The sequence below is a fragment of the Geobacillus sp. LYN3 genome, assembly GCF_003064505.1.
GTDB lineage: Bacteria > Bacillota > Bacilli > Bacillales > Anoxybacillaceae > Parageobacillus_B > Parageobacillus_B toebii.
The window spans coordinates 330,950-386,792 of the sequence record NZ_QCWL01000001.1; the positions used below are offsets into that span (position 1 = coordinate 330,950).

The 55,843-nt window shown below is 42.0% G+C and carries 71 protein-coding genes, 1 rRNA gene, 1 pseudogene and 2 other annotated features; of the genes and pseudogenes, 1 reads left to right on the forward strand and 72 read right to left on the reverse strand.

Going from position 1 to position 55,843, the window contains the following annotated elements:
- A pseudogene (locus tag DCC82_RS01675) lies at window positions 1–465 on the reverse strand (IS200/IS605 family accessory protein TnpB-related protein); the annotation flags it as partial.
- Window positions 466–800: 335 nt separating this feature from the next.
- On the opposite strand from DCC82_RS01675, the gene gerD reads away from it, so the two are divergent.
- The gene (gene gerD / locus DCC82_RS01680) at window positions 801–1,430 is read left to right on the forward strand and encodes a spore germination lipoprotein GerD (RefSeq protein WP_062678625.1); all 630 of its coding nucleotides are present in this window, start codon (window positions 801–803) and stop codon (window positions 1,428–1,430) included.
- Window positions 1,431–1,469: 39 nt separating this feature from the next.
- On the opposite strand, the gene DCC82_RS01685 is transcribed toward gerD, so the two are convergent.
- From DCC82_RS01685 to DCC82_RS17410, 71 genes are all read right to left on the reverse strand, one after another.
- On the reverse strand, window positions 1,470–2,486 hold the full coding sequence (locus DCC82_RS01685; protein WP_012748913.1) for an Mrp/NBP35 family ATP-binding protein: 1,017 nt from the start codon (window positions 2,484–2,486) through the stop codon (window positions 1,470–1,472).
- Window positions 2,487–2,584: 98 nt separating this feature from the next.
- Window positions 2,585–3,292 carry an N-acetylmuramoyl-L-alanine amidase CwlD gene (cwlD, locus tag DCC82_RS01690; protein ID WP_012748912.1) on the reverse strand — a complete coding sequence of 236 codons (708 nt, stop codon included), beginning with the start codon at window positions 3,290–3,292 and terminating at the stop codon, window positions 2,585–2,587.
- A gap of 64 nt (window positions 3,293–3,356) precedes the next feature.
- A complete protein-coding gene (locus tag DCC82_RS01695) occupies window positions 3,357–3,797 on the reverse strand; it encodes a YbaK family protein (protein ID WP_012748911.1) in 441 nt (146 codons plus the stop codon).
- A 124-nt stretch (window positions 3,798–3,921) separates the two neighbouring features.
- Window positions 3,922–4,314 carry a 30S ribosomal protein S9 gene (gene rpsI / locus DCC82_RS01700; RefSeq protein ID WP_012748910.1) on the reverse strand — a complete coding sequence of 131 codons (393 nt, stop codon included), beginning with the start codon at window positions 4,312–4,314 and terminating at the stop codon, window positions 3,922–3,924.
- 22 nt (window positions 4,315–4,336) lie between these two features.
- The gene (gene rplM, locus DCC82_RS01705; RefSeq protein WP_012748909.1) at window positions 4,337–4,774 is read right to left on the reverse strand and encodes a 50S ribosomal protein L13; all 438 of its coding nucleotides are present in this window, start codon (window positions 4,772–4,774) and stop codon (window positions 4,337–4,339) included.
- A 145-nt stretch (window positions 4,775–4,919) separates the two neighbouring features.
- Window positions 4,920–5,666 (reverse strand): tRNA pseudouridine(38-40) synthase TruA, encoded by a 747-nt coding sequence (gene truA, locus DCC82_RS01710; protein WP_012748908.1) that lies wholly within the window; start codon window positions 5,664–5,666, stop codon window positions 4,920–4,922.
- Window positions 5,667–5,679: 13 nt separating this feature from the next.
- Window positions 5,680–6,477 carry an energy-coupling factor transporter transmembrane component T family protein gene (locus DCC82_RS01715; protein WP_012748907.1) on the reverse strand — a complete coding sequence of 266 codons (798 nt, stop codon included), beginning with the start codon at window positions 6,475–6,477 and terminating at the stop codon, window positions 5,680–5,682.
- Window positions 6,467–7,342: an energy-coupling factor ABC transporter ATP-binding protein gene (locus DCC82_RS01720; protein ID WP_012748906.1), complete on the reverse strand. Its 876-nt coding sequence runs from the start codon at window positions 7,340–7,342 to the stop codon at window positions 6,467–6,469. Before DCC82_RS01720 ends, DCC82_RS01715 begins: the two co-directional genes overlap by 11 nt.
- Window positions 7,318–8,157 (reverse strand): energy-coupling factor ABC transporter ATP-binding protein, encoded by an 840-nt coding sequence (locus tag DCC82_RS01725; protein ID WP_041269550.1) that lies wholly within the window; start codon window positions 8,155–8,157, stop codon window positions 7,318–7,320. Before DCC82_RS01725 ends, DCC82_RS01720 begins: the two co-directional genes overlap by 25 nt.
- A 121-nt stretch (window positions 8,158–8,278) precedes the next feature.
- Entirely contained in the window at window positions 8,279–8,641 is a 363-nt protein-coding gene (gene rplQ / locus DCC82_RS01730; protein ID WP_012748904.1) for a 50S ribosomal protein L17, read from the reverse strand.
- Window positions 8,642–8,778: 137 nt separating this feature from the next.
- On the reverse strand, window positions 8,779–9,723 hold the full coding sequence (locus DCC82_RS01735) for a DNA-directed RNA polymerase subunit alpha (protein ID WP_012748903.1): 945 nt from the start codon (window positions 9,721–9,723) through the stop codon (window positions 8,779–8,781).
- 174 nt (window positions 9,724–9,897) lie between these two features.
- Window positions 9,898–10,287 (reverse strand): 30S ribosomal protein S11, encoded by a 390-nt coding sequence (gene rpsK, locus DCC82_RS01740; RefSeq protein ID WP_003247621.1) that lies wholly within the window; start codon window positions 10,285–10,287, stop codon window positions 9,898–9,900.
- Window positions 10,288–10,312: 25 nt separating this feature from the next.
- Window positions 10,313–10,678 (reverse strand): 30S ribosomal protein S13, encoded by a 366-nt coding sequence (gene rpsM, locus DCC82_RS01745; protein WP_012748902.1) that lies wholly within the window; start codon window positions 10,676–10,678, stop codon window positions 10,313–10,315.
- A gap of 20 nt (window positions 10,679–10,698) precedes the next feature.
- Window positions 10,699–10,812, reverse strand: coding sequence for a 50S ribosomal protein L36 (gene rpmJ / locus DCC82_RS01750; RefSeq protein ID WP_003247619.1), 114 nt, complete (start codon window positions 10,810–10,812; stop codon window positions 10,699–10,701).
- Window positions 10,813–10,844: 32 nt separating this feature from the next.
- Window positions 10,845–11,063, reverse strand: a complete 219-nt coding sequence (gene infA, locus DCC82_RS01755) for a translation initiation factor IF-1 (protein ID WP_003247618.1) — start codon at window positions 11,061–11,063, stop codon at window positions 10,845–10,847.
- A 104-nt stretch (window positions 11,064–11,167) separates the two neighbouring features.
- Entirely contained in the window at window positions 11,168–11,914 is a 747-nt protein-coding gene (map, locus tag DCC82_RS01760) for a type I methionyl aminopeptidase (RefSeq protein ID WP_012748901.1), read from the reverse strand.
- A complete protein-coding gene (locus tag DCC82_RS01765) occupies window positions 11,914–12,564 on the reverse strand; it encodes an adenylate kinase (RefSeq protein ID WP_097353935.1) in 651 nt (216 codons plus the stop codon). The genes map and DCC82_RS01765 overlap by 1 nt, the downstream gene beginning before the upstream one ends.
- Window positions 12,565–12,611: 47 nt before the next feature.
- Window positions 12,612–13,904, reverse strand: coding sequence for a preprotein translocase subunit SecY (gene secY / locus DCC82_RS01770; RefSeq protein ID WP_012748899.1), 1,293 nt, complete (start codon window positions 13,902–13,904; stop codon window positions 12,612–12,614).
- Window positions 13,904–14,344, reverse strand: a complete 441-nt coding sequence (gene rplO / locus DCC82_RS01775) for a 50S ribosomal protein L15 (protein ID WP_012748898.1) — start codon at window positions 14,342–14,344, stop codon at window positions 13,904–13,906. The genes secY and rplO overlap by 1 nt, the downstream gene beginning before the upstream one ends.
- 23 nt (window positions 14,345–14,367) lie before the next feature.
- The gene (rpmD, locus tag DCC82_RS01780; protein WP_012748897.1) at window positions 14,368–14,556 is read right to left on the reverse strand and encodes a 50S ribosomal protein L30; all 189 of its coding nucleotides are present in this window, start codon (window positions 14,554–14,556) and stop codon (window positions 14,368–14,370) included.
- A 13-nt stretch (window positions 14,557–14,569) separates the two neighbouring features.
- Entirely contained in the window at window positions 14,570–15,070 is a 501-nt protein-coding gene (rpsE, locus tag DCC82_RS01785; RefSeq protein ID WP_012748896.1) for a 30S ribosomal protein S5, read from the reverse strand.
- A 19-nt stretch (window positions 15,071–15,089) separates the two neighbouring features.
- A complete protein-coding gene (gene rplR / locus DCC82_RS01790; protein WP_012748895.1) occupies window positions 15,090–15,452 on the reverse strand; it encodes a 50S ribosomal protein L18 in 363 nt (120 codons plus the stop codon).
- 32 nt (window positions 15,453–15,484) lie between these two features.
- A complete protein-coding gene (rplF, locus tag DCC82_RS01795) occupies window positions 15,485–16,021 on the reverse strand; it encodes a 50S ribosomal protein L6 (RefSeq protein WP_012748894.1) in 537 nt (178 codons plus the stop codon).
- Window positions 16,022–16,052: 31 nt separating this feature from the next.
- Window positions 16,053–16,451 (reverse strand): 30S ribosomal protein S8, encoded by a 399-nt coding sequence (gene rpsH, locus DCC82_RS01800; RefSeq protein WP_012748893.1) that lies wholly within the window; start codon window positions 16,449–16,451, stop codon window positions 16,053–16,055.
- 32 nt (window positions 16,452–16,483) lie between these two features.
- Window positions 16,484–16,669, reverse strand: a complete 186-nt coding sequence (locus DCC82_RS01805; RefSeq protein WP_003247599.1) for a type Z 30S ribosomal protein S14 — start codon at window positions 16,667–16,669, stop codon at window positions 16,484–16,486.
- Window positions 16,670–16,703: 34 nt separating this feature from the next.
- Entirely contained in the window at window positions 16,704–17,243 is a 540-nt protein-coding gene (rplE, locus tag DCC82_RS01810; RefSeq protein ID WP_012748892.1) for a 50S ribosomal protein L5, read from the reverse strand.
- A 27-nt stretch (window positions 17,244–17,270) separates the two neighbouring features.
- Window positions 17,271–17,582, reverse strand: coding sequence for a 50S ribosomal protein L24 (gene rplX, locus DCC82_RS01815; RefSeq protein WP_012748891.1), 312 nt, complete (start codon window positions 17,580–17,582; stop codon window positions 17,271–17,273).
- Window positions 17,583–17,619: 37 nt separating this feature from the next.
- Window positions 17,620–17,988 carry a 50S ribosomal protein L14 gene (gene rplN, locus DCC82_RS01820; protein ID WP_003247583.1) on the reverse strand — a complete coding sequence of 123 codons (369 nt, stop codon included), beginning with the start codon at window positions 17,986–17,988 and terminating at the stop codon, window positions 17,620–17,622.
- Between the two features lie 50 nt (window positions 17,989–18,038).
- Window positions 18,039–18,302: a 30S ribosomal protein S17 gene (gene rpsQ, locus DCC82_RS01825; RefSeq protein WP_003247581.1), complete on the reverse strand. Its 264-nt coding sequence runs from the start codon at window positions 18,300–18,302 to the stop codon at window positions 18,039–18,041.
- Between the two features lie 23 nt (window positions 18,303–18,325).
- Complete coding sequence (gene rpmC, locus DCC82_RS01830) at window positions 18,326–18,532, reverse strand: 50S ribosomal protein L29 (protein ID WP_003247579.1); 207 nt, start codon at window positions 18,530–18,532, stop codon at window positions 18,326–18,328.
- On the reverse strand, window positions 18,522–18,956 hold the full coding sequence (rplP, locus tag DCC82_RS01835; protein ID WP_012748890.1) for a 50S ribosomal protein L16: 435 nt from the start codon (window positions 18,954–18,956) through the stop codon (window positions 18,522–18,524). Before rplP ends, rpmC begins: the two co-directional genes overlap by 11 nt.
- A 2-nt stretch (window positions 18,957–18,958) precedes the next feature.
- Window positions 18,959–19,615, reverse strand: coding sequence for a 30S ribosomal protein S3 (gene rpsC / locus DCC82_RS01840; RefSeq protein ID WP_012748889.1), 657 nt, complete (start codon window positions 19,613–19,615; stop codon window positions 18,959–18,961).
- Window positions 19,616–19,618: 3 nt separating this feature from the next.
- Window positions 19,619–19,960 (reverse strand): 50S ribosomal protein L22, encoded by a 342-nt coding sequence (gene rplV / locus DCC82_RS01845; protein ID WP_012748888.1) that lies wholly within the window; start codon window positions 19,958–19,960, stop codon window positions 19,619–19,621.
- A gap of 18 nt (window positions 19,961–19,978) precedes the next feature.
- A complete protein-coding gene (gene rpsS / locus DCC82_RS01850; protein WP_003247570.1) occupies window positions 19,979–20,257 on the reverse strand; it encodes a 30S ribosomal protein S19 in 279 nt (92 codons plus the stop codon).
- Between the two features lie 57 nt (window positions 20,258–20,314).
- Window positions 20,315–21,145 (reverse strand): 50S ribosomal protein L2, encoded by an 831-nt coding sequence (gene rplB / locus DCC82_RS01855; RefSeq protein ID WP_062677092.1) that lies wholly within the window; start codon window positions 21,143–21,145, stop codon window positions 20,315–20,317.
- Between the two features lie 26 nt (window positions 21,146–21,171).
- Complete coding sequence (gene rplW / locus DCC82_RS01860) at window positions 21,172–21,459, reverse strand: 50S ribosomal protein L23 (RefSeq protein WP_012748886.1); 288 nt, start codon at window positions 21,457–21,459, stop codon at window positions 21,172–21,174.
- A complete protein-coding gene (gene rplD / locus DCC82_RS01865; protein WP_097353936.1) occupies window positions 21,459–22,082 on the reverse strand; it encodes a 50S ribosomal protein L4 in 624 nt (207 codons plus the stop codon). The genes rplW and rplD overlap by 1 nt, the downstream gene beginning before the upstream one ends.
- A 29-nt stretch (window positions 22,083–22,111) precedes the next feature.
- Window positions 22,112–22,747, reverse strand: a complete 636-nt coding sequence (gene rplC / locus DCC82_RS01870) for a 50S ribosomal protein L3 (RefSeq protein WP_012748884.1) — start codon at window positions 22,745–22,747, stop codon at window positions 22,112–22,114.
- Window positions 22,748–22,767: 20 nt separating this feature from the next.
- Window positions 22,768–23,076 (reverse strand): 30S ribosomal protein S10, encoded by a 309-nt coding sequence (rpsJ, locus tag DCC82_RS01875; RefSeq protein WP_003247558.1) that lies wholly within the window; start codon window positions 23,074–23,076, stop codon window positions 22,768–22,770.
- Between the two features lie 295 nt (window positions 23,077–23,371).
- A complete protein-coding gene (gene tuf, locus DCC82_RS01880; RefSeq protein ID WP_097353937.1) occupies window positions 23,372–24,559 on the reverse strand; it encodes an elongation factor Tu in 1,188 nt (395 codons plus the stop codon).
- A 146-nt stretch (window positions 24,560–24,705) separates the two neighbouring features.
- Window positions 24,706–26,784 carry an elongation factor G gene (gene fusA / locus DCC82_RS01885; protein ID WP_097353938.1) on the reverse strand — a complete coding sequence of 693 codons (2,079 nt, stop codon included), beginning with the start codon at window positions 26,782–26,784 and terminating at the stop codon, window positions 24,706–24,708.
- 157 nt (window positions 26,785–26,941) lie between these two features.
- Window positions 26,942–27,412: a 30S ribosomal protein S7 gene (rpsG, locus tag DCC82_RS01890; protein WP_012748881.1), complete on the reverse strand. Its 471-nt coding sequence runs from the start codon at window positions 27,410–27,412 to the stop codon at window positions 26,942–26,944.
- Between the two features lie 37 nt (window positions 27,413–27,449).
- Window positions 27,450–27,872, reverse strand: coding sequence for a 30S ribosomal protein S12 (rpsL, locus tag DCC82_RS01895; RefSeq protein ID WP_012748880.1), 423 nt, complete (start codon window positions 27,870–27,872; stop codon window positions 27,450–27,452).
- A gap of 104 nt (window positions 27,873–27,976) precedes the next feature.
- A complete protein-coding gene (locus tag DCC82_RS01900; protein ID WP_097353939.1) occupies window positions 27,977–28,225 on the reverse strand; it encodes a 50S ribosomal protein L7ae-like protein in 249 nt (82 codons plus the stop codon).
- A gap of 132 nt (window positions 28,226–28,357) precedes the next feature.
- Window positions 28,358–31,957: a DNA-directed RNA polymerase subunit beta' gene (gene rpoC, locus DCC82_RS01905; RefSeq protein ID WP_012748878.1), complete on the reverse strand. Its 3,600-nt coding sequence runs from the start codon at window positions 31,955–31,957 to the stop codon at window positions 28,358–28,360.
- Window positions 31,958–32,096: 139 nt separating this feature from the next.
- Window positions 32,097–35,654, reverse strand: a complete 3,558-nt coding sequence (rpoB, locus tag DCC82_RS01910; protein WP_062756067.1) for a DNA-directed RNA polymerase subunit beta — start codon at window positions 35,652–35,654, stop codon at window positions 32,097–32,099.
- Window positions 35,655–35,875: 221 nt separating this feature from the next.
- On the reverse strand, window positions 35,876–36,478 hold the full coding sequence (locus DCC82_RS01915; RefSeq protein ID WP_012748876.1) for a class I SAM-dependent methyltransferase: 603 nt from the start codon (window positions 36,476–36,478) through the stop codon (window positions 35,876–35,878).
- 102 nt (window positions 36,479–36,580) lie between these two features.
- Window positions 36,581–36,946, reverse strand: a complete 366-nt coding sequence (rplL, locus tag DCC82_RS01920; RefSeq protein WP_041269549.1) for a 50S ribosomal protein L7/L12 — start codon at window positions 36,944–36,946, stop codon at window positions 36,581–36,583.
- Between the two features lie 53 nt (window positions 36,947–36,999).
- Window positions 37,000–37,500: a 50S ribosomal protein L10 gene (gene rplJ / locus DCC82_RS01925; protein ID WP_012748874.1), complete on the reverse strand. Its 501-nt coding sequence runs from the start codon at window positions 37,498–37,500 to the stop codon at window positions 37,000–37,002.
- 44 nt (window positions 37,501–37,544) lie between these two features.
- Window positions 37,545–37,698: a sequence feature (ribosomal protein L10 leader region), on the reverse strand.
- Between the two features lie 47 nt (window positions 37,699–37,745).
- A complete protein-coding gene (gene rplA / locus DCC82_RS01930) occupies window positions 37,746–38,447 on the reverse strand; it encodes a 50S ribosomal protein L1 (RefSeq protein WP_012748873.1) in 702 nt (233 codons plus the stop codon).
- A gap of 108 nt (window positions 38,448–38,555) precedes the next feature.
- Window positions 38,556–38,981 carry a 50S ribosomal protein L11 gene (gene rplK / locus DCC82_RS01935; RefSeq protein WP_012748872.1) on the reverse strand — a complete coding sequence of 142 codons (426 nt, stop codon included), beginning with the start codon at window positions 38,979–38,981 and terminating at the stop codon, window positions 38,556–38,558.
- Window positions 38,982–39,228: 247 nt separating this feature from the next.
- The gene (nusG, locus tag DCC82_RS01940) at window positions 39,229–39,762 is read right to left on the reverse strand and encodes a transcription termination/antitermination protein NusG (protein WP_012748871.1); all 534 of its coding nucleotides are present in this window, start codon (window positions 39,760–39,762) and stop codon (window positions 39,229–39,231) included.
- A gap of 128 nt (window positions 39,763–39,890) precedes the next feature.
- Complete coding sequence (secE, locus tag DCC82_RS01945; RefSeq protein WP_012748870.1) at window positions 39,891–40,073, reverse strand: preprotein translocase subunit SecE; 183 nt, start codon at window positions 40,071–40,073, stop codon at window positions 39,891–39,893.
- A gap of 42 nt (window positions 40,074–40,115) precedes the next feature.
- Window positions 40,116–40,265 (reverse strand): 50S ribosomal protein L33, encoded by a 150-nt coding sequence (gene rpmG / locus DCC82_RS01950; protein WP_012748869.1) that lies wholly within the window; start codon window positions 40,263–40,265, stop codon window positions 40,116–40,118.
- 89 nt (window positions 40,266–40,354) lie between these two features.
- Entirely contained in the window at window positions 40,355–41,005 is a 651-nt protein-coding gene (gene sigH / locus DCC82_RS01955; RefSeq protein ID WP_062677080.1) for an RNA polymerase sporulation sigma factor SigH, read from the reverse strand.
- Between the two features lie 69 nt (window positions 41,006–41,074).
- Window positions 41,075–41,587 carry an NYN domain-containing protein gene (locus DCC82_RS01960; RefSeq protein ID WP_012748867.1) on the reverse strand — a complete coding sequence of 171 codons (513 nt, stop codon included), beginning with the start codon at window positions 41,585–41,587 and terminating at the stop codon, window positions 41,075–41,077.
- Window positions 41,588–41,591: 4 nt separating this feature from the next.
- On the reverse strand, window positions 41,592–42,329 hold the full coding sequence (rlmB, locus tag DCC82_RS01965) for a 23S rRNA (guanosine(2251)-2'-O)-methyltransferase RlmB (protein ID WP_097353940.1): 738 nt from the start codon (window positions 42,327–42,329) through the stop codon (window positions 41,592–41,594).
- 2 nt (window positions 42,330–42,331) lie between these two features.
- On the reverse strand, window positions 42,332–42,751 hold the full coding sequence (locus DCC82_RS01970; protein WP_097353941.1) for a Mini-ribonuclease 3: 420 nt from the start codon (window positions 42,749–42,751) through the stop codon (window positions 42,332–42,334).
- Between the two features lie 6 nt (window positions 42,752–42,757).
- Window positions 42,758–44,158, reverse strand: coding sequence for a cysteine--tRNA ligase (gene cysS, locus DCC82_RS01975; protein WP_012748864.1), 1,401 nt, complete (start codon window positions 44,156–44,158; stop codon window positions 42,758–42,760).
- A complete protein-coding gene (gene cysE, locus DCC82_RS01980) occupies window positions 44,136–44,807 on the reverse strand; it encodes a serine O-acetyltransferase (protein ID WP_012748863.1) in 672 nt (223 codons plus the stop codon). Before cysE ends, cysS begins: the two co-directional genes overlap by 23 nt.
- Before the next feature lie 71 nt (window positions 44,808–44,878).
- Window positions 44,879–45,111, reverse strand: a binding site (T-box leader).
- Between the two features lie 39 nt (window positions 45,112–45,150).
- The gene (gltX, locus tag DCC82_RS01985; protein WP_097353942.1) at window positions 45,151–46,611 is read right to left on the reverse strand and encodes a glutamate--tRNA ligase; all 1,461 of its coding nucleotides are present in this window, start codon (window positions 46,609–46,611) and stop codon (window positions 45,151–45,153) included.
- A gap of 114 nt (window positions 46,612–46,725) precedes the next feature.
- A complete protein-coding gene (ispF, locus tag DCC82_RS01990) occupies window positions 46,726–47,202 on the reverse strand; it encodes a 2-C-methyl-D-erythritol 2,4-cyclodiphosphate synthase (RefSeq protein ID WP_097353943.1) in 477 nt (158 codons plus the stop codon).
- A gap of 16 nt (window positions 47,203–47,218) precedes the next feature.
- Window positions 47,219–47,905, reverse strand: coding sequence for a 2-C-methyl-D-erythritol 4-phosphate cytidylyltransferase (gene ispD / locus DCC82_RS01995; protein WP_012748860.1), 687 nt, complete (start codon window positions 47,903–47,905; stop codon window positions 47,219–47,221).
- Window positions 47,906–47,928: 23 nt separating this feature from the next.
- Window positions 47,929–49,023 carry a PIN/TRAM domain-containing protein gene (locus DCC82_RS02000; protein ID WP_012748859.1) on the reverse strand — a complete coding sequence of 365 codons (1,095 nt, stop codon included), beginning with the start codon at window positions 49,021–49,023 and terminating at the stop codon, window positions 47,929–47,931.
- 111 nt (window positions 49,024–49,134) lie between these two features.
- Window positions 49,135–50,508, reverse strand: a complete 1,374-nt coding sequence (gene radA, locus DCC82_RS02005; protein ID WP_012748858.1) for a DNA repair protein RadA — start codon at window positions 50,506–50,508, stop codon at window positions 49,135–49,137.
- An 86-nt stretch (window positions 50,509–50,594) separates the two neighbouring features.
- The gene (gene clpC, locus DCC82_RS02010) at window positions 50,595–53,030 is read right to left on the reverse strand and encodes an ATP-dependent protease ATP-binding subunit ClpC (protein WP_012748857.1); all 2,436 of its coding nucleotides are present in this window, start codon (window positions 53,028–53,030) and stop codon (window positions 50,595–50,597) included.
- Complete coding sequence (mcsB, locus tag DCC82_RS02015) at window positions 53,030–54,118, reverse strand: protein-arginine kinase McsB (RefSeq protein WP_012748856.1); 1,089 nt, start codon at window positions 54,116–54,118, stop codon at window positions 53,030–53,032. The genes clpC and mcsB overlap by 1 nt, the downstream gene beginning before the upstream one ends.
- A 4-nt stretch (window positions 54,119–54,122) precedes the next feature.
- Complete coding sequence (gene mcsA, locus DCC82_RS02020) at window positions 54,123–54,671, reverse strand: protein-arginine kinase activator protein McsA (RefSeq protein WP_012748855.1); 549 nt, start codon at window positions 54,669–54,671, stop codon at window positions 54,123–54,125.
- 13 nt (window positions 54,672–54,684) lie between these two features.
- Window positions 54,685–55,146, reverse strand: a complete 462-nt coding sequence (locus tag DCC82_RS02025; protein WP_097353944.1) for a CtsR family transcriptional regulator — start codon at window positions 55,144–55,146, stop codon at window positions 54,685–54,687.
- 225 nt (window positions 55,147–55,371) lie between these two features.
- A 5S ribosomal RNA gene (gene rrf / locus DCC82_RS02030) occupies window positions 55,372–55,488 on the reverse strand.
- 75 nt (window positions 55,489–55,563) lie between these two features.
- Entirely contained in the window at window positions 55,564–55,716 is a 153-nt protein-coding gene (locus DCC82_RS17410; protein ID WP_158268579.1) for a hypothetical protein, read from the reverse strand.
- Window positions 55,717–55,843 lie beyond the last annotated feature (127 nt).

A 55,843-nucleotide genomic window follows, 5' to 3' on the forward strand; every position in this document is an offset into this window, starting at 1 on the left:
GTAAAAGTTTTGTTTTCCGCCAAAAATCACACGTGGAATCGTCCCTTGGTCGAGATGGTGCTTTAGCTCATCTTCTTTCGATTTCCATTTTTCTAATCGTCGGTGTAATCCGTCTAAACACGTTTGAAGATCGACTTTTTTCGGTGTTTTTCTTCCATGTTGGTAGTCATCGATTTTCTTTTCGGTTTTTTCGATTTTCGCCTGCACATCCTCTAAGCGCATTGGAAGCAACTCACGTTGGGAAGAAATCAACGATTGTGCAAGCAAGACCGCATCTTCGGCATACCGTTTGTTGAGCTGAAATTGGCGCAGAAGGTGCTGGATGAGGTCTTTGGCGTTCCCTCCCTCCAGCAAACGGTTGAACGCGTATCGCTTCGCGGAACCAAAGACGCGCATCAACTCATCTAATGAGCGAAGGTGTGTTTCATCATTGGAAACAATTTTCATCACCCGAACCGTTTTCATCCCCTTGCCTTCCCCCTTGTTTGGATCCTTAAGAACATATATTCGCTAAATCTTCTTCCTTTCCTTTTTACATGAGGAAGGGGAGATGATTTTTTATCATCAGACAGGAGACGATAGAAAAGATGGAGAACATCTGCCTCTTTACGTCCAATAGCAGGAGATATTTACATGATTTTATAGATGTTTAACAGACTGCTTATACCTCCATTATTCTCAACATGATTCGATTCGCTTTAAATTTTATCAACGACTTAGGAATAAAGCAAATGCATATTTTTTTGACAGAAATTCATATTAAGGGTAAGGGATTTTTGCAGAAAGGAGCTTATTTACACATGAAAAAAAGCGCATTGCTCCTATTATTTAGTTATTTCCTTATCCTTAGCTCTTGTGCTCCTCAAGAAATTAGCCCACCCCCCCCGGATTACGATCAAACGAAAAAAATGGTCGTTGATATTTTAAAAACAGATGAGGGGAAAAAGGCTATTCAGGAAATTATGACGGATGAAAAAGTGAAACAACAATTAGTAATGGAGCAAACCGTTGTCAAAGAAACACTCGAACAAGTGTTAACGTCGGAAAAAGGAATAAAATTTTGGGAAAAAGCACTGCAAGATCCAAAGTTTGCAGAAAGCTTTGCAAAAAGTTTAAAAACAGGGCAAGAAAAAACGATCAAAGCGTTAATGAAAGACCCTGAATATCAAGGGATGATGATAGATATTTTAAAAAATCCAGAAATGGAAAAAGCGATGATGGACGTGCTAAAAAGTAAAGAATTTCGCAAGCACCTTCAACAAGTCATAACAGAAACGCTGAATAGTCCATTATTCCAGGCAAAAATTCAAGACATATTAATAAAATCCGCTGAAAACATTCAGCAGGAAACAAAAAAACAAAATGAAAATCAAGAGGGAGGAGAAGGAGAGGAAAGCGGCGGCGATCAGCAAGGGCAAGGAGGAAGTTAAAAAGGAGCTATCTCCGAGCGAGATATGCTCCTTTTTTCTTTAACACTTTTCAATAATTTTTCGCGCAATGTCCATATATATTTTCCCAATAGGATGATCTTCCGCATAAACAGATGGAGCGAAATCCTCATCGTTCCAATCTGGTTGTTGGAGTGGCAGCTGCCCTAAAAGCTCCGTTTGCAACTCTTTCGCAAGCTTTTCGCCGCCGCCTTTGCCGAATACATATTCTCTTTCGCCTGTTTTGCGGCTTTCAAAATAGGACATATTTTCAATCACACCGATGATTTCGTGTTCCGTGCGAAGCGCCATTGCACCTGCGCGCGCCGCGACAAACGCCGCTGTCGGATGCGGGGTAGTAACAATGATTTCTTTACACGAAGGCAACATGGTATGTACATCTAACGCAACGTCCCCCGTTCCCGGAGGCAAATCTAATAATAAATAATCTAAGTCGCCCCATTCGACTTCTTTGAAAAAGTTGTTTAACATTTTTCCTAACATTGGACCGCGCCAAATAACAGGAGCGTTATCTTCGACGAAAAAGGCCATGGAAATAACTTTTACGCCGAATCGTTCAACCGGAATAATTTTATCGCCGCGCACGGTTGGTCGTTCGACAATGCCCATCATATCCGGAACACTAAACCCATAAATATCGGCATCAATCAGCCCTACTTTTTTCCCAAGACGAGCGAGAGAAACAGCAAGGTTCACGGAAACGGTCGATTTTCCAACGCCGCCTTTTCCGCTAGCAATCGCAATGTATGTCGTTTTCGATGTTTCCCCTTGATATTTTGCTACTACTTCTTCAGGGAGCTGCGCAAATCGCAAACCGACCGAAGCAGCGCCAGCATCTTTTAGTAGCTGAACAATCGTTGTTTGGATGCGAAGCTGCTCGGCTGTCCCTGTTTTTGCTAATGCGATTTTGACGCTGACGTGCTTTTTATCTTCCTTGATTTTAATTTCTTGAATCGCATTTGTTTCTTTAAACGTCTTGTTTAAAAATGGGTCTTTTATATTTTCTAACAATCCTCTTACATCATTTTCTGTGAGCATCGGCCATCACCAATCCTTATGTATGTATTCCCTTTCATACTTTTACTATAACATATATAACCATTGCGTATCTATCGTGTAAAAAAAAGGAATCCTCCCTATTCAGGAGGATTTTTTTCATTCGAAAAATATCGCAGTACCCCTTTATATATCGATGCCGCTAGCTTCGTTTGATAACGATCAGAAGCTAAAAGTTCCCGTTCCTCTGGATTAGATAAAAACCCCACTTCGACAAGCGCACCTGGTTTTTTCGCATATTTCAACAAATAAACGGTATCGATTATTTTGGCAGTACGATTTGTATTTTCAAGATTGCGCCGCAATTCCGCTTGGATAAACTTAGCGATCCGTTCATTTTCGATCAGCGAGCCGTAATAAAACGTTTGCGCCCCACGCCAACGCGGAGAGGGAATGGCATTAAGATGGATACTAATAAATAAATCTGCCTCCGATTTATTAATCAACGCAACACGTTTTCGTAAATCTTCCGCCTTTCGACGGCTATAGCCACGTGTGTCTTTATCGGCAAGGTCGCTGTCCGTTTCCCTTGTCATCAACACGAGCGCACCTTGCTGCTGCAAGTAGTCTCGCAATTTCTCCGCCACTTTCAGCGTCACTTCTTCTTCTACCACATCACCGCCGACAGCTCCTCCGTCCGGCCCGCCATGACCAGGATCTAAAATGATAATCCTTCCAGAGAGAGGGAGGTTCCACGATTTAGTTGAAGTCGTATTCGCAAAGATATATTGGAAAAGAACAATAACAATAATGGAAATAATGAGAGCACCCAACCATTTTACTTTCATTGTTTCTCCTCCTGCGTTTCCCCTTCTCTATCTTATATGGGACAAGAGGCAAAAATAGAACTTTTTAGTGAAGTTTCAGTCGTCGACGTTTTTTTCCTCTTTCAAATCCTTCCGTCCACCAATAAACAACGTAATGTTCACAGGCATAATAAAGCGACTCATTGGCTAAACCATCATCAATGTTTCCCCAAAAGCAAAGAAAATCAAATAATGTATCAATGAAATATTTTTCTTCTTGCGCGCACCGTCGTCTTACACTTTCTGCTGGTTCTCCATAGTAACCGAATCGACTGTAGTTCGCACCAAGTAAATACGCTTCAATAGCGATATCGATACATCCTTCTTCAATGACGGATGGGAATGCACGGTACATTGGATAAAAAGGACTAAAATGCTTGATCGCCTTTGTTTTCAGCTTTTCGAAAGACAACTCACGCAACATTTTTCGTTCATATAACATTTGTTTTTCCTGCTTCTTTTCTTTAAATGAAGTGATCACACTCATGTTCTTTCACACCCCTTTAGGATGTAGTTTTTAACGATTCATCCTAAACATGCGTGAATAAAAAAAGAGGGAGAAAAGAAAAAAATCCCAGCCGATATCGGCTGGGATTTTTGGAAAAATACCATTAACGTTTTGAGAACTGTGGAGCGCGACGAGCACCTTTAAGACCGTATTTTTTGCGTTCTTTCACACGAGCATCGCGTGTTAATAAACCTGCGCGTTTTAATACTGGACGGTAATCTGGATCTACTTGCAATAACGCACGAGCGATTCCATGGCGAATCGCGCCTGCTTGGCCAGAGAATCCGCCGCCTTTTACGTTTACTAACACATCGTAATTTCCTAACGTTTCTGTTAATACTAACGGTTGTTTCACAACTTCGATCAACGCTTCCGATGGAATATAGTCACGAATGTCACGATCGTTAATCACAATGCGTCCGTCGCCTGGAACGAGGCGCACACGTGCGACAGAGCTTTTACGACGGCCTGTGCCATAATATTGTACTTGTGCCAAAATAAAGCCCTCCTTCTATTGATTATCCGCGAAGTTCATAAACTTCTGGTTTTTGTGCTTGATGTGGGTGTTCGCTTCCACGATATACGTGCAATTTTTTAAACATTTGACGACCTAAGCGGCCTTTTGGAAGCATTCCGCGTATAGCTCTTTCAAGCATTTGCTCTGGATAATTTGTACGCATTTCTAACGCCGTTCTTACTTTTAATCCACCTGGATGCAAGCTATGACGATAGTATAGTTTCTTTGTTAATTTCTTTCCAGTTAGTTCAATTTTCTCAGCATTGATAATGATGACATGATCACCACAATCCACATGTGGTGTGAATGTTGGTTTATGTTTGCCACGCAAAATGGCTGCTACTTCACTTGCAAGGCGTCCTAACGTTTTACCAGCAGCGTCGACAACGTACCATTTACGTTCTACTTCATTCGGCTTCGCCATATAAGTTGTACGCATACTTTTCCCTCCTAAATAAAAAATCAACGAACATCATCTATTTATCTCAACACGATTACTTTCCGGGGCTAATCGTGGAAAAATACATACCATATGATATAATATCTCTTTAGCATATCAATGTCAAGAAAATGTTACACCAGGACTAGTTGTCATAATATACTTTCCATAAATATAATCCTTGCGGTGGAGCCGTTTTGCCAGCAAACTGGCGATCTTTTGCCTCAAAAGCGTGTGAGATGCTATCTATACTCCGTTTTCCTTGCCCAACTTCCAAAATCGTTCCAACGATAATCCGCACCATATTATATAAAAACCCGTTGCCAATAAAGCAAAACTCCAATAAATCATCATGCATCGCCATATCTGCTTTATAAATCGTGCGTACACGATCATCAACATCCGTCTTTGCTGAACAAAAGCTAGTAAAGTCATGCGTGCCCTCTATAAGTCGCAATGCATGTCTCATCGCTTCCATATCAAGTGGATAAGGGTAATGATAGCAATAATTACGTAAAAATACGTCACGTTCTTGGGCAATTCGTACTTTATATCGATATTCTTTTGCTTTGGCACTAAAACGCGCATGAAAAGAAGGATCTGCTTCTTGTACATCTTTAATCACTATATCATCCGGTAACTGGGCATTTAATGCTTTTTTCCATTGATCTGGAGAAAGCGATAAGAACGTATCGAAATGAATTACTTGCCCGTATGCATGAACACCCGCATCTGTCCTTCCTGAAGCAGTAACACGAATCGCTTTCCCTTTATGCATTTGTTCGAGCACTCGTTCTAACTCGCCTTGCACCGTTCGTTTGCCAGGCTGAATTTGGTAACCGAAAAAATGTGTACCGTCATAGGAAAGCGTGCATTTGATCCGTTTACTCATTTTTCTCACCCTGTTATGAGCGTAGTATAAACAAAACAACTGCTAATAATAACACTGCCGCTAAAAAAGCTGTATCTGTCCATTTCCATACAAGCAGGCGAAATTTCGTCCTTCCCTCGCCGCCGCGGTAACCGCGTGCCTCCATCGCGGTCGCCAATTCTTCGGCACGTTTAAACGAACTGATAAACAATGGAACAAGCAAGGAGACGATTGCCTTGATTCTTTCAGAAAACGGCCCCCCTGTAAAGTCGACACCGCGTGCGGTTTGTGCTTTTATAATTTTCTCCGTCTCTTCCATTAACGTCGGGATAAAGCGAAGCGAAATAGACATCATTAGCGCCAGTTCATGGACAGGGACGCGCATTTTCTTCAACGGCGCCAGTAGGCTTTCCACTCCGTCAGTCACTTCGATCGGGGTGGTTGTTAAGGTTAATAAAGTAGTAATAATAATGAGCAGCAGAAAACGCAGCGAAATAAAAATTCCTTGCTTGACGCCGCCTTCGTAAATCGAAAAGGAACCAATTTGGTACAGCACATCTCCTTCTTTTGTCATAAAGACATGCAGCAAAAAAGTAAAGACGATAACCCATATAATCGGTTTTAAACCTTTAATCACAAACGATAACGGAATGCGCGATAATGCTAAAAGACTAAACGTAAATATCGTTAAAACAGCATAAGTAGCACTATTATTCGCTAGAAAAACAATGAATACGTATATAAAGATGATTAGCAGTTTCGCGCGCGGATCCATGCGGTGAATCACGGAATCGCCTGGTACATATTTGCCGATAATCATGCTATTCATCATGGGCGTTCACCTTGGAAAATAATTTTTGAATGGCGTCTACGGTCTGCTCGATCGTCAAACACGGAGACGGCACGGTGATCCCTAACTTTTTCTCCAATTCTTTTTTTAGCCGCACTGTCTCCGGTACATTGAGCCCAATTTCCGCCAAAGAATCGCTATCTTGAAAAATTTGCTGTGGTGTCCCCGTTTTCCACACTGTTCCTTTATGCATGACAATCATATAATCTGCGTATGCGGCAGCATCTTCCATACTATGAGTAACTAACACAGTCGTCAGCTGTTTTTCACGATGAAGGCGATAAAACATTTCCATAATTTCTTTGCGGCCGCGTGGATCTAAGCCAGCAGTTGGTTCGTCTAACACAATCACATCAGGTTCCATCGCAAGCACTCCGGCAATCGCAACACGGCGCATTTGCCCGCCGCTTAAATCGAATGGTGATTTGGTTAGTACGTCTTCTGAAAGCCCGACTAACTTAATAAGCTCCTTTGCTTTCTTTTTTGCTTCCTCCTCAGAAACGCCGAAATTCATTGGTCCGAAACATATATCTTTCTCCACCGTTTCCTCAAACAGTTGATGTTCCGGAAATTGAAAGACAATGCCAACTTTTTTGCGGAGCGGTTTTAAGTCCGTTTGTCGTTTTTTATTCGTAATCGTTTGATTTCCTATCATCACTGTTCCGCTTGTCGGCTGAAGCAAACCGTTTAGATGCTGAAGCAGCGTTGATTTTCCTGAACCAGTATGGCCGATAACCGCCACATAAGAGCCGCTTTCAATCATGATGTCTACATCGTACAACGCTCGGCGGGCAAACGGTGAGTTGGCATTATATACATGCTCTACCTTTTGGAATATAATGTCCATAATTCTTCTACCAACTCCTCTATCGTAAAGTAGCTTGAAGATAGCGGGATTCCGCACTGCTTCAGCCGGTCTCTTACTTTTACCGCAAACGGCAAATCTAAACCAATTCGTTCTAGTTTTGTCCCAAGCGCAAAAATTTGTTTCGGCGTTCCTTCTGCCATGATTTCTCCCCTATTCATAACAATAACGCGATCGGCCTTAGCGACTTCCTCTAAATCATGGGTAATGGACAATACAGTGATACGTTGCTTTTTGTTTAAATCACGGACCGTGTCTAATACTTCCTGCCTTCCTTTCGGATCTAGCATCGATGTTGCCTCATCTAAAATGATGAGATCTGGCCGCAATGCAAGGATGCCTGCAATTGCAACACGTTGTTTTTGACCACCAGAAAGGTGATGCGGTTCATGATGCAAAAACTCTTCCATACGAACTAGCTGTATAGCTTCATGCACTCTTTTGACCATTTCATCGCGAGGAATTCCATTATTTTCAAGAGCAAAAGCGACATCATCTTCTACCGTTGTTCCAACAAACTGGTTATCGGGATTTTGAAATACCATGCCAACACGGCGACGAATCTCCCAAACCGTCTGTTCATCGAGTACAGTGTGAAATAGTTTAATCACACCGCTTTCCGGTCTTAACAACCCGATAAGCAATTTAGCGATCGTTGATTTTCCTGAACCGTTATGACCGACAATCGCTAGCCATTCCCCGCGTTTCACTTGAAAGGTAACGTTTTGTACCGCGTAATCTGATTGATTCGGATATCGAAAGTATAGTTTTTCTACGGATAAAATGGTTTCTTCCATCATTTCTTCCCCTTGTCTCTGACATTCTCATCTCTACTCTACTAAAAAAGGGCAAATAAAAAAAGGGCATAGATCCAGTTCAAAACAAACTGTCTCGCCCTTGTTAGCCAACCGAATCGTTTTATACTAACTCGATAATCACCATTGGTGCCCCATCACCACGACGAGGACCAAGTTTCATAATACGAGTGTAACCGCCTTGGCGATCTTGGTAACGCGGTGCAATGTCGCTAAATAGCTTTTGAAGTGCATCTTGACCTGTTTCGCTATTTGCTACTTCTTTACGGATAAATGCAGCAGCTTGACGGCGTGCATGCAAATCACCGCGTTTACCAAGCGTAATCATTTTTTCAACAACAGAACGCAATTCTTTTGCGCGCGCCTCTGTTGTTTCAATACGCTCATTAATGATTAAATCTGTTGCTAAATCACGAAGCAATGCTTTGCGTTGAGCGCTTGTACGTCCTAATTTTCTGTATGACATGAAGTGTCCCCTCCTTTTTAGCATTTTCACTACAAATCTCATTTCAGAAATGATACTTTATACGATCACGTCTATTTTTAGAAACGTAAGCGTTCATGTATCTAGTAACATGAAAATACTAGTTAAACAAACGTTAACTAGTCATCTTTACGCAAACTGAGACCGAGTTCAGCAAGCTTTGCTTTTACTTCTTCGAGAGATTTGCGACCGAGATTGCGCACTTTCATCATATCTTCTTCCGTTTTTTGCGTAAGCTCTTGAACGGTGTTAATACCAGCACGTTTTAAACAGTTGTAGGAACGAACAGAAAGATCAAGTTCTTCAATTGTCATTTCGAGCACTTTTTCTTTTTGATCTTCCTCTTTTTCTACCATGATTTCGGCATTTTGTGCTTCGTCTGTTAGGCTAACGAAAATATTTAAGTGCTCGGTCAAAATTTTTGCGCCGAGAGCAATCGCTTCTTTTGGTCCAATGCTCCCATCTGTCCACACATCTATCGTTAACTTATCATAGTCTGTCACTTGACCGACACGCGTATTTTCTACTTGATAAGAAACGCGTGAAACCGGTGTATAAATCGAATCGATAGGGATAACGCCTATTGGCTGATCCTCGCGTTTATTGGCCTCAGCTGGAACATACCCACGCCCTCGTTTTGCTGTCATTCTCATGCGTAAGCGCCCGCCTTCTGCTAACGTAGCAATATGAAGGTCCGGGTTTAAAATTTCTACATCGCTGTCGTGAGTAATATCAGCAGCTGTGACAACTCCTTCGCCCTGTGCATCAATTTCCAACGTTTTTTCTTCGTCAGAATAAATTTTCAACGCTAATTTTTTTATATTTAAAATAATTGCTGTCACATCTTCTACGACGCCATCAATCGTTGAGAACTCATGCAGCACACCATCTATTTGAACCGATGTCACAGCAGCACCAGGGAGTGAAGACAATAGGATACGACGTAAGGAGTTACCCAAAGTTGTACCATATCCACGCTCAAGCGGTTCGACAACGAATTTGCCATATTTGGCATCTTCGCTGATTTCAACCGTTTCGATTCTCGGTTTTTCAATTTCGATCATTAGTTATTATACCCTCCTTCAAAACGTCGAAACCCCGACCAAACGATAAACGCCTAATCGAAATTCCCCCATGAATAAGTTCCCAAATGTGCGAATGGCTGAGCAAAACTTCCCTGTAATTTAATACTTATCATATCCCATTATTGACAAGGATACAAATTCTATACAGGGGTATTACACACGGCGACGTTTTGGCGGACGGCATCCATTGTGCGGTATAGGAGTTACGTCTTTAATTGCTGTAATTTCTAATCCAGCTGCTTGTAATGCACGAATCGCTGCCTCACGACCAGCACCAGGGCCTTTTACATTTACTTCTACTGTTTTCATTCCATGTTCCATGGAGGCTTTTGCAGCTGCTTCTGCTGCCATTTGTGCCGCAAACGGCGTCGATTTACGAGAGCCTTTAAAACCTAATGCTCCAGCACTTGACCAAGCAATCGTGTTACCGTGAACGTCAGTAATTGTTACGATCGTATTGTTAAATGTTGAACGGATATGCGCAATACCAGTCTCAATATTTTTTCTTACACGGCGTTTGCGTGTATTTGTTTTACGTGCCATTCGTGGAATTACCTCCTTTGCTTAATTATTTTTTCTTGTTTGCTACTGTACGGCGTGGACCTTTACGTGTACGAGCATTGTTTTTCGTATTTTGACCGCGAACTGGCAAGCCGCGACGATGACGAATACCGCGATAGCATCCGATTTCGATTAAACGTTTGATATTTAGCGATACTTCGCGACGAAGATCTCCTTCTACTTTCAAACGACCAACGATTTCACGAATTCTTCCTAGTTCTTCTTCTGTCAAATCACGAACGCGTGTATCTTCGGAAACGCCAGCCTCCGCTAAGATTTTTTTAGCAGTAGATTTACCGATTCCGTAGATATATGTTAACGAAATGACTACACGTTTGTCACGAGGAATATCTACACCTGCAATACGTGCCATACTATACACCTCCTTAAAGATTACCCTTGTCTTTGTTTATGTTTTGGATTTTCGCAAATTACCATAACTTTGCCACGTCTACGAATAACTTTGCATTTTTCGCAAATAGGTTTTACAGATGGTCTTACTTTCATGTCCTTTAACCTCCTTATTGATGCGGAGTCCTTTATTTATAGCGGTACGTGATCCGACCGCGAGTCAAATCATACGGAGATAATTCTACCGTAACTTTATCTCCTGGTAAAATTCGAATGAAGTGCATGCGAATTTTGCCAGAAACGTGTGCCAATACCGTATGACCGTTTTCTAATTCCACACGGAACATGGCATTGGGCAATGTTTCGACAACGGTGCCTTCCACTTCAATTACATCGTCTTTAGCCATCGAACGGCTCTCCCTCCTTCGAATGAGTAACATAGTGTTAGGAAAAAACCGAACGCATACTATATCTACGAATTGCTACACGACCAGTCTCCATCATGATTATATTAGAGAGTTGTTAAAATTTCATAGCCATTTTCTGTAATGGCAATCGTATGCTCAAAATGAGCACACATCTTTCCATCTACTGTAACGACCGTCCAGTTATCGGCAAGTGTTTTAACATAACGGCTTCCCGCATTTACCATCGGTTCAATACATAGCGTCATTCCTGGTTTCAAACGTGGCCCTTTATTTGGCGGACCATAATGCGGTATTTGTGGGTCTTCATGTAAGTTTTGACCAATTCCGTGCCCAACATACTCGCGGACAATCGAAAAATGATGGGATTCGACGTACGTTTGTATAGCATGGGAAATATTAGACAAACGGGCACCTGGTTTTGCTTCTTCTAATCCTATATATAAGGATTTTTCCGTTACTTCAAGAAGTTTTTTCGTTTCTTCCGCAATTTCCCCAACAGGATACGTCCATGCAGAGTCGGCATGATAACCATTATATTGGGCCCCGACATCAATGCTAATAATATCGCCTTCTTTTAACACCCGGTCACCAGGAATACCGTGAACGAGTTCTTCATTTACCGAAGCGCAAATGCTGCCAGGGAATCCGTTGTATCCTTTAAACGAAGGAATTGCCCCATGTTTCCGTATAACTGCTTCAGCAATCGCATCCAACTCTTTTGTCGTAATTCCAGGACGAATATGTTTTTCTAACTCTTGGCGAGTCAAAGCAACAATTTTTCCTGCCTCACGCATGATTTCAATTTCACGCGGAGTTTTGCAAATAATCATTATTGTAATCCCCCAAGAAGTTCACGAATGTCCGCAAATACTTTTTCAATGTCCTGTTGTCCGTTAATATGGCGTAAATACCCTTTCTTTTCATAAAACTCAAGCAATGGCTGCGTTTGTTTTATATTGACTTCGAGACGGTTTGCTACCGTTTCCTCATTGTCATCTGCACGTTGGTACAGTTCACCGCCACATTTGTCACAAACACCAGACTTTGCTGGTGGGTTAAACACGAGGTGGTACGTTGCACCACAGTTTTTACAAATTCTTCTTCCAGTTAACCGCTCCATTAAAATATCTTTGTCGACTTGAATATGGATGACATAGTCGATCGAACGATTTAATTCCGCTAGAATGTTTTCTAATGCTTCCGCTTGAGCAACGGTCCGCGGAAACCCATCTAGCAAAAACCCTTTTTGGCAGTCATCTTTGCTTAAACGCTCGCGAACGATCCCAATCGTCACTTCATCAGGAACTAGATCGCCGCGGTCCATATACTCTTTCGCTCGCAGTCCTAATGGCGTCCCTTCTTTAATGGCAGCACGAAACATGTCGCCAGTCGAAATATGCGGAATCCCATATGTTTCAACGATTTTCTCCGCTTGAGTACCTTTCCCAGCGCCCGGCAATCCCATTAGTACTAAATTCATCCTCGCTCCCCCTCAGCTCTATAGAGGTTAGGGTACCCCTGACCTCTTTATTTAATAAAACCACGATAGTGACGTTTTACAAGCTGACTTTCAAGTTGTTTCATTGTCTCAAGTGCAACACCGACAACAATGAGCAAACTTGTTCCACCGATTTGAGCGGAAGGCGGCAATTTAGCAAATTCCACAAAGAAAACAGGAAGAATTGCAATAGCCGCTAAAAATAGCGAACCGACGAAAGTAAGCCGGTAAAGAATTTTCGTTACATATTCCTGTGTATTCTTTCCTGGACGTATTCCTGGGATGTAACCACCTTGTTTTTTCAGGTTGTCCGCCATCTGTTCCGGATTGACTTGGACAAATGCATAGAAATACGTAAACGCAATAATTAATAGAACATAAATAACCATGCCAACTGGATGTGTATAATCGAATGTTTTCCGAATCCACAATGTTACATCATTCGAACCAAAAAACGATGCAATTGTTGGTGGAGCAACAAGAAACGACACAGCAAAAATAACTGGAATCACTCCCGCTGGATTTACTTTCAGCGGCAAGTGAGTAGAATGCCCGCCAACTGGGCTGCGTCCTTCCAGTCGTTTTGCATATTGAATCGGAATTTTCCGGAATGCTTGTTGAATGTAAATAACGCCAACGATAACAACAACTACCGCTAACGCAACAAGCAGAAGCTTAACAATTCGTAAGAACAAATCTTCGCCGACGTTTTCAAATTGTTGAGCATAAATTTGGTTTAACACGGCAGGGATACCGGAGACAATCCCGGCAAAAATAATGATCGAAATGCCGTTTCCAACACCTTTAGCAGTAATTTGTTCTCCAAGCCACATTAGAAATGCAGTTCCGGCTGTTAACACCGTTGCAATTAACAGGTATGTTGGTATTCCAGGATTTTTAATGAGCGCTCCTGAAGCCAAGTTATTAAAACCGTATGACATTCCGAGCGCCTGAATAAAACCTAAAACGACCGTAAAATAGCGGGTAAACTGAGCTAATTTACGTCGTCCAACCTCACCTTGCTTTGACCACTCCGTAAATTTAGGAACAACATCCATCTGCAAAAGCTGCACGATGATGGATGCTGTAATATACGGCATGACGCCCATCGCAAAAATGGAAAAGTTTTGTAATGCCCCGCCGCCGAATATGTTCAGAACACCGAAAGCGTTCATTTGGTCTTGCACTTTTAATACATCCGCATTCACATTCGGCACAGGAATAAATGTCCCAATTCGGAACACAACGAGCATGAGAAGAGTAAAAATAATTTTTTTTCTTATATCACCGACGCGCATAAAGTTGGAGATTGTCCGAAACATTAAATCACCTCAGTTTTACCGCCAGCAGCTTCAATCGCTTCTTTCGCAGAAGCAGAGAATTTATGAGCTTTTACCGTTAACTTTTTCTCGATTTGGCCTTTTCCTAAAATTTTCACACCTGATTTCAATTTGCTGATTACGCCAGTTTCAAGCAGCAATTCAGGCGTTACTTCTGTACCGTCTTCAAAGCGATTTAACTTATCAAGGTTGACGATCGCATATTCTTTGCGATTAATGTTGGTAAAACCGCGTTTTGGAAGACGACGGAATAAAGGAGTTTGACCACCTTCAAAACCGAGGCGTACCCCACCGCCAGAGCGTGCATTTTGACCTTTTTGACCTCTACCAGACGTTTTACCTTTACCAGAACCGATACCACGGCCCACACGAGTGCGTTCTTTGCGGGAACCTGGTGCTGGTTGTAATTCATGAAGTTTCATCGCGAAGCACCTCCTTATGATCATTATTCTTCAATTTCTTTTACTTTGACAAGGTGAGCGACTTTGTTAATCATCCCGCGAATCGCAGGATTATCATTATGAACGACGGTTTGGTGCATTTTGCGTAAACCTAACGTTTTCACTGTGATCCGTTGATCTTCTGGACGACCGATGACGCTGCGAGTGAGGGTAATCTCCAATTTTTTTGCCATTGTATTTCCCTCCTTATCCTAACAGTTCCTCAACTGTTTTACCGCGCAATCTCGCTACATCTTCTGCACGTTTTAATTGTTTTAATCCGTCAACAGTAGCGCGCACCATGTTAATTGGCGTATTCGAACCGATAGATTTAGATAAAATGTCGCTAATACCCGCTAACTCTAGTACAGCACGAGCAGGACCACCAGCGATAACCCCTGTACCTTCGGATGCAGGTTTCAAAATGATTTTCCCTGCTCCAAAATGACCGATCACTTCGTGAGGAATCGTTGTTCCAACAATCGGTACTTCAATTAAATTTTTCTTCGCATCTTCAATCGCTTTGCGGATCGCATCAGGAACTTCTTGTGCTTTTCCTGTACCAAAACCGACATGACCGTTTTTATCGCCGACCACCACTAATGCGGAAAAGCGTAAACGACGTCCACCTTTTACTACCTTTGCAACACGGTTCACCGCTACTACGCGCTCTTCAAGTTCAAGTTTATTTGGATCGATACGACGCATCATTGTCCCTCCTTTATAATTAGAATTCTAAGCCAGCTTCGCGAGCAGCATCAGCAAGTGCTTTTACACGTCCATGATATAAATATCCGCCGCGGTCGAAAACGACCTTTTTAATTCCTTTTTCTAACGCACGTTTTGCGACTAATTCGCCAACTTTTTTTGCTGCTTCGATATTTCCAGTCGATTCTAAGTCAAATTCTTTATCTAATGTAGAAGCGCTGACAATCGTTACTGCTTTCATATCATCAATAATTTGCGCATAAATGTGTTTATTAGAACGGAACACATTTAAGCGTGGACGTTCAGCAGTTCCAAATATTTTTTTGCGAACGCGCGCATGTCTTTTTTTACGAACTGCGTTACGGTCAACTTTTGTGATCATTTATGTCACTCCTTTCATTTCGCTAAGCTGCATTATTTGCCAGTTTTACCTTCTTTAAGACGTACGACTTCGCCTTCGTAGCGAATACCTTTGCCTTTATATGGTTCAGGTGGACGCACAGCGCGAATATTCGCTGCAAGTTCGCCGACACGTTGTTTGTCTGCACCTTTTACAACGATTTTTGTTTGTGAAGGAACTTCAATTTCTAATCCTTCTTCCGGTTCAATTTCTACTGGATGAGAAAAACCGACGTTCAGTACAAGTTTTTTACCTTGTTTCGCCGCACGATAACCGACACCGACTAATTCAAGCGTTTTTTCGTAACCTTTTGATACACCTTCAACCATGTTTGCAAGCAAACTGCGAGTCGTACCATGAAGAGCACGATGGCGTTTTTCGTCGCTCGGACGAGTAACAGTGATTACATTATCTTCTACTTTAATTGTCATATCTGGATGAAAAGTGCGAGTCAATTCGCCTTTTGGTCCTTTCACTGTAACGGTATTGCCGTTAACCGTTACTGTTACACCAGACGGAATTTCAATTGGCTTTTTACCAACACGTGACATGCATAAACACCTCCATTCTTAGCAAAATGAATTACCATACGTATGCGATTACTTCGCCGCCAGTTCCTTTTTGACGTGCTTCTTTATCTGTTAAAATGCCTTGAGATGTAGAAAGGATCGCAATCCCTAAACCGTTCAATACGCGAGGCACTTCATGGGCTTTAACATAAACGCGCAAACCAGGTTTGCTGATGCGTTTCAAACCGGTAATTACACGTTCGTTATTTGGGCCGTATTTTAAGAAAATACGAAGAATGCCTTGCTTATTATCTTCAATGTATTCAACATCACGAATAAATCCTTCGCGTTTTAAAATTTCCGCGATTTCACGTTTCATTTTCGAAGCAGGCACTTCGAGCTTCTCGTGACGTACCATATTCGCATTACGAATGCGAGTGAGCATATCTGCAATTGGATCTGTCATCACCATATGTTTTACCTCCTTCCCAATTCATGGGTTTATTACCAGCTTGCTTTTTTAATGCCTGGAAGTTGACCTTTGTATGCTAATTCACGGAAACAAATACGGCAAAGTTTAAATTTGCGATAAACCGAATGCGGACGACCGCAGCGTTCGCAACGGGTGTACGCTCTTACTTTAAACTTTGGCGTACGTTTTTGTTTCGCGATCATTGATTTTTTAGCCACGATTTCGCCTCCCTTATTTTACAGATGGGATTCATTATTTTTGGAATGGCATACCGAGTAATGTTAATAGTTCACGAGCCTCTTCGTCCGTTTTCGCTGTAGTAACAATAACGATATCCATACCGCGAACTTTATTTACTTTATCGTAATCAATTTCAGGGAAAATCAATTGTTCTTTAATTCCCAACGTATAGTTACCGCGACCATCAAACGACTTTTTCGATACTCCACGGAAATCACGAACACGCGGAAGAGATACAGAAATAAGTTTGTCTAAGAAATCATACATGCGTTCTCCACGCAATGTCACTTTCGCACCGATTGGCATTCCAGCGCGAAGACGGAATCCAGCGATTGATTTTTTCGCACGAGTTACAACCGGTTTTTGACCAGCGATTAATGTTAATTCTTCTACAGCACTATCAAGTGCTTTTGGATTTTGTACCGCATCACCAACACCCATGTTGATGACGATTTTTTCGATTTTTGGAACTTGCATTATAGATTTATAGTTGAACTTGCTCATTAAAGCAGGAGTCACTTCTTTTAAATACTTCTCTTTTAGGCGGTTCATAAGAGTACCTCCTTTCTGACATCACAATTATTTATCTAAAATCTCACCAGATCTTTTTGCATAACGTACTTTTTTGCCATCTACAATCTTATATCCAATACGTGTTGGAAGTCCCGTTTTTGGATCTAAAGGCATTACTTTAGATACGTGAATTGGTGCCTCTTTTGTGATAATGCCGCCTTGTGGATTTGCTTGAGATGGTTTTGCGTGTTTTTTAACGATATTGACACCTTCAACAATCACACGGTTTTTCTTAGGGAATGCAGCAAGGATCACGCCTTGTTTTCCTTTATCTTTGCCGGAGATTACTTGTACTTTATCACCTTTTTTTACATGCATCGCAGTTCGCACCTCCTTAAAAGGCTTTTCCTGTCCGTTAAATTACTTCTGGAGCTAAAGAAATGATTTTCATAAAGTCTTTGTCACGTAATTCACGTGCAACAGGTCCGAAAATACGTGTGCCACGCGGGCTTTTATCATCACGAATAATGACGCAAGCATTTTCATCAAAGCGGATATAAGAACCGTCAGAGCGACGAACACCACGTTTCGTACGAACAACTACCGCTTTCACTACTTGACCTTTTTTAACAACGCCACCTGGTGTCGCTTCTTTAACTGTCGCAACGACCACATCGCCAATGTTTGCGTAGCGGCGACCAGAACCGCCTAATACTTTAATGACAAGCACTTCACGTGCGCCTGAGTTATCAGCTACTTTTAAACGAGATTCTTGTTGAATCATTGACGAAACCTCCTTTCGGAATTATATCACGATCCGAACATAGATAATGATTAAACGATAACTGCTTTTTCAACGATTTCTACTAAACGGAAACGCTTCGTTGCAGAAAGCGGGCGAGTCTCCATAATTTTTACGATATCGCCGACTTTTGCGATGTTGTTTTCATCATGCGCTTTATATTTTTTTGAATATTTCACGCGTTTGCCGTAAAGCGGATGTTTTTTGTATGTTTCAACAAGAACAGTAATGGTTTTATCCATTTTGTCGGATACAACGCGGCCTACGTACACTTTGCGTTGATTGCGCTCACTCATGTCGCAAACCTCCTCTCAAACGGTTATTTTTTTGCGTTCGCAGCAATCTCTCTTTCGCGGATAATCGTTTTCATGCGTGCAATATCTTTACGCACTTGGCGGATGCGTGCTGTGTTTTCTAATTGCCCTGTTGCCAATTGGAAGCGAAGGTTGAATAATTCTTCTTTTAACGCTTTAATTTTTTGTTCGATTTCGGCAGTGGTAAGTTCACGAATTTCTTTAGCTTTCATTTGCTTCACCACCAATTTCTTCACGTTTTACAAACTTGCATTTGATCGGAAGTTTGTGAGAAGCAAGACGCAATGCTTCACGTGCTACTTCCTCAGAAACACCGCCAACTTCAAACATTACTTTACCTGGTTTTACAACAGCTACCCAACCTTCAGGAGCACCTTTACCGGAACCCATCCGTACTTCCAATGGTTTTGCTGTATATGGTTTAGAAGGGAAAATTTTAATCCAAACTTTACCGCCACGTTTCATATAACGAGTCATCGCACGACGAGCAGCCTCGATTTGTCGGTTTGTGATCCAAGCAGATTCTAGCGCTTGCAATCCGTACTCACCGAAATGTACTTCCGTACCGCCTTTTGCGCGCCCTTTCATGCGTCCGCGATGTTCACGACGATATTTTACGCGTTTTGGCATTAACATGATTATTTTCCTCCTTCCTCAGTTTTCTTTTTTGTCGGAAGGACCTCTCCACGATAAATCCATACTTTTACACCAAGTTTTCCGTATGTTGTATCCGCTTCTGCAGTTGCATAATCGATGTCAGCGCGAAGCGTGTGGAGTGGAACAGTTCCTTCACTGTAATGTTCAGAACGTGCGATATCCGCACCGCCAAGACGACCGGATACCATCGTTTTAATCCCTTTTGCTCCTGCGCGCATTGCACGTTGAATCGCTTGTTTTTGCGCACGACGGAACGAAACGCGGTTTTCAAGTTGGCGTGCAATGTTTTCCGCAACTAGTTTCGCATCTAAGTCTGGCTTTTTGATTTCAACGATGTTAATGTGAACACGTTTGCCAGTTAATTGCGTTAATGCCTTGCGAAGCGCCTCTACTTCTGAACCACCTTTTCCGATCACCATGCCTGGTTTCGCTGTGTGAATCGTAATGTTAACGCGGTTTGCTGCACGTTCAATTTCAATGCGAGATACTGCAGCGTCTTGCAAACGTTTATTAATATACTCACGGATTTTTAGATCCTCATGTAAAAGGTCCGCATAATCTTTTTCAGCGTACCATCTAGAGTCCCAGTCACGAATAATGCCGATGCGGAGACCGACCGGATTCACCTTTTGACCCACTGATTATCCCTCCTTCTTTTCTGAAACAACGATGGTGATATGGCTTGTGCGTTTATTAATTGCGCTAGCACGACCCATTGCGCGCGGACGGAAACGTTTCAATGTTGGTCCTTCGTCAACGTATGCTTCCGTAATCACTAATTTGTTGACATCCATATCGTAGTTATGTTCAGCGTTTGCTACTGCAGATTTTAAAACTTTTTCAATAATCGGAGAAGCAGCTTTTGGTGTGTGGCGAAGAATTGCGACTGCCTCACCAACTTCTTTTCCTCGAATTAAGTCAATCACTAAACGTGCCTTACGAGGAGCAATACGGACTGTTCGTGCAACAGCTTTAGCTTGCATGTGTTGAACCTCCTCTCATTAACGTTTTGTTTTCTTATCGTCGCCAGCGTGTCCTCTGAACGTACGTGTTGGTGCGAACTCGCCAAGTTTATGTCCTACCATATCTTCTGTGATATAAACCGGTACGTGTTTGCGTCCATCGTATACGGCGATCGTGTGACCAACAAATTGTGGGAAAATAGTGGAACGACGAGACCATGTTTTAATCACTTGTTTTTGTCCTGTTTCATTTAATTTTTCAATTTTTTTCATTAAATGCTCATCACAGAATGGACCTTTTTTTAAGCTGCGACCCATAAATGAACCTCCCTTCGTGATTGCTCTACGGTTCTTAAGAACCGTAGTTCAACCCCGTTATTTTTTACGACGACGTATAATGAATTTATCCGATTTGTTTTTCTTTTTGCGTGTTTTAAAGCCAAGTGTTGGTTTACCCCAAGGAGTCATTGGAGATTTGCGTCCGATTGGTGCTTTACCTTCACCACCACCGTGTGGGTGATCAACAGGGTTCATAACCGAACCGCGAACTGTCGGGCGAATACCTAACCAACGAGCGCGACCTGCCTTACCGATCTTCACAAGCTCATGCTGCTCATTGCCTACTTCCCCAACTGTTGCACGGCAAGCACCTAAAATCATGCGGACCTCGCCAGATGCAAGACGAACAATAACGTATTTTCCTTCTTTACCAAGCACTTGCGCAGATGTACCAGCAGCGCGGACCAATTGTCCACCTTTTCCTGGTTTTAGTTCGATATTGTGCACAAACGTACCAACTGGAATATTTTCAAGCGGCAATGCGTTACCCACTTTAATATCTGCATCTGGTCCAGACATAATTTCCATGCCTACTTTTAGGTTTTTCGGCGCAATGATATAACGTTTTTCACCATCTGCATAGTGAATTAACGCAATGTTTGCAGAACGGTTTGGATCATACTCGATTGTAGCAACGCGTCCTGGAATTCCATCTTTATCACGTTTAAAGTCAATAATACGATATTGACGTTTATGACCGCCACCTTGATGACGTACCGTAATTTTTCCTTGGTTGTTGCGGCCAGCTTTTTTCTTTAATGGCGCAAGCAACGATTTTTCCGGCTGATCTGTTGTGATTTCTGAGAAGTCAAGAACTGTCATACCACGACGACCATTTGACGTCGGTTTATATTTTTTAATCGCCATGTTTGTTTCCCTCCTTCGCTTTTAAACTATACTTCGAACAATTCGATATCCTTGCTGTCTGGCGTTAACGTTACAATCGCTTTGCGGCGACGGTTTGTATAACCGCTGTAACGACCAACGCGTTTGAATTTTCCTTTATAGTTCATGATGTTTACTTTTTCTACTTTAACACCAAAAATTTTCTCTACTGCTTCTTTCACTTCTGTTTTATTCGCTTTTACATCTACTTCAAACGTATATTTTTTTTGAGCCGTTAAATTCATCGTGTTTTCCGTGATGATGGGGCGCTTAATAATATCACGAGGATCTTTCATTATGCAAGCACCTCCTCTACTTTCTCCACGGCCGCTTTCGTGATTACAAGTTTATCATGATTTAATACATCAAGAACGTTAATGCCGTTTGCTGTAACCACGGTAACGCCAGGAATATTGCGTGCAGATAATGTGAGATTTTCGTTCACATCATCAGTTACAATTAACGCTTTGCGATCAACAGAAAGGTTATTTAAGATTTTCACCATTTCTTTTGTTTTTGGAGCTTCTAATGTTAAGTTATCTAAAACAACAATGTTGTTTTCAAGAACTTTAGAAGATAACGCTGACTTAATTGCTAAGCGACGAACTTTTTTCGGCAACTTATAGCTGTAGCTGCGCGGAACAGGACCAAATACCGTACCACCACCACGCCATTGTGGAGCGCGAATAGAACCTTGACGAGCACGTCCTGTACCTTTTTGACGCCATGGTTTGCGGCCGCCGCCACTTACTTCAGCGCGATTTTTTGTTTTGTGCGTTCCTTGACGCAAAGAAGCACGTTGCATAACAACCGCTTCAAATAACACATGTTTATTTGGCTCAATGCCAAATACGGAATCGTTCAGTTCGATTTCTCCGATTGTTTCTCCGCTCTGGTTATACAATGCTACTTTTGGCATTGGATAGTTCCTCCTTTCCTAGCAAAGTATTATTTTGCTTTTGCTTTCACTGCGCTTTTAACGATGACTAATCCTTTTCTTGGACCAGGTACGTTTCCTTTAATAAGAAGAAGGTTGCGTTCTGGATCCACTTTGACAATTTTCAAGTTTTGGATGGTTACACGTTGGCCACCCATACGACCTGGCAATTCTTTTGATTTAAATACACGGTTTGGAGCAATCGCACCCATTGAACCAGGACGACGATGATAGCGAGAACCGTGTGCCATTGGCCCGCGAGATTGTCCATGACGTTTGATTGCGCCTTGGAATCCTTTCCCTTTTGAAATTCCAGTAACATCAACAATATCGCCTTCAGCGAAAATATCTACTTTGACTTCCTGACCAACTTCATATTCATCAATATTTGCGCCGCGAATTTCACGGATGAAGCGCTTAGGTGCAGTATTCGCTTTCGCAGCATGACCGATTTGCGGTTTATTGGCGCGTTTTTCGCTTATATCTTCAAAACCTAATTGAATCGCTTCGTAACCGTCTTTTTCAATTGTTTTCTTTTGCAATACCACGTTTGGAGTCGCTTCGATGACGGTTACAGGAATTAAGTCGCCGTTTTCCGCGAATACTTGCGTCATACCAATTTTTCTCCCTAAGATTCCCTTGGTCATTCGTCACACCTCCTGCTAAATTAAAGTTTAATTTCAATATCAACACCAGACGGTAAGTCAAGACGCATTAATGAATCTACCGTTTGTGGAGTAGGATTTACGATATCGATCAAACGTTTATGTGTACGCATTTCGAATTGTTCACGAGAGTCTTTATACTTGTGAACAGCACGCAAAATCGTATAAACAGTTCTTTCCGTTGGCAACGGAATCGGACCGGACACTTTTGCCCCGGAACGTTTCGCTGTTTCTACGATTTTCTCAGCGGATTGATCAAGAATTCGATGATCGTAAGCTTTTAAACGGATACGAATTTTTTCCTTTGCCATTGTTTTCCCTCCTTCTTCGCCTATTTTGAAAATAGACATTCTCCATGGAAATTTCCTGCACACTCGCCATGGCAAAGCGGCCGGGTGTGTCAGCAACCTTCCACTTCATCGCAGTCAAAGACCAACATTTGATATTATACAGATATGTAAACGAGATTGCAAGCAATTTCTTTGTTTTTCTACACACTTATTATATTATACATAGCTAATGAGCATTTTCAACTTGTCAAAAAATTGCGCAAACAAAATAAAAGCAGGTTTGCAAACGCAAACCTGCTTTTTAGTAGGGCTGATATTATTCAATAATTTCAGATACAGAACCAGCGCCTACTGTACGTCCGCCTTCACGGATCGAGAATTTTGTACCTTCTTCGATCGCGATTGGCGCGATTAATTCTACAGTCATTTCAACGTTGTCACCAGGCATAACCATTTCCACGCCTTCTGGAAGCGTGATGATGCCTGTTACGTCTGTTGTACGGAAGTAGAATTGTGGACGGTAGTTAGAGAAGAATGGAGTATGACGTCCACCTTCTTCTTTTGTTAAAACGTAAACTTGTGCTTTAAATTTTGTATGTGGTGTGATAGAGCCTGGTTTTGCCAATACTTGACCGCGTTCTACTTCATCACGAGATACCCCGCGAAGAAGCGCACCGATGTTGTCACCAGCTTCTGCTTGGTCAAGAAGTTTACGGAACATTTCTACACCAGTAACCGTTGTAGATTTTGGCTCGTCAGCAAGACCAACGATTTCTACAGCGTCACCAACTTTTAACGTACCGCGTTCAACACGGCCAGTTGCAACTGTACCACGACCAGTGATCGAGAATACGTCTTCGATTGGCATCATAAATGGTTTGTCAATTTCGCGTTGTGGAGTTGGAATGTATTCATCAACTGCATTCATAAGTTCAATAATTTTTTCTTCCCATTGTGGATCGCCTTCAAGTGCTTTTAACGCAGAACCTTTGATAACAGGTACTTCGTCGCCAGGGAAGTCATATTCAGATAATAGATCGCGAACTTCCATTTCAACTAGTTCTAGCAATTCTTCGTCGTCTACCATATCGCATTTGTTCAAGAATACAACGATGTATGGTACACCTACTTGGCGAGAAAGAAGAATGTGTTCGCGAGTTTGTGGCATTGGACCGTCAGCTGCAGACACAACAAGAATTGCGCCATCCATTTGCGCTGCGCCTGTGATCATGTTTTTCACGTAGTCAGCGTGGCCAGGGCAGTCAACGTGAGCGTAGTGGCGTTTATCAGTTTCATACTCAACGTGTGCAGTAGAGATTGTGATACCGCGTTCACGTTCTTCTGGAGCAGCATCGATTTGGTCGTATGCTTTAGCTTGCGCTTTACCTTGTTTTGCAAGAACTGTTGTAATTGCAGCAGTTAACGTAGTTTTACCATGGTCAACGTGGCCGATAGTACCAATATTGACGTGTGGTTTCGTACGTTCGAATTTCTCTTTAGCCATTATAGTATCCTCCTTAAAATTAGAATAATTAATTTTTAAATTAAAAATTAAATTTATAATTATAGAATGCCCGGGAGCAAACACTTGTCATATTTGCTCCCAAGTCTTACATAAGTATTTATAGCGAAACTGCAGACAGAAATCAATTATTCACCCTTATTTTTTTTGATGATTTCATCTGCAATGTTTTTCGGAACTTCTTCATAATGGTCAAATACCATCGTGAATGTTCCACGTCCTTGTGTGTTAGAGCGTAGCGAAGTAGCGTATCCAAACATTTCCGCTAGTGGAACCATCGCGCGAACGACTTGCGCGTTGCCGCGAGCTTCCATACCTTCTACGCGTCCTCGACGAGAAGTGATATCACCCATAATATCGCCAAGATATTCTTCAGGGATCACTACTTCGACTTTCATGATTGGCTCAAGCAACACAGGGTCACATTTAGTCGCAGCGTTTTTCAATGCTAACGAAGCTGCGATTTTGAACGCCATTTCGCTGGAGTCGACATCATGGTATGAACCATCAAATAGTTTCGCTTTAATGTCGACAACTGGGTATCCAGCAAGAACGCCATTTTGCATTGCTTCTTCAAGACCAGCTTGGACTGCTGGAACATATTCTTTCGGAACAACCCCACCGACAATCGCGTTTTCGAATTCAAATCCTTTTCCACGCTCATTTGGAGAGAATTCGATCCAAACGTGACCGTATTGACCGCGACCACCAGATTGGCGGATGAATTTCCCTTCGACTTGCGCCGATTTACGGAATGTTTCGCGATATGCAACTTGTGGCGCGCCAACGTTTGCTTCCACTTTGAATTCACGGCGCATACGGTCAACGATGATGTCTAGGTGAAGCTCACCCATACCAGAAATGATCGTTTGGCCAGTTTCCGGATCTGTATGAGCGCGGAATGTCGGGTCTTCTTCTTGTAATTTTTGCAATGCTTGACCCATTTTATCTTGATCCGCTTTCGATTTTGGCTCGATCGCCACCGAAATAACTGGTTCAGGGAACTGCATTGATTCTAGTATAACAAGGTTCTTTTCATCACATAGAGTATCGCCTGTTGTTGTATCTTTTAAACCTACAGCTGCCGCGATGTCACCGGCATATACTTTCGAAATTTCCTGACGGTGGTTCGCATGCATTTGTAGGAGACGACCGATACGTTCACGTTTACGTTTTGTCGAGTTCATGACATATGAACCAGAATCTAGTGTACCAGAGTACACACGGAAGAACGTTAACTTACCAACGTAAGGGTCAGTCATAACTTTAAACGCTAACGCTGCGAATGGAGCGTCATCGTCTGCTTCACGAACTACTTCTTCTTCTGTATCTGGAACGACCCCTTTAATTGGAGGGATGTCCACAGGAGAAGGAAGATAGTCTACAACTCCGTCAAGCAATAACTGAACCCCTTTGTTTTTAAATGCAGAACCGCAAAATACAGGGAAGAATTCCACGCTAATCGTCGCTTTACGAATCGCAGCTTTCAATTCTTCTTTTGTAATTTCTTCCCCTTCTAAATATTTCATCATAAGCTCTTCATCTAATTCCGCAACTGCTTCAATGAGCTTGTTGCGATATTCTTCCGCCATATCGCGGTAATCTTCTGGAATTTCAATGCGCTCAATATTTTTGCCAAGCTCATCATGATAATGGTACGCGCACATTTCCACAAGGTCAATAATGCCGGAGAATTGGTCCTCCGCGCCGATTGGCAATTGCACAGGATGCGCGTTTGCATGCAAGCGGTCATGAAGCGTTTTTACGGAATACAAAAAGTCCGCGCCAATTTTATCCATTTTGTTAACGAATACGATACGTGGAACCCCGTATGTAGTCGCTTGGCGCCATACTGTTTCTGTTTGCGGTTCTACACCAGATTGCGCGTCAAGAACAGTGATCGCACCGTCAAGTACACGAAGAGAACGTTCAACTTCTACCGTAAAGTCTACGTGCCCTGGTGTATCGATGATATTGATGCGATGCCCTTTCCATTGTGCTGTTGTCGCAGCAGATGTAATCGTAATCCCGCGCTCTTGTTCTTGTTCCATCCAGTCCATTTGGGAAGCACCTTCATGAGTTTCCCCAATTTTATGAATACGGCCAGTATAGAACAAGATGCGCTCTGTTGTTGTCGTCTTACCGGCGTCAATATGCGCCATAATCCCAATGTTTCGAGTGTTTTCTAAGGAGAACTCTCTTGCCATGGTGGTTATTTTCTCCTTCCTTCAAATAAGTATCATGTGATATTCGCTAATACAAAATCATAATAATAAATAATATAGGAATATAGGTGAATTGGCGGCAAGTTTCCCAGCCACCATCACCTATTCTCCCTTGTAGATTATCAATAAAGAACCGTAATTACCAACGATAATGTGCAAACGCTTTGTTTGCTTCTGCCATTTTGTGTGTATCTTCGCGTTTTTTCACAGCTGCGCCAGTGTTGTTTGCAGCGTCCATAATTTCATTCGCAAGACGCTCTTCCATCGTTCTTTCACCGCGGAGACGAGCATACTGTACTAACCAGCGAAGACCTAATGTAACGCGACGATCTGGGCGAACCTCAACAGGAACTTGATAGTTCGCACCACCAACGCGGCGTGCACGAACTTCAAGCACAGGCATTACGTTTTTCAACGCTTGCTCAAATACTTCCATTGGATCTTTACCCGTACGCTCGCGAATAATATCAAATGCTGTATAAAGAATTTTTTGCGCTTTTCCTTTTTTACCGTCAATCATAATTTTATTGATAAGACGGGTCACTAGTTTTGAATTGTAAATTGGATCTGGTAGTACGTCTCGTTTTGGAACTGGACCTCTACGTGGCATATTTTTTCCTCCTTTCAACCAAAAATCCTATTTCATATTATTTTTTCGATTCTTTTGGTTTTTTCGCACCGTATTTTGAACGACCTTGCATACGGTTCGCTACGCCTGCTGTATCTAGGGCACCACGAATAATGTGATAACGTACCCCTGGCAAGTCTTTTACACGTCCGCCGCGAATTAACACGACGCTGTGTTCTTGTAGGTTATGGCCGATACCAGGGATATAAGCCGTTACCTCAATACCGTTCGTTAAACGAACACGCGCATATTTACGAAGCGCAGAGTTTGGCTTTTTCGGTGTCATCGTGCCAACACGTGTACAAACACCGCGTTTTTGTGGAGAAGACACGTTTGTTTGTATTTTTTTGAAGCTGTTGTACCCTTTATTTAATGCAGGCGATTTTGATTTTACCACTTTTTTCTCGCGACCTTTGCGAACTAGTTGGTTAATTGTAGGCATGTTAAATTTCCTCCCTTCACATACAAACTCAAGCCCACATATCCAGGCGGTTCATTATTTATACAAAAACAAAGTTTTTGTAGTAAAAACCACAAAAACGGTTTTTAACGAATGATTGCTACAGCAGCTGCTCCTACTTGAATTTTGCATGCTTTCCCAAGTTTTTTCATGGAATCCACTTTCGTAACTGGAACGTTCGCTTCTTTTGCCGCTTCCATCACTTTATCGATAATGGATGGATCAGCATCTTCCGCAACGATAACTTCCAGTGCCTTTCCTTCTTTCAGAGCTCTTACTGTTTGCTTTGTTCCTACAACAATTTTTCCAGCCTGCAATACTTTTTCATAAGACATGTAACATATCCTCCAAAGTACCAGGTTTTCGGAACACCTTTATTAGACTATCACTTTCATAAGACATTGTCAACTATATTTTTAAGTAATTTGCTACCAGCAAAGGAATCGTCCTTTGCTGGTAACAACCAATTATTTAGAAGTAACCGCGTCCTCATTTGCTTCTTTCTTAATTACCGGTTTTACTTTACGATAGCGCGCCATTCCAGTTCCTGCTGGGACAAGCTTACCGATAATAACATTTTCTTTTAAGCCGAGCAACTCATCCCGTTTTCCTTTGATCGCCGCATCGGTTAAAACGCGTGTCGTTTCTTGGAACGATGCCGCTGATAAGAACGAATCAGTTTCTAGCGATGCTTTTGTAATACCAAGCAATACTGGGCGAGCCGTTGCTGGACGTTTTCCTTCAAGAAGCGCTTTTTCGTTCACGTCCGTAAATTGATGCACATCTAATAACGTTCCAGGCAGGACATCTGTATCCCCCGCATCAATGACGCGCACTTTACGAAGCATTTGACGGACCATTACTTCGATATGTTTATCGCTAATTTCTACCCCTTGCATTCTATATACCTTTTGTACTTCACGCAATAAATATTCTTGAACGGACGTAACATCCCTTACTTTTAATAATTGTTTTGGATCAATGGATCCTTCAGTAAGTTCTTGACCACGCTCTACTTGTTGTCCTTCCTCTACTTTTAATCTTGCGTTATAAGGAGCAATGTAAGAGCGTGTCTCGACCTCGCCTTTTACGACAATTTCATATTGACGATCACGCGTTTGGCTAATCGAAGTGACGATTCCGTCAATTTCAGAAATAACCGCTTGCCCTTTCGGATTACGTGCTTCAAACAGCTCTTGAACACGCGGCAAACCTTGGGTGATATCGTCGCCGGCAACACCGCCTGTGTGGAACGTACGCATCGTTAACTGCGTACCAGGTTCACCGATCGATTGCGCAGCGATAATACCGACCGCTTCGCCAACTTCCACATCCGCACCTGTCGCCAAGTTACGACCGTAACATTTTTTACATACACCGTGTCGTGTATTGCATGTAAAGGCAGAGCGGATCCATACTTCTTCAATGCCTGCTTTAATAATCGCGTTCGCAATATCTTCGGTGATCATTTCGTCTTTGCGAACGAGTATTTCGCCTGTTTCCGGATGTTTCACCGTTTTTTGCGCATAACGGCCAACAAGACGCTCTTCTAGTTTGACAATGACTTCCGTACCGTCCGTTAATGCTCTTGCAAGAATACCACGGTCCGTACCGCAATCCTCTTCACGAACAATGACATCTTGCGCCACATCGACAAGACGTCTTGTGAGATAACCGGAGTCTGCTGTTTTTAGTGCGGTATCAGCAAGCCCTTTGCGCGCTCCATGTGTAGAAATAAAGTATTCCAATACCGTTAATCCTTCACGGAACGAAGATTTGATCGGCAATTCGATGATGCGTCCCGCTGGGTTTGCCATGAGACCGCGCATTCCGGCAAGCTGCGTAAAGTTTGATGCGTTACCGCGAGCTCCAGAATCGCTCATCATAAAGATTGGGTTGCGTTTATCGAGCGATTTCATCAGCCTGTCTTGAATTTTGTCTTTCGCTTCGCTCCAAATCGAAATGACACGTTCATAGCGCTCTTCGTCAGTAATTAAACCGCGTCGGAATTGTTTTAAGACCGTGTCGACTTTTGCTTGTGCTTCTTCAAGAATTTCTTGTTTTTCCGGTAATACGACAATATCGGCAACCCCAATCGTAATGCCGGCTTTTGTTGAATATTGGAACCCTAAATCTTTCATGCGGTCAAGCATCTTCGATGTTTCTGTAATTTTGAACCGCTTAAATACCTCAGCGATAATTTGTCCGAGCACTTTTTTCTTAAACGGTGGAACAAGTTCGCGCTTGCGAATTTCTTCTTTTACATTTGCACCTTTATCGAGGAAGTATTTATCCGGTGTCCGCCCTTCGATATTTTCAGTTGTCGGCTCGTTAATATAAGGGAATGAGTTTGGTAAAATTTCGTTGAAAATAAGTTTTCCAACTGTTGTAATAAGCAGTTTGTTATTTTGCTCTTCCGTAAACGTTTCATTTTTCAATGAACCGGCATGAACAGCGATTCGTGAATGTAAATGGACATAACCATTATGATACGCAAGCAACGCCTCATCCGTATCTTTAAATACCATTCCTTCACCGATTGCTCCTTCACGTTCCATCGTTAAATAATAGTTACCTAAAACCATGTCTTGCGAAGGAGTAACAACCGGTTTTCCGTCTTTCGGGTTCAAAATATTTTGCGCGGCCAGCATGAGCAATCGCGCTTCTGCCTGAGCTTCTGCGGATAACGGAACGTGCACGGCCATTTGGTCTCCGTCAAAGTCAGCGTTATATGCTGTACATACAAGCGGATGCAATCGGATGGCGCGACCTTCAACAAGCGTTGGCTCAAACGCTTGAATACCTAATCGGTGAAGAGTTGGGGCACGGTTAAGTAATACCGGATGCTCTTTAATCACATCTTCTAACACATCCCATACTTCCGGATGGACGCGCTCAATTTTCCGTTTTGCACTTTTAATGTTGTGCGCTAATCCACGTTCGACAAGCTCTTTCATCACAAACGGTTTAAAGAGCTCAAGCGCCATTTCTTTCGGCAAGCCGCATTGATACATTTTCAAGTTCGGACCGACGACAATAACCGAACGGCCTGAATAGTCTACGCGCTTACCAAGCAAGTTTTGACGGAAACGACCTTGTTTCCCTTTTAACATATGAGAGAGCGATTTTAGCGGACGGTTTCCAGGTCCTGTTACCGGACGGCCCCGTCGACCGTTATCGATTAACGCATCGACCGCTTCTTGAAGCATCCGTTTTTCGTTTTGCACAATAATGTTCGGTGCACCAAGATCTAATAAACGTTTTAAGCGGTTGTTTCGGTTAATGACACGGCGATATAAATCATTGAGGTCTGATGTCGCAAAGCGTCCACCGTCTAATTGCACCATCGGCCGCAATTCAGGAGGAATAACAGGAAGCACATCAAGCACCATCCAAGCAGGATCGTTTCCTGAATTCCGGAACGCCTCTAACACTTCCAAACGCTTAATAATGCGGGCGCGTCGCTGCCCCTGTGCTGTTTTTAACTCCTCTTTTAACGTTGCCACTTCTTTTTCTAAGTCGATATCTTGAAGAAGTTTTTTAATTGCCTCTGCACCCATGGAGGCTTGGAACGATTGCCCGTATTTTTCACGATACGCACGATATTCTTTTTCGGAAAGCAATTGTTTTTTCTCCAGTGGCGTATCACCTGGATCAGTCACAACGTATGAAGCGAAATAAATCACTTCCTCTAACGCACGTGGCGACATGTCCAAAACGAGTCCCATACGGCTTGGGATTCCTTTGAAATACCAAATATGTGAAACAGGAGCTGCTAGTTCAATATGACCCATCCGTTCACGACGGACTTTCGAGCGAGTCACTTCGACACCGCAACGGTCGCAGACAACACCTTTATAACGTACGCGCTTATATTTTCCACAATGACATTCCCAATCTTTTGTTGGTCCGAAAATACGCTCACAAAATAATCCGTCTTTTTCTGGTTTCAATGTACGATAGTTAATCGTTTCTGGTTTTTTTACTTCACCGTACGACCAAGAACGGATTTTCTCCGGTGAAGCGAGCCCGATTTTCATGTACTCAAATTTATTTACATCTAGCAAGGGGTATACCTCCCTCTTTATCACTCGGTTTTGCCTCGATTGCTTTTATGAAATAAAGGTTAGTAGTGAACGTTCTTTTGTGAGTCATAACATCTTGAAAGTGATGGAGGATCAACTCCCCCATCACCGTTCAATAAGCTTATTCTTTTGTGACAACATCTTTTTCGTTCTCTGTCGACTTCACTTCTGGAACAATGGCATCCGCACTATGATCATCATCTTCATCAAAGTTTTCCATATTAATTTCTTTTTCGTCGCTAGTCAAAATGGTTACATCCATACCTAAGCTTTGCAGCTCTTTAATCAACACTTTAAACGATTCCGGCACACCTGGTTCTGGTATGTTCTCACCTTTGACGATTGCTTCATATGTTTTCACACGACCGACGACATCGTCCGATTTGACTGTAAGTATTTCTTGCAATGTATATGCAGCGCCATAAGCTTCGAGCGCCCACACTTCCATTTCGCCGAAGCGCTGCCCGCCAAATTGCGCTTTACCGCCAAGTGGTTGCTGCGTAACGAGCGAGTACGGTCCCGTTGAACGGGCATGAAGCTTATCGTCAACCATGTGAGCAAGCTTAATCATGTACATAATACCGACAGATACGCGGTTATCAAACGGCTCACCCGTTCTGCCATCGTATAAAACCGTTTTTGCGTCACGCGGCATTCCTGCTTCTTCTAAAATGTTCCATACGTCTTCTTCCATAGCCCCATCAAATACTGGCGATGCAATATGGAGGCCGAGCTTCTTCGCTGCCATACCGAGATGCAATTCGAACACTTGCCCGATATTCATACGCGACGGAACGCCTAAAGGGTTTAACATAATATCAATTGGAGTACCGTCTGGTAAGAACGGCATATCTTCTTCCGGTAAAATTCGCGAAATAACCCCTTTGTTTCCATGGCGTCCTGCCATTTTATCGCCTTCGGAAATTTTCCGTTTTTGCACGATATAAACACGGACAAGCTGGTTAACACCTGGCGGAAGCTCATCTCCGTCCTCGCGGTTAAAGACCTTCACATCAAGGACAATACCGCCGCCACCATGTGGAACTCGAAGAGACGTATCACGCACCTCGCGCGCTTTCTCACCGAAAATAGCATGTAACAGCCGTTCTTCTGCTGTAAGCTCCGTCATTCCTTTCGGTGTTACTTTACCAACGAGCAAATCACCGTCTTTTACTTCCGCGCCAATGCGGACAATTCCACGTTCGTCCAAGTTCCGTAGCGCGTCTTCACCAACGTTTGGAATATCGCGCGTGATTTCTTCCGGACCAAGTTTTGTATCACGGGATTCTGCTTCATACTCCTCGATATGGATGGACGTATATACGTCTTCTTTGACAAGACGTTCGCTCATGATAATCGCGTCTTCATAGTTGTATCCATCCCATGTCATAAAGGCAACCAGTACGTTGCGGCCGAGTGCAAGCTCACCTTTATCCATGGATGGACCATCTGCTAAAATTTCTCCTTTTTCAACGATATCGCCTTTTTTCACAATCGGGCGTTGATTGTAACAAGTCCCTTGGTTCGAACGAACGAATTTCAAAAGACGATATTTATCAAGATCACCTTTTACTTCTTTTCCGTCCACTTCAATGAGGCGGCGAACCCAAATTTCCTTTGCCTCCACTCGTTCGACAATGCCGCGATGTTTACAAATAACAGCGGCACCGGAGTCTTTTGCGGACACATATTCCATTCCTGTACCGACAATTGGCGCTTCTGGCTCTAACAATGGAACTGCTTGACGCTGCATGTTCGCTCCCATAAGCGCACGGTTCGAGTCGTCGTTTTCCAAAAATGGAATGCAGGCCGTTGCTGCTGATACAACTTGTTTTGGCGATACGTCCATATAGTCGACGCGGTCGCGTTTTACGACAATGTTTTCCCCGCGGAAACGAGCAACCACATTTTCTTCTAAGAACGTTCCATCTTCCGCTAGAGGGACGTTCGCTTGTGCTATAACATAGTTATCTTCTTCATCGGCTGTTAAATAATCAATTTGATCGGTAACTCTTCCTGTCTCCGGATCGACACGTCGATATGGCGTTTCGATAAAACCAAATTTATTTACTTTTGCATACGTAGATAGTGAGTTGATCAACCCAATGTTTGGACCTTCAGGTGTTTCAATCGGGCACATTCGTCCATAGTGTGAATAGTGAACGTCACGCACCTCGAAACCTGCGCGTTCACGAGTTAAACCACCCGGTCCTAACGCAGAAAGGCGGCGTTTATGCGTCAATTCAGCAAGCGGGTTCGTTTGGTCCATAAATTGTGAAAGCTGTGAGCTTCCGAAAAACTCTTTAATCGCTGCAATGACAGGACGAATGTTAATCAGCTGTTGCGGAGTGATCGTGTTTGTATCTTGAATGGACATGCGCTCACGAACCACCCGCTCCATGCGTGACAAGCCAATCCGGAATTGGTTTTGCAATAATTCGCCGACAGAACGAAGCCGGCGATTTCCTAAATGGTCAATATCATCCGTGTCACCGACTCCGTGTAATAAGTTAAAGAAATAGCTAATCGAAGCAATAATATCCGCAGGAGTAATATGTTTCACATCTTCGGCAATATAGCCGTTGCTGATGACATTAATAACTTTTTCTCCATCCGCGTCGTTTGGTGAATAAATTTTAATAGACTGTAACGCAAATTCTTCATCCACTACGCCACCGACAGGTTTATAAACTTGTAATCCAACGCCGTTTTCAAGGTACGGTAAAATTCGATTTAACGTTCTTCGATCAATAAGCGTTCCTTTTTCCGCAATGATTTCACCAGTTTCCGGATTTACCAATGTTTCGGCAAGACGTTGGTTAAACAGACGGTTTTTAATATGAAGTTTTTTGTTAATTTTATAACGTCCAACGCTTGCTAAGTCATAACGTTTTGGATCAAAAAAGCGGGAGATTAACAAATTTTTCGCGTTTTCAATCGTCGGTGGTTCACCTGGACGCAAACGCTCGTAAATTTCAATGAGCGCTTTTTCAGTGCTATCCGTATTATCTTTTTCAAGCGTGTTGCGAAGATATTCATTATCACCGATTAAATCGATAATTTCCTGATCGGAACCAAACCCGAGCGCACGAAGAAGCACCGTAACTGGTAGTTTACGAGTGCGATCAATACGGACATATACAACATCTTTTGCGTCTGTTTCGTATTCTAACCACGCGCCGCGGTTCGGAATAACCGTTGCCGAATAACCGCGTTTTCCGTTTTTATCAACCTTTTCACTATAATAAACGCTTGGAGAGCGGACAAGCTGTGACACAATAACACGTTCCGCCCCGTTAATGATAAACGTTCCTGTTTCTGTCATTAACGGAAAATCGCCCATAAAGACATCTTGTTCTTTTACTTCACCAGTCTCTTTATTAATTAAACGTACTTTTACGCGAAGTGGTGCGGCATATGTAACATCGCGTTCTTTTGCCTCTTCAACAGTATATTTTGGCTCCCCTAAACTATAATCAATAAACTCAAGAGAAAGATTACCGGAAAAGTCTTCAATCGGGGAAATTTCTTTAAACATTTCCCGCAATCCTTCATCAAGAAACCATTTATAAGAGGAAGTCTGAATCTCAATAAGATTTGGCAATTCTAGCACTTCACTAATACGCGCGTAACTTCTTCGTTGGCGGTGTCGTCCATATTGAACTAGTCGGCCTGTCAACTGATTCACCCCTCAAAATTTAAACATTAATCAAAATGGAAGGTAAACCTTCAGCTATAATGGAGAAAAAAAGAAAATGGTTTCTATTATAGAAAACCATATTTTTACCTGTTTATTGATTTTATCATTCTTCCCATTATGGATAAAATTATACGTCATATCCTTGCGATGAAATGTACATATTTAGCATTTTATAATACTACCACAACCATAGAATACTGTCAACATTTTTTTGACTTTATGATATAATATCCTTTTTTCTTTGTCACAACTTCTACATACGAGAATATTTCCTGCAGTTTTTTTAATGCAGAAGGAGCCCCTTGTTTTTTCTGAATCACAACCCATAATTCTCCGTTAGGATAAAGATGGGCAGCACTTTGTTCAAAAATGGCATGAACAACACGTTTCCCAGCGCGAATCGGTGGATTTGTCAAAATCGCAGCAAACTTTTTATCTCCTACTTGCGCAAATAAATCACTTTCATAAATGGAAGCGTTGGTAATATGGTTAGCATGTTTATTTTCATTTGCCAGCTCAAGAGCACGTTTGTTTATATCAATCATGTCTACATGTCGGTTTGGAAATGCCTTGGCAATAGATAAACCGATCGGACCGTATCCGCAACCTACATCTAAAAAATCACCATCTACTTTCGGTTCTTCAAACGTTTCAATAAGCAAGCGTGTCCCAAAATCAACTTCTCGTTTCGAAAATACACCACTATCTGTCGTAAACGTCAGTTCATTGCCCCGCAATGTAAATGCCCACGTATGGGGATTGCTTTCCGACGATGGAGTGGAAGAGTAATAATGTTCGCTCAATGACATCACCCTTCTATTTACTGATTTATTTTCATCGTACCCATTTTCTTATAAATAAAAAAGCCCGCTGGTTTCAGCGAGCTTTTTCTGCGCGAATGACAATTATTTCACTTCTACGCTAGCGCCAACTTCTTCAAGTTTCGCTTTGATTTCTTCTGCTTCTTCTTTAGAAACGCCTTCTTTAATTGGTTTTGGAGTGTTGTCAACTAAGTCTTTTGCTTCTTTCAAGCCAAGGCCAGTGATTTCACGAACAACTTTGATAACTTTAATTTTTTGCGCACCAGCGTCAGCAAGAATAACATCAAATTCAGTTTTTTCAGCAGCAGCATCGCCGCCAGCAGCACCGCCAGCAACTACTACAGGAGCAGCAGCAGTGACGCCGAACTCTTCTTCAATTGCTTTTACTAATTCGTTTAATTCTAATACAGTCATATTTTTAACCGCTTCAATGATTTGTTCTTTTGTCATCATCAGTTCCTCCTTAATATCATTATGGTTTTATAGCATAAACGAAAGAGAAATTATGCGCTTTGTTCCTCTTTTTTGTCCGCAACTGCTTTTGCAACAAGCGCAAAGTTGCGAATTGGAGCTTGAAGAACGCTAAGCAACATAGAAAGCAAGCCTTCGCGGGAAGGAAGTTTTGCAAGCGCGTTGATTTCTTCAAGTGTTGCAATGTTGCCTTCAATGACACCTGCTTTAATTTCAAGCGCTTCATGGTCTTTAGCAAATTCGCTTAAAATTTTCGCAGGCGCTACAACATCTTCTTTGCTAAATGCAATCGCATTTGGCCCAGTAAATACATCATTTAATCCTTCTAAGCCAACTTCCGCTAACGCACGGCGAGTTAATGTGTTTTTATACACTTTGAACTCAACGCCTGCTTCGCGAAGTCGCTTGCGAAGTTCTGTAACTTCCGCTACGTTTAAGCCGCGGTAGTCTACGATAACCGTAGATTTGCTGGCGCGGAATTTTTCAGCTATCTCTGCTACAATTTGTTTTTTGAGTTCGATCGCACTGCTCATTTTTACACCTCCTGTGGAAGATAAAATGAAAACACCACTTATACCGCATCAACAAAAAACCTCCATGCCACGTAGACATGGAGGTATCGTAAAACGCGCAAAATGACCTTGAACGCGTTTTTCTATCGTACAAATACCTCGGTAGGATATTAAGCTCCTAAGAGCACCTACTGTCTACGGTACAAATGATATTCATTTTTTCAGACAAAAAACATTTTACTAAAAGGATTGAAAGAAGTCAATATTTATTGCGCTACCGCTACTGTAGACGGGTCTACTTTGATGCCAGGGCCCATCGTTGAAGTAATCGTTACGTTTTTCACGTAAGTACCTTTTGCAGCGGCTGGTTTTGCTTTTAAAATCGCCTCGTAAATCGTAGTGAAGTTTTCTGCCAGTTTCTCGTTATCAAATGACACTTTACCAATCGGTACATGAATGTTGCCGGCTTTGTCAACGCGGTATTCTACTTTACCAGCTTTAATTTCTTGCACCGCTTTCGCAACATCAAATGTAACAGTGCCTGTTTTCGGGTTTGGCATTAACCCTTTCGGACCTAAAATACGTCCTAATTTACCAACTTCACCCATCATATCTGGAGTAGCGACAACAACGTCAAAATCGAACCAACCTTGTTGAATTTTGTTGATATACTCTGTATCGCCAACGTAATCAGCACCAGCTGCTTCCGCTTCTTTTGCTTTTTCGCCTTTCGCGAATACTAATACACGTTGTACTTTTCCTGTACCATGAGGCAATACAACCGCACCGCGAATTTGTTGATCGGCTTTTTTCGGATCAACACCTAAACGGAACGCAACTTCTACTGTAGCGTCGAATTTCGCAATGTTTGTTTTCTTCACAAGTTCAATTGCTTCTGCAATCGGATACGCTTTGAAGCGATCCACAAGCTTTGCTGCTTCTAAATATTTTTTTCCTCTTTTCGGCATGTAAAATTCCTCCTTATTGTGGTTTTAGCGGAATGACCTCCCACGAATAAAGGTTGCGAAAAGGATTTCTCCTTATAGTCGCAACCTCCTCAGCCAACTTTATGCACATTAGTCTTCGATAACAATACCCATGCTGCGGGCTGTACCTTCAACCATGCGCATCGCAGCTTCGATGCTCGCTGCGTTTAAATCCGGCATTTTCATTTCGGCAATCTCGCGCACTTTATCGCGTTTGATTGTCGCTACTTTATTACGGTTTGGTTCACCAGAACCAGATTCAATGCCGGCCGCTTTTTTCAATAATACTGCAGCTGGCGGAGTTTTCGTAATAAATGTAAATGAACGGTCTTCAAAAACCGTAATTTCAACCGGAATAATTAAACCCGCTTGGTCAGCTGTGCGAGCATTGAACTCTTTACAAAATGCCATAATATTAACACCGGCTTGACCTAACGCTGGACCAACTGGTGGTGCCGGATTTGCTTTACCTGCAGGAATTTGTAGTTTCACGACTTTTATAACTTTTTTTGCCACGAGACACACCTCCTTAAGTCCGTGATGTGGTATTAGGGATTGTCCCTCCCACTCATAAGGCTAACTATAGCCCTTTTCCGTATTCTCTCGTTTCGGTTGAGAGGATCTGCGTGTTAGAAAAACGCTCCCTTATACAAACTTGTATAAGTTCATTGCCAAATGCAAACCAATTGTTTGCCTCGATTCACGAGACATACTGACTTTAAAATATTATCACTTTTCTATTTCGATTGCAAGTTGTTTTCCATTATATTTTTTCAATTTGTGAAAACTCAAATTCCACTGGTGTTTCGCGACCAAACATATTGACAAGCACTTTTACTTTTCTCTTATCTAGATCGATCTCTTCAATTTTACCGGTAAAGTTAGCAAAAGGACCTTCTTTCACCCTTACCGTTTCATTTAATTCATAGTCTACATCGATCTCCGTCAACGGCATACCCATTCGTTTTAAAATCATTTCGACTTCCTCTTCAAGAAGTGGCGTTGGTTTTGAACCTGCCCCGCTTGATCCAACAAACCCTGTTACTCCTGGCGTGTTGCGTACTACATACCAGGAATCATCGGTCATCACCATCTCCACTAACACATACCCTGGAAATACTTTTTTCTTTGTTGCCTTCTTCTTTCCGTTTTTTGTATCTGTTTCCGTTTCTTCAGGAACGACGATGCGAAAAATTTTATCTTGCATACCCATTGATTCCACGCGCTTTTCCAAGTTGGCTTTTACTTTATTTTCATAGCCTGAATACGTATGAATGACATACCAATTTTTCTCCATCGATGAGGACTTGACTGTCCTTTCCCTCCCTAAATCGGTTTGGTTTCCTTTTTTAAGCAAAACAAAAACCCGTTACCGGGCTATACGTTCGCTTTATTATCTTTCATTATATCATATGGGCAAAAGACTTATTCAAAAACAAGACGAATTAATTTAGAAATACCTAGATCAACAATAGCGAAAAAGACCGTAAAAAACACAACGGTGGCCAATACAATAGCCGTATAATTGACAAGTTCTTTTCGGCTTGGCCAGCTTACTTTTTTCATTTCCCGTGCTACTTCTTTAAAAAAATTCATTATTCGTTGCATGATTAGTAACCTCCAACAAACGTACGAGCTGCCCACATTGCTTTATTTCGTTTCTCGGTGGGTCGTATGCATATTGCAAGTTTTGCAAAATTTGCTCGTTTCAAAGCGTTCTTGACAACGGTTGACGTTTTTCATTGTAACATAATTTCGACTATTGCATTGACTGCAAGCTAAAATAATTTTTTTCCTCATGAATGTCCCACCGTTCTAAAGGATGTCCATAAAAATTTACCATACACGTATTCCTATGTCAATGACTTCAGGAAAATAAAAGTCTTCTCCTAAAGACTAATTTCACGATATTCCAAATATTTTTCCAGTTTTCTTTTTACGCGCTGAAGGGCGTTATCAATCGATTTGACATGGCGATTTAGCTCTTCAGAAATTTCTTGATATGAGCGACCATCTAAATATAAAGCAAGCACTTTCCGCTCCAAATCGCTGAGCAGTTCGGTCATTTTCACCTCGATATCATCGACTTCCTCGCGATTGACGATCAGTTCTTCTGGATCCATCGCTTTCGTTCCAGAAATGACATCCATCAGCGTCCGGTCTGATTCATCATCATAAATAGGTCTATCCAAAGATACATAAGAATTAAGCGGAATATGTTTTTGTCTTGTCGCTGTTTTAATTGCAGTGATCATCTGCCTTGTAATACAAAGTTCTGCAAACGCTTTAAAAGAGGAAAGCTTGTCCCCTTTAAAATCGCGAACCGCCTTATATAAACCAATCATTCCTTCTTGAATGATATCTTCCCGATCGGCGCCGACTAAAAAATAAGAGCGCGCTTTGGCACGTACAAAATTTTGATACTTATGAATCAAAAAATCTAGCGCATCTCCATCCCCTTGATGCACAAGTTCAACTAATTGCTCATCTTCCAAATGTTTATAGTTTTTATATGTTTTTTCTTTGAAGCAATCGCACACGCTGATCCCCCCGACCGCATAAATCACTAGAATTTATTATACAGTACAAATTTTTACAGCGTCAACCGCTCATTTTTGCCCTCTTCGCCATCTTTCGAAAATTTCAGCAATTTCATCTGTCAATGGAACTTTAGACATAGGAGTTTGTTCTTGTATATTTTGTAATTTTTTCGAAATAGCCTTTTCGATAGACTCCATTTCGACTAAAAGTTCACGTGCCGACTTACGCAACGCCCCTTGACTAAAAATCGTCCATTGCTCCGTATAATCCGACGTAGCGACATACACCTTTGTTTGCACATTAATTAAGCTTTTTGCTAACCTTTCAATCCGTTCATCCGCTGTCTCATTTTCTTTGGTAAAAATAACTTCGACTTGATGATCTTTATATTTTTTCTCATTCCCTTGTATGAGGTGCGCATCGAAAACGATAATGACTTGATCTCCAGTAAATCCTTGGTACTCGGCCATTTTGGAAATCAATAAATCCCTTGCCGCAGCAAGGTCATCCTCCTCTTTCAGCTTGCGAAGCTCCGGCCAAGCACCGATCATGTTATAGCCATCGACAATCAGAATATTCATCGATTTATTCTCCTTGCGGATAACGTTTGCGGTACACCTCATACATGAGAAGACTTGCAGCGACAGAAGCATTCAATGACGTAACATGCCCTCTCATCGGCAAATGAATGAGAAAATCGCATTTTTCTAAAATGAGCCTTCCGATTCCTTTTCCTTCACTGCCAATGACAAGAGCCAGCGGCATCGTTCCGTCAAGGGAGCGATAGTCATCTTTTGCTTTGGCATCTGTTCCAACAATCCATACACCGCGCTCTTTTAATTCATCAATCGTTCTCGCTAAATTCGTCACTCGCGCAACAGGAATATATTCGATCGCACCTGTCGAAGCTTTTGCGACCGTTGCCGTCAAGCCGACAGAGCGGCGTTTCGGGATAATGATTCCGTGGGCGCCTACAGCATCAGCCGTTCGCATAATCGAACCTAAGTTATGTGGATCTTCCAATTCATCAAGAATGAGAAAAAATGGCGGTTCGTTTTTTTCGGATGCTCGCGCAAATAAATCATCCACCTCGTAATAACGGTACGCCGCAACTTGAGCGACAACTCCTTGGTGCGCCCCTTCCACCATTTGATCAAGCTTTTTTTTCGGAACATATTGCACAAGCACCCCATTTTGTTTTGCAAGCTGGATAATGGGCTGAATCGAACTGCGCTGTACACCTTCCGCTATCCAAATTTTGTTAATTTCCCTTTCTGATTTCAATGCCTCGATAACAGGATTTTTTCCAATAATAAAATCCATTGCTACAACTCCCTTTCCTCACTTTCAATAATCGCAAAAGAACAGCGAATAAGCTCCTCGACTCGCTTTTCATTATTTCCTAAAAAATGATAGCCAATAAGCGCTTCAAATGCTGTGCTATATCGGTACGTCTGCACGTCCGTGTTTTTGGGAATCGTGCCGGATTTGGCGTTTCTTCCCCGGCGAACGACCGACTGCTCTTCTTCTGTTAATAATTCATTTTCTAATAATGTTAACAACACTTTTGCTTGTGCTTTCGCTGATACATATTGAATCGCTTGTTTATGAAGCTGATGCGGCTTCACATTTCCGTTTGAAAGAAGGTGATGCCGTACATAAAGTTCGTATACGGCATCCCCAATGTAAGCAAGCGCTAATCCGTTTAGTTGTTTTACATCTTTGATCGGCTGTAAAAGACTCATCGCATCTTATCCTCTTTTCCATCTCGTACCTTGCGGCGTATCTTCTAAAATAATGTTTTTCGCCTTTAATTCATCACGAATTTGATCCGCTAAAGCAAAATTCCGATTTTTTCTCGCTTCGTTTCGCTTTTGAATAAGCGCTTCGATTTCCTCGTCCAATAATTCCTCTTCTTGCAACGTAATGCCCAGTACATCTAACAGCTGTTCAAATTCACGCAAAAATGCATGAATGACGCGTTCGGACGTATTTTTTTCCAACAAATATAAGTTCGCTTGTTTCGATAGCTCAAATAACACGGCAATCCCATTGGCTGTGTTAAAATCATCGTCCATCTCCCGAATAAATGCCTCATGTTGCTCTTGAATGCGCGCAAGCCATTGATCATCATCATCGGTTAAGTTCGTGCTGCTTTGCAATCGATGTTTTAAATTAAAATAGGACGTTTTTAACCGTTCCAATCCTTTTTTCGCGCTTTCTAATAATTCTTCACTATAGTTAATCGGATGTCGGTAATGAACAGAAAGCATAAAGAACCGTAATACTTGCGGATCGATTTGCTGGATAATATCGTGAACGAGCACAAAATTACCTAGCGATTTTGACATTTTTTCGTTATTAATATTTAAATATCCGTTATGAAGCCAATATTTCGCAAACGGTTTTCCTGTTAACGCTTCTGATTGTGCAATTTCGTTTTCATGATGAGGAAACGTCAAATCTTGACCACCGGCATGAATATCAATCGTATCACCTAAATATTTACGCGCCATTGCCGAGCACTCGATATGCCATCCCGGACGCCCTTTTCCCCACGGGCTATCCCAACAAATTTCGCCTTCTTTTGCCGCTTTCCATAACGCAAAATCAAGCGGATCTTCTTTCTTTTCCCCTACTTCGATGCGCGCTCCCGCTTTTAGTTCATCAATAGATTGATGCGAGAGTTTTCCATATTCTTTAAATTTCCTTGTACGATAGTACACATCCCCGTCTACTTCGTATGCATAACCTCTATCGATTAATGTTTGAATAAATTCAATAATCGTATCTATATTTTCCGTTACGCGTGGATGAACATCCGCTTTTTTGCATCCAAGCGCTGTAATATCTTCAAAATACGCTTGAATAAAACGCTCCGCGATTGTCGGCACATCTTCTCCTAATTCGCGCGCCGCCTTAATTAACTTGTCATCCACATCCGTAAAATTGGAGACGTATTTCACTTCATAACCGCGAAACTCTAGGTAACGGCGAATCGTATCAAACACAATCGCGGCGCGGGCGTTCCCAATATGAATATAGTTATATACGGTTGGACCGCATACATACATTTTTACTTTATTCGGTTCTAACGGTTCAAACAGTTCCTTTTTTCTTGTTAACGTGTTATAAAGTCGAATGCTGCTCATCTTCGACCTTCCTTTCCTTCTTTAAACTTTCAATTTCTTCACGCAATCTTGCAATTTCTGCTTCTAACTCTTTAATGCGATCGGCAACCGGATCTGGCAAGTCCGTATGATTTAAGTCTTTTTTCACTTTCACACCATTGCGGACAACCACTCGTCCCGGAATGCCAACAACCGTGGAGTTCGGTGGAACATCTTTCAACACAACAGAACCTGCTCCGATTTTTGAGTTTTCTCCAATCGTAATGGAACCGAGCACTTTCGCACCTGCTGCAATTAAGCAGTTGTCTTTAATCGTTGGATGGCGCTTTCCTTTTTCTTTCCCTGTTCCTCCTAATGTTACACCTTGATACACAGTTACATTATCTCCAATTTCACATGTTTCGCCAATCACCACACCCATGCCATGATCGATGAAAAAACGGCGGCCGATTTTCGCTCCCGGGTGAATTTCAATGCCTGTAAAAAAGCGGCTAATTTGCGAAATAAGGCGGGCAAGAAAGTAAAATTTACGCTTATATAATGCATGAGCAATACGGTGCGCCCAAATCGCGTGAAGGCCAGAGTATGTTAAAATAACTTCTAAATAGCTTCTTGCTGCTGGATCTTGCTCAAAAATCACCTCAATATCTTCCTTAAGTGTTTTAAACATATGAACCTCCCTCCACTTTCATCAAATTTGTGGAAAGTACATCTATGAAAAAAGCGTCTCTGTGCCAATGACACAGAGACGCTTCTAGGCGCGGTTCCACTCTGTTTAGCTAAACGATTCGTTTAGCTCACTCCAATCTGATAACGGAGAAACTCCGCTCCTATCTACTACAGAACGTCTCTGCTCTGGTTCGAAAGGAGGCTCCGAGGGGCATTTCAAAAACATCGGTCATGAATCACTTCCAGCCAAGGTGATTCTCTCTGGAATGCCAATGTTTTCTACTTCTCCTCGTCAACGCTTTTTCTATATTTTATTTTTACTATATGAAAAACGGATAAAAAGGTTAATGAATTACTTTTTCTAATCGGCTTATAACTTTTTCCTTTCCTAATAATTGAATCGCAAATGGCAGTTCCGGACCGTGTGTTTGCCCTGTTACCGCAACGCGAATCGGCATAAACAATTTTTTCCCTTTTTGTCCTGTCGCTTTTTGCACCGATTTAATTGCCGCTTTAATATTTTCTGCCGTAAACGGCTCAAGCTGTTTCACTTCTTCTAAAAATGTTTTTAACACATCAGGGACTTGTTCGCCAGCTAACACTTCTTTCGCTTCTTCATTATACTCAATGTCTTCTTTAAAGAACAACTCCGATAGCTCTACAATTTCCGCTCCATAACTCATTTGTTCTTGGTATAATGCAATTAAATCACGCGCCCATTGACGTTGTTCTTCACTCATTTGTTCCGGCAGGCGGCCGGCTTTAATCAAGTGCGGCAATGAAATTTCCACTAATCGGTCTAAGTCTAGTTTTTTAATATATTGGTTATTCATCCATGTCAACTTTTTCGTATCGAACATCGATGGTGATTTGGACAATCGGGAAACATCAAAAATACGAATGAGTTCCTCTTTCGAGAAAATTTCTTCTTCCCCTTCTGGTGACCATCCTAATAGTGCAAAGAAGTTAAACAACGCTTCTGGCAAATAGCCAAGCTCTTTATATTGAGAAACAAATTGAATAATCGATTCATCACGTTTTGAAAGTTTTTTGCGATTCTCATTTACAATTAACGTTAAATGAGCAAATTTCGGCGGCTCCCACCCGAAATAGTCGTAAATCATTAACTGTTTCGGCGTGTTCGATAAATGTTCTTCACCGCGGAACACGTGGGTAATTTTCATTAAGTGGTCATCAATAACAACAGCAAAATTGTATGTTGGGATGCCGTTTGCTTTCATAATGACCCAATCGCCAATATCTTTTGATTCAAACGTCACTTTTCCACGTACGATATCTTCAAATTCATATACTTTTCCTTCAGGTACTTTTACACGAATCGTATACGGCTTTCCTTCTGCTTCCAATTGTGCGACTTGTTCTTTCGTTAAATGGCGGCACTTTCCGCTATATTGCGGCGCTGCAATCCCTGCCGTTCTTTGCGCTTCCCGCTCTTTTTCCAGCTCTTCTGGCGTGCAGAAACATTTATACGCATATCCTTTTTCTAAAAGTTCATTCACGTATTTACGATATATATCGAGACGTTCCGTTTGGCGATATGGACCGTATCCGCCGTCTTTATCCACCGACTCGTCATAATCAATACCTAACCATTTTAGGTTTTCTAACTGCGACTGTTCGCCACCTTCTACGTTTCGTTCGATATCCGTATCCTCAATACGTACAATAAATTTTCCATTATGATGACGAGCAAATAAATAGTTAAATAACGCCGTTCTTGCACCGCCAATATGTAAATGACCGGTTGGGCTCGGTGCGTATCGCACTCTCACTTCTTGTGACATCGTCAATAACCCTCCAATATCTAATCAAACTTGTACCACTATTGTACATTTTATATGAGCAAAGTTCAAAATGGATTGTTTGAGGCTATACAAGTAAGCAATATGATGTTTATTTTATTTTTTTTGCAATAATACGACCGCTTGAGCAGCAATTCCTTCTTCTCGGCCAGTAAAACCTAACTTTTCCGTCGTTGTTGCTTTGACATTGACTTGTGACAGTTCTCCTTCTAACAAATTCGCAATGTTTTCTTTCATTTGCTCGATATGTGGCGCCATCTTTGGCTTTTGTGCGATAATCGTGCAATCGAGATTAGCAAGTTCGTATCCTTGCTGCTTGACTAATTCCCATACTTGTTTTAATAATAGCGCAGAATCAGCGTCCTTATAGCATTCATCGGTATCTGGAAAATGCTTGCCAATATCACCTGCAGCAATTGCTCCTAAACATGCATCTGCGACCGCATGCAACAATACATCGGCATCGGAATGGCCGAGCAACCCTTTTTCGTATGGAATGCGAACGCCTCCAATGATGAGGGGACGGCCCTCGACAAGCTGATGAACATCAAATCCTTGACCAATGCGAAACATGTAGTTACCCCTCTCGTTATGAAATTACCCAACTTGATAAAATCGCTTCAGCAAATAATAAATCATCCGGTGTCGTTAATTTAATATTGCGGTAATCGCCTTCGACAATTTTTACTTTCCCGCCAATTCGCTCTACAAGACTTGCATCATCTGTGCCAATATAACCATCTTTTTGTGCCTGCTCATGTGCCCTTAAAACGAGAGAAACATGAAAAGCTTGTGGAGTTTGTACAGCCCACAAGCTAGAGCGTTCCACCGTTTCCTCAACAAACTGATCGCGCGCCTTTTTGATAGTGTCTTTAACGCGCACAGCCGGAATTGCCGCACCGTGTTCCTTCGCTTCTTTTACTAATTCATGAATGTGCTCTATAGTAACGAACGGACGCGCACCATCATGAATAAGCACAATATCCCCATTTTTCACCGCTTTCAGTCCATTGTACACGCTGTGTTGTCGCTCTTTTCCACCGCTTACGATCGCAGTGATTTTTTTAATATGGAAACGAGAAAATAATTGTTCAAACTGTGTTCTTTCCGCTTCATTAATCACAACAATAATACCACGGCACCATTCATCGTTTTCAAACACTTTTAATGTGCGCACAATTAGCGGTTCGTTTTGAAGTTCAATCAATTGTTTATTAACTCCTGCCTTCATTCGCTTTCCTTGCCCGGCTGCAGGAATGACTACCTCATACATCATCGCTGTTTCCCCTACTCATTCGTTTATAACGCTTTTTGCAATAGCTTTAGCTTCGCGAAAATCATTCTCCCTGCTGATGTTTGTAACACGCTTGTCACCAATACGTCAACCCGTTTGCCTATATAATCTTTTCCGTCTTCCACGACAATCATTGTTCCATCATCTAAGTACGCCACACCTTGATTGTGCTCCTTGCCATCTTTGATCACATGAACGTTTAATTCTTCCCCAGGGAGAACAACCGGTTTCACCGCATTCGCTAAATCATTAATATTAAGGACACGCACATTTTGCAGCTCACATACTTTATTTAAATTGAAATCATTCGTGACGACAACACCTGATGTTAATTTTGCCAACTTCACCAGCTTACTGTCTACCTCTTGAATATCGTCAAAATCACCTTCATAAATTTCCACTTTCATGTCCAATTCCTTTTGAATGCGGTTTAAAATGTCAAGTCCACGTCGGCCACGATTGCGTTTTAACACATCGGATGAATCGGCGATATGCTGCAGTTCTTCAAGCACAAAACGAGGAATGACAATCGTTCCTTCTAAAAAACCTGTTTGGCAAATATCCGCAATTCGGCCATCAATAATTACACTTGTGTCTAAAATTTTTACAGGACTGTCTTTTGATAAGCCGGTCTCTTCTTCTGTCCCCTTTTTCTTTGCCATTCGATTGGAAAGAGAAAATAAATTCATTAATTCATGCCGTTTTTTAAATCCGACTTGAAATCCTAAATAACCAAGCAGGATCGTCAAAAATATTGGCAGCACCGTATTGACGACTTGAAACTGAAACGATTGCAGCGGCATGACGACTAAAAACGCAATAATAAGGCCGAAAATAAGCCCTAAACTGCCAAATAAAAGATCAGCAACAGGCACTTTAACGAGCGATTCCTCGACCCAGCGAATCATATCTACAATATAATCTACTAGCCAAAAAGTCATCATAAAGAAAATAAGTGCTCCTAATACCGCTAATGTATATGAATTATTTAATAATGAAATGTCGCTTATATTCATAAGGCGCAACAAATTTGGCAAGAAAACAACACCTAATGTTCCTCCAACAACAAGAAAAAACAACTGAACGATACGTTTTACCATTTCTTTATTTTCACCTCCCTATTTAACATTATAAACAATTTCCAATGTTTGAAACCAATCTTTAACATAGTTTTTAATATTTTTTAAATATTTGACATGTACTTGTAAATTTTACTGCAACGTATGTTCAAGTGCCTCGGCAACGTGGGACACACCGATCACGGTTATATGTTTTGGCGGATTCCATCCTGCTAAATTGTTTTTAGGAATAATGATGCGAGAAAACCCTAATTTTACTGCTTCTTGCACCCGTTGTTCAATACGGGAAACACGGCGTACTTCCCCAGTTAAACCGACCTCGCCGATAATCACATCGGACGGGTTGGTTGGCTGATCGCGGAAACTTGAGGCAATGCTTACGGCAATCGCCAAATCAATCGCTGGCTCGTCTAATTTTACTCCCCCTGCCACTTTCAAGTAAGCGTCCTGATTTTGTAAAAGCAGGCCGACCCTTTTTTCCAATACGGCCATTAATAAAGAAACACGGTTATGGTCGATTCCTGTTGCCATCCGCCGCGGGTTGCCAAAACTCGTTGGAGATACTAATGCTTGAATTTCGACTAATACAGGACGAGTTCCTTCCATTGCCGCGACAACGGTTGAACCTGCCACCCCTCGGGAACGTTCTTCTAAAAACACTTCTGAAGGGTTTTCGACCTCGATAAGTCCTGAATCTCTCATTTCAAAAATACCAATTTCATTTGTGGAGCCGAAACGGTTTTTCACCGCCCGTAAAATACGATACGTATGGTGACGTTCTCCTTCGAAATAAAGAACTGTATCCACCATATGCTCTAAAATTCTTGGACCGGCAATCGCTCCCTCTTTCGTTACATGGCCGACAATAAAAATGGCAATTCCTTTTGTTTTGGCAATTTTCATCAGTTCCGCTGTACATTCACGGACTTGCGATACACTTCCTGGTGCGGACGTAATATCTGCACGGTAAATCGTTTGAATCGAATCAATCACAACACAAGCGGGGCGAACATTTTCGATTGCTTCTGCAATATATTCCAAATCTGTCTCCGCTAATACATACAATTGGTCGGAAGCAATGTGAAGGCGGTCAGCGCGCAATTTCGTTTGTTTTACGGATTCTTCGCCGGATATATATAATACTTTATGTTGCATAGCAGCAAGTTGCGCAGAAACTTGCAAAAGAAGCGTTGATTTTCCAATGCCTGGATCCCCACCGATTAAAACGAGCGAACCTTTCACAATTCCCCCACCTAATACGCGGTTAAATTCAGAAATATTCGTTTGTATGCGCGGCTCTTGCGTTGTGGTCACGGTAGTAATTGGAACTGGTTTTGAGATGATATCATCCGTGGAATGCACAAACACTCCTCTTGTCATTGGCTTTGTCCGCTCAATTTCCTCGACCATCGAATTCCATGTACTGCATCCTGGACATCTTCCAAGCCATTTCGCTGATTCATAACCGCATTCTTGACAAACAAACTTTGTTTTCTTTTTCCCCATCGCTAGAAAACCCTTTCTTTTTCATCGTTGAAACAAAAAGGTATGGGCAGTGAGCCGCCACATACCTTCCATCAAGAAAACGCCGATTACATCACCGCTTGCTCTGATAAAACGACGAACTCTCCGTCTTTTACGTCTACAACGACTTTTTGCCCTTTGGCAATCGTTCCTTTTAACAGCTCTTCCGACAAACGATCTTCTACATGTTTTTGTAGCGCGCGGCGCAATGGACGAGCACCGTATTCTGGGTCATATCCCTCGGAAACAATTTTTTCAATGGCCGCATCCGTTAACTCTAAATCGATATCTTGTTCTTTTAAGCGTTTTACAAGCTGTTCTGCCATTAGTTTTACAATTTCTTTTAAATGTTGTTTTTCAAGTGAATGGAAGACAATAATTTCATCAATTCGGTTTAAAAACTCCGGACGAAATGCTTTCTTTAACTCGTCCATGACTTTTCCTTTCATGTCTTTATACTTCTGATCTTCATCTTGGATATTAAAGCCGACGTATTTATTCCGCTTTAACGCATCCGCACCGACGTTCGATGTCATAATGATAATCGTATTGCGGAAATCAACCGTTCTTCCTTTCGAATCAGTTAAACGCCCGTCTTCCAACACTTGCAGCAAAATGTTAAATACGTCCGGATGCGCTTTTTCCATCTCATCTAACAACACGACCGAATACGGTTTGCGGCGCACTTTTTCCGTTAGTTGACCGCCTTCCTCGTATCCGACATAGCCAGGAGGCGAACCGATTAAACGAGATGTCGAGTGCTTCTCCATATATTCCGACATATCGATGCGAATAAGTGCGTCTTCATCACCGAACATCGCTTCTGCAAGCGCTCTTGCTAATTCTGTTTTTCCAACACCAGTTGGACCGAGGAAAATGAACGAGCCAATCGGGCGTTTCGGATCTTTTAATCCAGCGCGCGCACGCCGAACTGCTTTGGCAACTGCTTTTACTGCTTCATCTTGACCAACGACGCGGGAATGTAAAATTTCTTCTAGTTTCAATAATCGTTCTGTTTCTGTTTGTGCAAGTTTTGACACCGGAATTCCTGTCCAGCTTGATACAACCATCGCAATGTCTTCCACTGTTACTTCAGAGTTTTCCTGCCCCTGTTTTTCTTTCCACGCGCGTTTCGTTTCTTCTAATTCTTCACGTAAACGTTGTTCCATATCACGCAAGGAAGCAGCTTTTTCAAATTCTTGGCTTTGTACAGCAGCATCTTTTTCTTTGCGTACTTCCTCAAGTTTTTGCTCAAGCTCCTTTAATTGTGGAGGAGCAGTAAACGAACGAAGGCGAACTTTCGAACAAGCCTCATCGATTAAATCGATTGCTTTATCTGGAAGGAAACGGTCAGTAATATAGCGGTCAGATAATTTTACTGCCTGAATGATTGCTTCATCCGAAATAGATACACGGTGATGCGCTTCATAGCGATCGCGCAATCCTTTTAAAATTTGAATCGATTCTTCTACCGTCGGTTCATCGACGTAAATTGGTTGGAAACGACGTTCTAATGCCGCGTCTTTTTCAATATATTTCCGATACTCATCCAATGTAGTCGCACCAATGCATTGCAACTCCCCACGGGCAAGCGCTGGCTTCAAGATGTTCGATGCGTCAATCGCACCTTCTGCACCACCTGCGCCAATAAGCGTATGGAGCTCATCAATGAAGAGAATGATATTTCCTGCTTGACGAATCTCATCCATCACTTTTTTCAGACGATCTTCAAATTCACCGCGGTATTTTGTACCAGCTACTACCGTTCCCATATCTAACGTCATTACTCGCTTATCGCGGAGTGTTTCTGGAACCTCATTATTTACGATTTGTTGCGCAAGACCTTCAGCAATGGCTGTTTTCCCAACCCCAGGTTCTCCGATTAACACCGGGTTATTTTTTGTACGACGGCTTAACACTTCAATAACGCGCTGAATTTCCTTGCTTCTGCCAATAACAGGGTCTAATCTTCCTTCACGAGCAATCGCCGTTAAATCGCGAGCTAAGCTGTCTAATGTTGGTGTACTTACGTGTGAAGCACCGCCTCCTGAATGACCAGAAACAGACTCATTGCTTCCAAGCAGTTGCAACACTTGTTGGCGCGCTTTATTAAGACTTACTCCCAAATTGTTAAGTACGCGGGCCGCAACTCCTTCACCTTCACGAATAAGACCTAGTAAAATATGTTCTGTTCCTACATAGGAATGGCCAAGCTTTCTCGCTTCATCCATCGATAGTTCAATTACTTTTTTCGCACGCGGCGTATAATGGATCGTATGGGAAACTTCATGGCCGCGACCGATTAACGATTCTACCTCTTTTTGAATTTTTTCTGGCCCAAGCCCTAAAGCCATTAATGCTTTTGCTGCAATTCCTTCCCCCTCGCGAATTAAACCTAATAAAATATGTTCCGTTCCAATGTTATTATGGCCAAGGCGTATTGCTTCCTCTTGAGCTAGCGCCAATACTTTTTGCGCCCGCTCCGTAAATCTTCCAAACATCATTATTCATCACCCTCCATCGCTTTTCTTTCTTCCATTTTTAGACGTTCGCGGATTAGTGCCGCCCGTCGAACATCCCGTTCTTCCGGTCTTAGCACGCCGCCTGCATACTGTTGTAAAAATCCAGGTTGAGTTAAAATCATCAGCTCATTTAAAATATTGCGCGAAATATTTTTAATATATCCTAAGTCAATTCCTAAACGTACATCAGACAAACATTGCGCTGCTTCTTTAGATTCAATAACACGGCTATTTGCTAATATCCCATAAGAACGGAATACTCTGTCTTCTAATTGTATGTTTAAAGTTTTGACTAATGTCTCCCTCGCCATTCTTTCCTGGGCAATTAATTGTTGAACAACGCTTTTCAAATCTTCCACAATATCCTCTTCCGACTTTCCTAATGTAATTTGATTTGAAATTTGGAAAATGTTACCTAACGCCTCACTGCCTTCTCCATATGTTCCGCGTACTACTAATCCTAGTTGGTTGATTGCTGGAATAATGCGGTTTATTTGCTGTGTTAAAACGAGAGCCGGGAGATGCATCATAACAGAAGCGCGCATCCCTGTTCCAACGTTTGTCGGACAGCTTGTTAAATATCCGAGTTTTTCATCAAACGCATAATTGACATGTTCCTCAATCCAATCATCAAGCTCATTAGCCACTTTTAACGCTTCTGTTAATTGAAGACCAGGAAATAAACATTGAATACGAATGTGATCCTCTTCATTAATCATAATGCTTATTTCTTCATTTTCTGAAAGCAAGCACGCCCCAAAAGGAGAATCTTCTGCCAAATGCGGGCTAATTAAATGCTTTTCTACCAATACCCTTTTTTCAATCGGTTGAAGCTCTGACATTTTTAACAATTCAAAACGACCGACAGACGGGTAAAAACGATGAGCAAATGTTTGCTCAAACAATGAAACAATTTGCTGTGCTTCCTCATTGTTAAATACTGTTGGAAACTGAAAATCAACAATGTTTCTTGCTAAACGGATACGGCTGCTTAACACGATATCAGAATCAGGCCCCTCTTGACTCATCCAAGAACTGACCGCCGTATTAAAAAACTTCTCAAACGACATATAACTACATCTCCCCCCCTCGACGTTGATGCAACTGATATTCAAGAGAGCGAATTTGATCACGAACCTCTGCCGCCTTTTCAAATTCTTCTCTCGCCACAAGTTCTTGCAGTTTTTGTTTTAACATAGCAATTTGCTTGCGCAGATGGAGTGTTCCACCTTTTCGTTTCGGTATTTTTCCAGCATGGGTTGTATTTCCGCTATGGAGTCTTTTTAATATTGGTGGTAAATATCTAGCAAATGTGCGGTAACAGTTTGAACAGCCGAAACGACCTGTTTTTGTAAACTGATGATAAGTCATTGCACACTTCTCGCATTGTAAAATATCGGTGCTTTGGAACGGGCTTGACGTCATTTCTTTCATTGGAGATGAAAAATTAAGCAGGCCAGCTAATAAATTATTAAAGGAAAAGTCATCATTTCCGTAAAACATAAACATATCACTATTCTCTTGAGCGCATTGTTCGCAAAGATGAAATTCGGTTTTTTCGCCGTTTATAATTTTCGTAAAATGCACTGTTGCCGGTCTTTGATTGCATTCCTGACATATCAACTTTATCCCCTCCCTACTTATATTTTAGCGATATCAACATCGCTCTTAGCATGCGTGCTCTCAATTCATCACGTTGGGGCAAATCGATGTATAATACAGAACGGTCCATTACGCTTAGCATAATCTTTGCTTCTCGTTCGGTAATTACTTTTTCCTCGACAAGACGATCAATAATATCTTCCGCATTTGATTGACTAATCCGATGCTGGATTAATTCTAACAGTTGATCAATTAACTGTGCTTCACTTTTTGTCTTCACTTTCATAATGCGGATGTAACCACCGCCACCGCGCTTACTCTCAACAATATATCCTCGCTCTAGCGTAAATCTTGTATTAATAACATAATTAATTTGTGAGGGAACACATTGAAATTTATCCGCAATTTCACTTCTTTTGATCTCCACAATTTCTTTGTCGCTCATATTTAATACCTGTTTTAAATATTGCTCAATAATATCAGAAATGTTTGGCACTCTACCTCCTCCTTACAAACCAAGTTGACTTTGACTATATTTGACCTTACTTATACTATATAGTTTATTATAAAAAAATGCAAGAGCCACTCACAAAAATGGCTAGTCATATGATTTCCTTTTTTTTCGAAAATGAAACATGATTTTAGGTAATAAAAGGAAAGGGTAAGCAAATATAGAAAAAAAGAAGCATGCCTTTCATTAAGGCATGCTTCTTTTTACATTGCCTAGCAACGACCTACTCTTGCAGGGGCGCTGGCCCCAACTACCATCGGCGCTGGAGAGCTTAACTTCCGTGTTCGGGATGGGAACGGGTGTTTCCTCTCCGCTATTGTCACTAGGCAATTATCTCAATTGGACATTTATTATTATATTCCAATCATCACGTTTGTCAAGAGGGATTTCGTTCCCTCAAAACTAGATAACCGTCCGTTTGGAAGAAGCCGTTTTGCATAGGCGGCTTCCGCTTTTCCGTTGTCTAGCTCCTAGCGTCCTCCGCTTTTCACTTTGTCTAGCTCCGGACGCCATCGGCTCGCGACGCTTCGGTCCCGTTGCGGCGGCAACAGCCACCTCACGGGCCCTCCAGCGCGTGTCGCCGATAGGCGGGCGTCCTCCACTTTTCGCTTTGGTTAAGTCCTCGATCGATTAGTATCCGTCAGCTCCACGTGTCGCCACGCTTCCACCTCGGACCTATCGA

What these genes read in the sequence shown, in the direction of transcription:
- gerD (WP_062678625.1), top strand. Translation starts at nt 801, where the DNA reads ATGAAAAAAAGCGCATTGCTCCTATTATTTAGTTATTTCCTTATCCTT.
- DCC82_RS01685 (WP_012748913.1), bottom strand. Translation starts at nt 2,486, where the DNA reads ATGCTCACAGAAAATGATGTAAGAGGATTGTTAGAAAATATAAAAGAC.
- cwlD (WP_012748912.1), bottom strand. Translation starts at nt 3,292, where the DNA reads ATGAAAGTAAAATGGTTGGGTGCTCTCATTATTTCCATTATTGTTATT.
- DCC82_RS01695 (WP_012748911.1), bottom strand. Translation starts at nt 3,797, where the DNA reads ATGAGTGTGATCACTTCATTTAAAGAAAAGAAGCAGGAAAAACAAATG.
- rplM (WP_012748909.1), bottom strand. Translation starts at nt 4,774, where the DNA reads ATGCGTACAACTTATATGGCGAAGCCGAATGAAGTAGAACGTAAATGG.
- truA (WP_012748908.1), bottom strand. Translation starts at nt 5,666, where the DNA reads ATGAGTAAACGGATCAAATGCACGCTTTCCTATGACGGTACACATTTT.
- DCC82_RS01715 (WP_012748907.1), bottom strand. Translation starts at nt 6,477, where the DNA reads ATGATGAATAGCATGATTATCGGCAAATATGTACCAGGCGATTCCGTG.
- DCC82_RS01720 (WP_012748906.1), bottom strand. Translation starts at nt 7,342, where the DNA reads ATGGACATTATATTCCAAAAGGTAGAGCATGTATATAATGCCAACTCA.
- DCC82_RS01725 (WP_041269550.1), bottom strand. Translation starts at nt 8,157, where the DNA reads ATGGAAGAAACCATTTTATCCGTAGAAAAACTATACTTTCGATATCCG.
- rplQ (WP_012748904.1), bottom strand. Translation starts at nt 8,641, where the DNA reads ATGTCATACAGAAAATTAGGACGTACAAGCGCTCAACGCAAAGCATTG.
- DCC82_RS01735 (WP_012748903.1), bottom strand. Translation starts at nt 9,723, where the DNA reads ATGATCGAAATTGAAAAACCGAGAATCGAAACGGTTGAAATCAGCGAA.
- rpsK (WP_003247621.1), bottom strand. Translation starts at nt 10,287, where the DNA reads ATGGCACGTAAAACAAATACACGCAAACGCCGTGTAAGAAAAAATATT.
- rpsM (WP_012748902.1), bottom strand. Translation starts at nt 10,678, where the DNA reads ATGGCACGTATTGCAGGTGTAGATATTCCTCGTGACAAACGTGTAGTC.
- rpmJ (WP_003247619.1), bottom strand. Translation starts at nt 10,812, where the DNA reads ATGAAAGTAAGACCATCTGTAAAACCTATTTGCGAAAAATGCAAAGTT.
- infA (WP_003247618.1), bottom strand. Translation starts at nt 11,063, where the DNA reads ATGGCTAAAGACGATGTAATTGAAGTGGAAGGCACCGTTGTCGAAACA.
- map (WP_012748901.1), bottom strand. Translation starts at nt 11,914, where the DNA reads ATGATTATTTGCAAAACTCCGCGTGAAATTGAAATCATGCGTGAGGCA.
- DCC82_RS01765 (WP_097353935.1), bottom strand. Translation starts at nt 12,564, where the DNA reads ATGAATTTAGTACTAATGGGATTGCCGGGCGCTGGGAAAGGTACTCAA.
- secY (WP_012748899.1), bottom strand. Translation starts at nt 13,904, where the DNA reads ATGTTTCGGACAATCTCCAACTTTATGCGCGTCGGTGATATAAGAAAA.
- rplO (WP_012748898.1), bottom strand. Translation starts at nt 14,344, where the DNA reads ATGAAACTTCATGAATTACAACCAGCACCAGGTTCCCGCAAAGAACGC.
- rpmD (WP_012748897.1), bottom strand. Translation starts at nt 14,556, where the DNA reads ATGGCAAAAAAATTGGAGATTACCCTCACTCGCAGCGTCATCGGTCGT.
- rpsE (WP_012748896.1), bottom strand. Translation starts at nt 15,070, where the DNA reads ATGCGTCGTATCGATCCAAATAAACTTGAACTTGAAGAGCGCGTAGTA.
- rplR (WP_012748895.1), bottom strand. Translation starts at nt 15,452, where the DNA reads ATGATCACAAAAGTTGACCGTAACGCAGTTCGTAAAAAAAGACATGCG.
- rplF (WP_012748894.1), bottom strand. Translation starts at nt 16,021, where the DNA reads ATGTCACGTGTTGGTAAAAAGCCAATTGAAATTCCGTCTGGTGTAACA.
- rpsH (WP_012748893.1), bottom strand. Translation starts at nt 16,451, where the DNA reads ATGGTGATGACAGATCCAATTGCAGATATGCTCACTCGCATTCGTAAT.
- rplE (WP_012748892.1), bottom strand. Translation starts at nt 17,243, where the DNA reads ATGAACCGCCTAAAAGAGAAGTATTTAAAAGAAGTGACTCCTGCTTTA.
- rplX (WP_012748891.1), bottom strand. Translation starts at nt 17,582, where the DNA reads ATGCATGTAAAAAAAGGTGATAAAGTACAAGTAATCTCCGGCAAAGAT.
- rplN (WP_003247583.1), bottom strand. Translation starts at nt 17,988, where the DNA reads ATGATTCAACAAGAATCTCGTTTAAAAGTAGCTGATAACTCAGGCGCA.
- rpsQ (WP_003247581.1), bottom strand. Translation starts at nt 18,302, where the DNA reads ATGAGTGAGCGCAATCAACGCAAAGTGTACGTAGGCCGCGTTGTATCC.
- rpmC (WP_003247579.1), bottom strand. Translation starts at nt 18,532, where the DNA reads ATGAAAGCTAAAGAAATTCGTGAACTTACCACTGCCGAAATCGAACAA.
- rplP (WP_012748890.1), bottom strand. Translation starts at nt 18,956, where the DNA reads ATGTTAATGCCAAAACGCGTAAAATATCGTCGTGAACATCGCGGACGC.
- rplV (WP_012748888.1), bottom strand. Translation starts at nt 19,960, where the DNA reads ATGCAAGCTAAAGCTGTTGCACGAACAGTCCGTATTGCTCCTCGTAAG.
- rpsS (WP_003247570.1), bottom strand. Translation starts at nt 20,257, where the DNA reads ATGGGTCGCAGCTTAAAAAAAGGTCCATTCTGTGATGAGCATTTAATG.
- rplB (WP_062677092.1), bottom strand. Translation starts at nt 21,145, where the DNA reads ATGGCGATTAAAAAATATAAACCGACGTCAAATGGTCGTCGTGGTATG.
- rplW (WP_012748886.1), bottom strand. Translation starts at nt 21,459, where the DNA reads ATGAAAGATCCTCGTGATATTATTAAGCGCCCCATCATCACGGAAAAC.
- rplD (WP_097353936.1), bottom strand. Translation starts at nt 22,082, where the DNA reads ATGCCAAAAGTAGCATTGTATAACCAGAGCGGAGAAACAATCGGAGAA.
- rplC (WP_012748884.1), bottom strand. Translation starts at nt 22,747, where the DNA reads ATGACCAAGGGAATCTTAGGGAGAAAAATTGGTATGACGCAAGTATTC.
- rpsJ (WP_003247558.1), bottom strand. Translation starts at nt 23,076, where the DNA reads ATGGCAAAGGAAAAAATTCGTATCCGTTTAAAAGCTTACGATCATCGA.
- tuf (WP_097353937.1), bottom strand. Translation starts at nt 24,559, where the DNA reads ATGGCTAAAGAGAAATTCGAACGTACGAAACCACACGTCAATATTGGT.
- fusA (WP_097353938.1), bottom strand. Translation starts at nt 26,784, where the DNA reads ATGGCAAGAGAGTTCTCCTTAGAAAACACTCGAAACATTGGGATTATG.
- rpsG (WP_012748881.1), bottom strand. Translation starts at nt 27,412, where the DNA reads ATGCCACGTAGAGGTCCAGTTCCAAAACGAGACGTACTACCAGATCCA.
- rpsL (WP_012748880.1), bottom strand. Translation starts at nt 27,872, where the DNA reads ATGCCTACAATTAACCAACTAGTTCGCAAAGGTCGCGAGAAAAAAGTG.
- DCC82_RS01900 (WP_097353939.1), bottom strand. Translation starts at nt 28,225, where the DNA reads ATGTCTTATGAAAAAGTATTGCAGGCTGGAAAAATTGTTGTAGGAACA.
- rplL (WP_041269549.1), bottom strand. Translation starts at nt 36,946, where the DNA reads ATGACAAAAGAACAAATCATTGAAGCGGTTAAAAATATGACTGTATTA.
- rplJ (WP_012748874.1), bottom strand. Translation starts at nt 37,500, where the DNA reads ATGAGCAGTGCGATCGAACTCAAAAAACAAATTGTAGCAGAGATAGCT.
- rplA (WP_012748873.1), bottom strand. Translation starts at nt 38,447, where the DNA reads ATGCCGAAAAGAGGAAAAAAATATTTAGAAGCAGCAAAGCTTGTGGAT.
- nusG (WP_012748871.1), bottom strand. Translation starts at nt 39,762, where the DNA reads ATGGAGAAAAATTGGTATGTCATTCATACGTATTCAGGCTATGAAAAT.
- secE (WP_012748870.1), bottom strand. Translation starts at nt 40,073, where the DNA reads ATGCAACGAATAATGAATTTTTTTAAAGAAGTAGCACGGGAAATGAAA.
- rpmG (WP_012748869.1), bottom strand. Translation starts at nt 40,265, where the DNA reads ATGAGGAAAAAAATTATTTTAGCTTGCAGTCAATGCAATAGTCGAAAT.
- DCC82_RS01960 (WP_012748867.1), bottom strand. Translation starts at nt 41,587, where the DNA reads ATGAATATTCTGATTGTCGATGGCTATAACATGATCGGTGCTTGGCCG.
- rlmB (WP_097353940.1), bottom strand. Translation starts at nt 42,329, where the DNA reads ATGGATTTTATTATTGGAAAAAATCCTGTTATCGAGGCATTGAAATCA.
- DCC82_RS01970 (WP_097353941.1), bottom strand. Translation starts at nt 42,751, where the DNA reads ATGAGTCTTTTACAGCCGATCAAAGATGTAAAACAACTAAACGGATTA.
- cysS (WP_012748864.1), bottom strand. Translation starts at nt 44,158, where the DNA reads ATGAGCAGCATTCGACTTTATAACACGTTAACAAGAAAAAAGGAACTG.
- cysE (WP_012748863.1), bottom strand. Translation starts at nt 44,807, where the DNA reads ATGTTTAAAACACTTAAGGAAGATATTGAGGTGATTTTTGAGCAAGAT.
- gltX (WP_097353942.1), bottom strand. Translation starts at nt 46,611, where the DNA reads ATGTCACAAGAAGTGAGAGTGCGATACGCACCGAGCCCAACCGGTCAT.
- ispF (WP_097353943.1), bottom strand. Translation starts at nt 47,202, where the DNA reads ATGTTTCGCATTGGTCAAGGATTTGATGTTCATCAGCTTGTCGAGGGC.
- ispD (WP_012748860.1), bottom strand. Translation starts at nt 47,905, where the DNA reads ATGATGTATGAGGTAGTCATTCCTGCAGCCGGGCAAGGAAAGCGAATG.
- DCC82_RS02000 (WP_012748859.1), bottom strand. Translation starts at nt 49,023, where the DNA reads ATGGTAAAACGTATCGTTCAGTTGTTTTTTCTTGTTGTTGGAGGAACA.
- radA (WP_012748858.1), bottom strand. Translation starts at nt 50,508, where the DNA reads ATGGGGAAAAAGAAAACAAAGTTTGTTTGTCAAGAATGCGGTTATGAA.
- clpC (WP_012748857.1), bottom strand. Translation starts at nt 53,030, where the DNA reads ATGATGTTTGGAAGATTTACGGAGCGGGCGCAAAAAGTATTGGCGCTA.
- mcsB (WP_012748856.1), bottom strand. Translation starts at nt 54,118, where the DNA reads ATGTCGTTTGAGAAGTTTTTTAATACGGCGGTCAGTTCTTGGATGAGT.